The 53,412-nt window shown below is 75.2% G+C and carries 57 protein-coding genes and 2 pseudogenes (1 of these 59 only partly in view); 30 read left to right on the plus strand and 29 right to left on the minus strand.

Annotated features, from left to right (window positions below; all coding sequences use genetic code 11):
- Positions 1–121: 121 nt before the first annotated feature.
- On the minus strand, positions 122–931 hold the full coding sequence (locus AB0469_RS35785; protein ID WP_366455707.1) for a class I SAM-dependent methyltransferase: 810 nt from the start codon (positions 929–931) through the stop codon (positions 122–124).
- 324 nt (positions 932–1,255) lie between these two features.
- Here AB0469_RS35785 and AB0469_RS35790 point away from each other — a divergent pair, with 324 nt between their 5' ends.
- Positions 1,256–1,453 carry an antitoxin gene (locus AB0469_RS35790; RefSeq protein ID WP_366455708.1) on the plus strand — a complete coding sequence of 66 codons (198 nt, stop codon included), beginning with the start codon at positions 1,256–1,258 and terminating at the stop codon, positions 1,451–1,453.
- Between the two features lie 119 nt (positions 1,454–1,572).
- Here the strand turns inward: AB0469_RS35790 and AB0469_RS35795 are convergent, their stop codons facing one another.
- On the minus strand, positions 1,573–2,367 hold the full coding sequence (locus AB0469_RS35795) for a class I SAM-dependent methyltransferase (RefSeq protein WP_366455709.1): 795 nt from the start codon (positions 2,365–2,367) through the stop codon (positions 1,573–1,575).
- A 133-nt stretch (positions 2,368–2,500) separates the two neighbouring features.
- Between AB0469_RS35795 and AB0469_RS35800 the strand changes: the two genes are divergently transcribed.
- Entirely contained in the window at positions 2,501–3,364 is an 864-nt protein-coding gene (locus AB0469_RS35800; RefSeq protein WP_366455710.1) for an LLM class flavin-dependent oxidoreductase, read from the plus strand.
- Between the two features lie 101 nt (positions 3,365–3,465).
- Here the strand turns inward: AB0469_RS35800 and AB0469_RS35805 are convergent, their stop codons facing one another.
- The 6 genes from AB0469_RS35805 to AB0469_RS35830 all read right to left on the minus strand — a co-directional run bounded on the left by AB0469_RS35805 (position 3,466) and on the right by AB0469_RS35830 (position 9,911).
- Positions 3,466–4,179, minus strand: a complete 714-nt coding sequence (locus AB0469_RS35805) for a DUF4190 domain-containing protein (RefSeq protein ID WP_366455711.1) — start codon at positions 4,177–4,179, stop codon at positions 3,466–3,468.
- 538 nt (positions 4,180–4,717) lie between these two features.
- The gene (locus AB0469_RS35810) at positions 4,718–5,581 is read right to left on the minus strand and encodes an STM4011 family radical SAM protein (protein WP_366455712.1); all 864 of its coding nucleotides are present in this window, start codon (positions 5,579–5,581) and stop codon (positions 4,718–4,720) included.
- 6 nt (positions 5,582–5,587) lie between these two features.
- A complete protein-coding gene (locus AB0469_RS35815) occupies positions 5,588–6,970 on the minus strand; it encodes an STM4012 family radical SAM protein (protein ID WP_366455713.1) in 1,383 nt (460 codons plus the stop codon).
- Entirely contained in the window at positions 6,967–7,773 is an 807-nt protein-coding gene (locus tag AB0469_RS35820; RefSeq protein ID WP_042812224.1) for an STM4013/SEN3800 family hydrolase, read from the minus strand. Before AB0469_RS35820 ends, AB0469_RS35815 begins: the two co-directional genes overlap by 4 nt.
- 61 nt (positions 7,774–7,834) lie before the next feature.
- Positions 7,835–8,941 (minus strand): STM4014 family protein, encoded by a 1,107-nt coding sequence (locus AB0469_RS35825; protein WP_366455714.1) that lies wholly within the window; start codon positions 8,939–8,941, stop codon positions 7,835–7,837.
- A 10-nt stretch (positions 8,942–8,951) separates the two neighbouring features.
- Positions 8,952–9,911, minus strand: a complete 960-nt coding sequence (locus AB0469_RS35830) for an STM4015 family protein (protein ID WP_366455715.1) — start codon at positions 9,909–9,911, stop codon at positions 8,952–8,954.
- Positions 9,912–10,087: 176 nt separating this feature from the next.
- Between AB0469_RS35830 and AB0469_RS35835 the strand changes: the two genes are divergently transcribed.
- The 3 genes from AB0469_RS35835 to AB0469_RS35845 all read left to right on the plus strand — a co-directional run bounded on the left by AB0469_RS35835 (position 10,088) and on the right by AB0469_RS35845 (position 12,219).
- Positions 10,088–10,414 carry a hypothetical protein gene (locus AB0469_RS35835; protein ID WP_366455716.1) on the plus strand — a complete coding sequence of 109 codons (327 nt, stop codon included), beginning with the start codon at positions 10,088–10,090 and terminating at the stop codon, positions 10,412–10,414.
- Positions 10,415–10,462: 48 nt separating this feature from the next.
- Entirely contained in the window at positions 10,463–11,506 is a 1,044-nt protein-coding gene (locus AB0469_RS35840; protein WP_366455783.1) for a DUF6745 domain-containing protein, read from the plus strand.
- Positions 11,507–11,622: 116 nt separating this feature from the next.
- Entirely contained in the window at positions 11,623–12,219 is a 597-nt protein-coding gene (locus tag AB0469_RS35845; RefSeq protein WP_366455718.1) for a hypothetical protein, read from the plus strand.
- Here AB0469_RS35845 and AB0469_RS35850 read toward each other — a convergent pair.
- Both AB0469_RS35850 and AB0469_RS35855 read right to left on the minus strand, forming a co-directional pair.
- A complete protein-coding gene (locus AB0469_RS35850) occupies positions 12,191–12,979 on the minus strand; it encodes a polysaccharide deacetylase family protein (RefSeq protein WP_366455720.1) in 789 nt (262 codons plus the stop codon). The genes AB0469_RS35845 and AB0469_RS35850 overlap by 29 nt on opposite strands.
- Before the next feature lie 1,005 nt (positions 12,980–13,984).
- Positions 13,985–14,325: pseudogene (locus AB0469_RS35855) on the minus strand (helix-turn-helix domain-containing protein); the annotation flags it as partial.
- Between AB0469_RS35855 and AB0469_RS35860 the strand changes: the two are divergent.
- A pseudogene (locus AB0469_RS35860) lies at positions 14,317–14,850 on the plus strand (ABC transporter permease); the annotation flags it as partial. The pseudogenes AB0469_RS35855 and AB0469_RS35860 overlap by 9 nt on opposite strands.
- Positions 14,851–14,901: 51 nt before the next feature.
- Here the strand turns inward: AB0469_RS35860 and AB0469_RS35865 are convergent.
- Entirely contained in the window at positions 14,902–15,942 is a 1,041-nt protein-coding gene (locus tag AB0469_RS35865; RefSeq protein ID WP_366455784.1) for a vWA domain-containing protein, read from the minus strand.
- Positions 15,943–16,081: 139 nt separating this feature from the next.
- Between AB0469_RS35865 and AB0469_RS35870 the strand changes: the two genes are divergently transcribed.
- From AB0469_RS35870 to AB0469_RS35885, 4 genes are all read left to right on the plus strand, one after another.
- Positions 16,082–16,501 carry a hypothetical protein gene (locus AB0469_RS35870; protein WP_366455721.1) on the plus strand — a complete coding sequence of 140 codons (420 nt, stop codon included), beginning with the start codon at positions 16,082–16,084 and terminating at the stop codon, positions 16,499–16,501.
- An 89-nt stretch (positions 16,502–16,590) separates the two neighbouring features.
- Entirely contained in the window at positions 16,591–16,845 is a 255-nt protein-coding gene (locus AB0469_RS35875) for a hypothetical protein (protein ID WP_366455722.1), read from the plus strand.
- Between the two features lie 182 nt (positions 16,846–17,027).
- On the plus strand, positions 17,028–17,615 hold the full coding sequence (locus AB0469_RS35880) for a hypothetical protein (protein ID WP_366455723.1): 588 nt from the start codon (positions 17,028–17,030) through the stop codon (positions 17,613–17,615).
- Positions 17,612–17,983 carry a peptidase inhibitor family I36 protein gene (locus AB0469_RS35885; protein ID WP_366455724.1) on the plus strand — a complete coding sequence of 124 codons (372 nt, stop codon included), beginning with the start codon at positions 17,612–17,614 and terminating at the stop codon, positions 17,981–17,983. The genes AB0469_RS35880 and AB0469_RS35885 overlap by 4 nt, the downstream gene beginning before the upstream one ends.
- A 46-nt stretch (positions 17,984–18,029) precedes the next feature.
- Here the strand turns inward: AB0469_RS35885 and AB0469_RS35890 are convergent, their stop codons facing one another.
- On the minus strand, positions 18,030–18,917 hold the full coding sequence (locus AB0469_RS35890; protein ID WP_366455725.1) for a DUF4436 family protein: 888 nt from the start codon (positions 18,915–18,917) through the stop codon (positions 18,030–18,032).
- A gap of 399 nt (positions 18,918–19,316) precedes the next feature.
- Between AB0469_RS35890 and AB0469_RS35895 the strand changes: the two genes are divergently transcribed.
- Positions 19,317–19,826, plus strand: coding sequence for a hypothetical protein (locus AB0469_RS35895; RefSeq protein WP_366455726.1), 510 nt, complete (start codon positions 19,317–19,319; stop codon positions 19,824–19,826).
- Positions 19,827–19,917: 91 nt separating this feature from the next.
- Here AB0469_RS35895 and AB0469_RS35900 read toward each other — a convergent pair whose 3' ends face one another.
- Positions 19,918–20,862: a LysR family transcriptional regulator gene (locus AB0469_RS35900; RefSeq protein WP_366455727.1), complete on the minus strand. Its 945-nt coding sequence runs from the start codon at positions 20,860–20,862 to the stop codon at positions 19,918–19,920.
- Between the two features lie 126 nt (positions 20,863–20,988).
- Between AB0469_RS35900 and AB0469_RS35905 the strand changes: the two genes are divergently transcribed.
- Positions 20,989–22,266, plus strand: a complete 1,278-nt coding sequence (locus tag AB0469_RS35905) for an MFS transporter (RefSeq protein ID WP_366455728.1) — start codon at positions 20,989–20,991, stop codon at positions 22,264–22,266.
- 188 nt (positions 22,267–22,454) lie between these two features.
- The gene (locus AB0469_RS35910) at positions 22,455–23,342 is read left to right on the plus strand and encodes a hypothetical protein (protein WP_366455729.1); all 888 of its coding nucleotides are present in this window, start codon (positions 22,455–22,457) and stop codon (positions 23,340–23,342) included.
- Here the strand turns inward: AB0469_RS35910 and AB0469_RS35915 are convergent.
- Positions 23,339–24,883, minus strand: coding sequence for an SDR family oxidoreductase (locus AB0469_RS35915; RefSeq protein WP_366455730.1), 1,545 nt, complete (start codon positions 24,881–24,883; stop codon positions 23,339–23,341). The genes AB0469_RS35910 and AB0469_RS35915 overlap by 4 nt on opposite strands.
- Before the next feature lie 283 nt (positions 24,884–25,166).
- Here AB0469_RS35915 and AB0469_RS35920 point away from each other — a divergent pair, with 283 nt between their 5' ends.
- Both AB0469_RS35920 and AB0469_RS35925 read left to right on the plus strand, forming a co-directional pair.
- A complete protein-coding gene (locus tag AB0469_RS35920) occupies positions 25,167–26,138 on the plus strand; it encodes an oxidoreductase (RefSeq protein ID WP_366455731.1) in 972 nt (323 codons plus the stop codon).
- A 7-nt stretch (positions 26,139–26,145) separates the two neighbouring features.
- Positions 26,146–26,544: a nuclear transport factor 2 family protein gene (locus AB0469_RS35925; protein ID WP_366455732.1), complete on the plus strand. Its 399-nt coding sequence runs from the start codon at positions 26,146–26,148 to the stop codon at positions 26,542–26,544.
- Between the two features lie 54 nt (positions 26,545–26,598).
- On the opposite strand, the gene AB0469_RS35930 is transcribed toward AB0469_RS35925, so the two are convergent.
- A complete protein-coding gene (locus AB0469_RS35930) occupies positions 26,599–26,949 on the minus strand; it encodes a hypothetical protein (protein WP_366455733.1) in 351 nt (116 codons plus the stop codon).
- A 177-nt stretch (positions 26,950–27,126) separates the two neighbouring features.
- On the opposite strand from AB0469_RS35930, the gene AB0469_RS35935 reads away from it, so the two are divergent.
- Complete coding sequence (locus AB0469_RS35935) at positions 27,127–27,834, plus strand: hypothetical protein (RefSeq protein ID WP_366455734.1); 708 nt, start codon at positions 27,127–27,129, stop codon at positions 27,832–27,834.
- 70 nt (positions 27,835–27,904) lie between these two features.
- Positions 27,905–28,321, plus strand: coding sequence for an ATP-binding protein (locus AB0469_RS35940; RefSeq protein ID WP_366455785.1), 417 nt, complete (start codon positions 27,905–27,907; stop codon positions 28,319–28,321).
- A gap of 30 nt (positions 28,322–28,351) precedes the next feature.
- On the opposite strand, the gene AB0469_RS35945 is transcribed toward AB0469_RS35940, so the two are convergent.
- Positions 28,352–29,290: a SigB/SigF/SigG family RNA polymerase sigma factor gene (locus AB0469_RS35945; RefSeq protein WP_366455735.1), complete on the minus strand. Its 939-nt coding sequence runs from the start codon at positions 29,288–29,290 to the stop codon at positions 28,352–28,354.
- 173 nt (positions 29,291–29,463) lie between these two features.
- Here AB0469_RS35945 and AB0469_RS35950 point away from each other — a divergent pair, with 173 nt between their 5' ends.
- Positions 29,464–29,844 carry a helix-turn-helix domain-containing protein gene (locus AB0469_RS35950; RefSeq protein WP_366455737.1) on the plus strand — a complete coding sequence of 127 codons (381 nt, stop codon included), beginning with the start codon at positions 29,464–29,466 and terminating at the stop codon, positions 29,842–29,844.
- 55 nt (positions 29,845–29,899) lie between these two features.
- Here AB0469_RS35950 and AB0469_RS35955 read toward each other — a convergent pair whose 3' ends face one another.
- Complete coding sequence (locus AB0469_RS35955) at positions 29,900–30,142, minus strand: protealysin inhibitor emfourin (protein WP_366455738.1); 243 nt, start codon at positions 30,140–30,142, stop codon at positions 29,900–29,902.
- A 419-nt stretch (positions 30,143–30,561) separates the two neighbouring features.
- Between AB0469_RS35955 and AB0469_RS35960 the strand changes: the two genes are divergently transcribed.
- The 5 genes from AB0469_RS35960 to AB0469_RS35980 all read left to right on the plus strand — a co-directional run bounded on the left by AB0469_RS35960 (position 30,562) and on the right by AB0469_RS35980 (position 36,095).
- Positions 30,562–31,524: an NADP-dependent oxidoreductase gene (locus AB0469_RS35960; protein ID WP_366455739.1), complete on the plus strand. Its 963-nt coding sequence runs from the start codon at positions 30,562–30,564 to the stop codon at positions 31,522–31,524.
- 125 nt (positions 31,525–31,649) lie between these two features.
- Positions 31,650–32,738, plus strand: a complete 1,089-nt coding sequence (locus AB0469_RS35965) for a mechanosensitive ion channel domain-containing protein (protein WP_366455740.1) — start codon at positions 31,650–31,652, stop codon at positions 32,736–32,738.
- A gap of 133 nt (positions 32,739–32,871) precedes the next feature.
- Positions 32,872–33,159, plus strand: a complete 288-nt coding sequence (locus tag AB0469_RS35970) for a WhiB family transcriptional regulator (RefSeq protein WP_366455742.1) — start codon at positions 32,872–32,874, stop codon at positions 33,157–33,159.
- A gap of 106 nt (positions 33,160–33,265) precedes the next feature.
- Entirely contained in the window at positions 33,266–34,486 is a 1,221-nt protein-coding gene (locus AB0469_RS35975; RefSeq protein ID WP_366455743.1) for an aromatic acid exporter family protein, read from the plus strand.
- 1,276 nt (positions 34,487–35,762) lie between these two features.
- Complete coding sequence (locus tag AB0469_RS35980; RefSeq protein WP_366455744.1) at positions 35,763–36,095, plus strand: hypothetical protein; 333 nt, start codon at positions 35,763–35,765, stop codon at positions 36,093–36,095.
- 20 nt (positions 36,096–36,115) lie between these two features.
- On the opposite strand, the gene AB0469_RS35985 is transcribed toward AB0469_RS35980, so the two are convergent.
- Entirely contained in the window at positions 36,116–37,306 is a 1,191-nt protein-coding gene (locus AB0469_RS35985; RefSeq protein WP_366455746.1) for a serine hydrolase domain-containing protein, read from the minus strand.
- A gap of 184 nt (positions 37,307–37,490) precedes the next feature.
- Positions 37,491–38,153: a TetR/AcrR family transcriptional regulator gene (locus AB0469_RS35990; protein WP_366455747.1), complete on the minus strand. Its 663-nt coding sequence runs from the start codon at positions 38,151–38,153 to the stop codon at positions 37,491–37,493.
- A gap of 67 nt (positions 38,154–38,220) precedes the next feature.
- Between AB0469_RS35990 and AB0469_RS35995 the strand changes: the two genes are divergently transcribed.
- Positions 38,221–39,186, plus strand: a complete 966-nt coding sequence (locus AB0469_RS35995) for a hypothetical protein (protein WP_366455748.1) — start codon at positions 38,221–38,223, stop codon at positions 39,184–39,186.
- Here the strand turns inward: AB0469_RS35995 and AB0469_RS36000 are convergent.
- Both AB0469_RS36000 and AB0469_RS36005 read right to left on the minus strand, forming a co-directional pair.
- Complete coding sequence (locus AB0469_RS36000) at positions 39,135–40,214, minus strand: MerR family transcriptional regulator (protein ID WP_366455749.1); 1,080 nt, start codon at positions 40,212–40,214, stop codon at positions 39,135–39,137. The two genes, AB0469_RS35995 and AB0469_RS36000, sit on opposite strands and share 52 nt — an antisense overlap.
- A gap of 30 nt (positions 40,215–40,244) precedes the next feature.
- Positions 40,245–40,898 carry a HEAT repeat domain-containing protein gene (locus tag AB0469_RS36005; RefSeq protein WP_366455786.1) on the minus strand — a complete coding sequence of 218 codons (654 nt, stop codon included), beginning with the start codon at positions 40,896–40,898 and terminating at the stop codon, positions 40,245–40,247.
- A 117-nt stretch (positions 40,899–41,015) separates the two neighbouring features.
- Between AB0469_RS36005 and AB0469_RS36010 the strand changes: the two genes are divergently transcribed.
- Entirely contained in the window at positions 41,016–41,567 is a 552-nt protein-coding gene (locus tag AB0469_RS36010) for an SMI1/KNR4 family protein (protein WP_366455750.1), read from the plus strand.
- Between the two features lie 66 nt (positions 41,568–41,633).
- Here the strand turns inward: AB0469_RS36010 and AB0469_RS36015 are convergent, their stop codons facing one another.
- Positions 41,634–42,143, minus strand: coding sequence for a hypothetical protein (locus tag AB0469_RS36015; RefSeq protein WP_366455751.1), 510 nt, complete (start codon positions 42,141–42,143; stop codon positions 41,634–41,636).
- A 274-nt stretch (positions 42,144–42,417) separates the two neighbouring features.
- Between AB0469_RS36015 and AB0469_RS36020 the strand changes: the two genes are divergently transcribed.
- A complete protein-coding gene (locus AB0469_RS36020) occupies positions 42,418–43,116 on the plus strand; it encodes a hypothetical protein (RefSeq protein ID WP_366455752.1) in 699 nt (232 codons plus the stop codon).
- A gap of 48 nt (positions 43,117–43,164) precedes the next feature.
- Here AB0469_RS36020 and AB0469_RS36025 read toward each other — a convergent pair whose 3' ends face one another.
- Positions 43,165–44,412, minus strand: a complete 1,248-nt coding sequence (locus AB0469_RS36025) for an SUKH-4 family immunity protein (protein WP_366455753.1) — start codon at positions 44,410–44,412, stop codon at positions 43,165–43,167.
- 133 nt (positions 44,413–44,545) lie between these two features.
- Complete coding sequence (locus tag AB0469_RS36030; protein ID WP_366455754.1) at positions 44,546–45,529, minus strand: aldo/keto reductase; 984 nt, start codon at positions 45,527–45,529, stop codon at positions 44,546–44,548.
- Positions 45,530–45,634: 105 nt separating this feature from the next.
- On the opposite strand from AB0469_RS36030, the gene AB0469_RS36035 reads away from it, so the two are divergent.
- Both AB0469_RS36035 and AB0469_RS36040 read left to right on the plus strand, forming a co-directional pair.
- The gene (locus AB0469_RS36035; RefSeq protein WP_366455755.1) at positions 45,635–46,222 is read left to right on the plus strand and encodes a TetR family transcriptional regulator; all 588 of its coding nucleotides are present in this window, start codon (positions 45,635–45,637) and stop codon (positions 46,220–46,222) included.
- Between the two features lie 58 nt (positions 46,223–46,280).
- Positions 46,281–46,757 (plus strand): GNAT family N-acetyltransferase, encoded by a 477-nt coding sequence (locus AB0469_RS36040; protein WP_366455757.1) that lies wholly within the window; start codon positions 46,281–46,283, stop codon positions 46,755–46,757.
- Between the two features lie 53 nt (positions 46,758–46,810).
- Here AB0469_RS36040 and AB0469_RS36045 read toward each other — a convergent pair whose 3' ends face one another.
- The 4 genes from AB0469_RS36045 to AB0469_RS36060 form a co-directional block, all read right to left on the minus strand.
- Positions 46,811–47,872, minus strand: coding sequence for a MerR family transcriptional regulator (locus tag AB0469_RS36045; RefSeq protein ID WP_366455758.1), 1,062 nt, complete (start codon positions 47,870–47,872; stop codon positions 46,811–46,813).
- Between the two features lie 80 nt (positions 47,873–47,952).
- The gene (locus AB0469_RS36050; RefSeq protein ID WP_366455760.1) at positions 47,953–48,819 is read right to left on the minus strand and encodes an NmrA family NAD(P)-binding protein; all 867 of its coding nucleotides are present in this window, start codon (positions 48,817–48,819) and stop codon (positions 47,953–47,955) included.
- Entirely contained in the window at positions 48,816–49,310 is a 495-nt protein-coding gene (locus AB0469_RS36055; protein WP_366455762.1) for a hypothetical protein, read from the minus strand. The genes AB0469_RS36050 and AB0469_RS36055 overlap by 4 nt, the downstream gene beginning before the upstream one ends.
- Before the next feature lie 118 nt (positions 49,311–49,428).
- Positions 49,429–49,950, minus strand: a complete 522-nt coding sequence (locus AB0469_RS36060) for a MarR family transcriptional regulator (RefSeq protein ID WP_366455763.1) — start codon at positions 49,948–49,950, stop codon at positions 49,429–49,431.
- 126 nt (positions 49,951–50,076) lie between these two features.
- On the opposite strand from AB0469_RS36060, the gene AB0469_RS36065 reads away from it, so the two are divergent.
- Positions 50,077–50,886 carry an alpha/beta hydrolase gene (locus AB0469_RS36065; protein ID WP_366455764.1) on the plus strand — a complete coding sequence of 270 codons (810 nt, stop codon included), beginning with the start codon at positions 50,077–50,079 and terminating at the stop codon, positions 50,884–50,886.
- A 9-nt stretch (positions 50,887–50,895) separates the two neighbouring features.
- The gene (locus AB0469_RS36070) at positions 50,896–51,435 is read left to right on the plus strand and encodes a GNAT family protein (RefSeq protein WP_366455766.1); all 540 of its coding nucleotides are present in this window, start codon (positions 50,896–50,898) and stop codon (positions 51,433–51,435) included.
- Between the two features lie 25 nt (positions 51,436–51,460).
- Here the strand turns inward: AB0469_RS36070 and katG are convergent, their stop codons facing one another.
- Positions 51,461–53,412 carry the 3' portion of a catalase/peroxidase HPI gene (gene katG, locus AB0469_RS36075; RefSeq protein ID WP_366455767.1) on the minus strand. 238 nt of this gene lie beyond the right edge of the window, so 1,952 of the gene's 2,190 nt are visible here — the last part of the coding sequence; the start codon falls outside the window, past its right edge; it ends in the stop codon at positions 51,461–51,463.

Below are 53,412 nucleotides of genomic sequence, written 5' to 3' on the forward strand. Positions count from 1 at the left end.
CGCGGGCCCCCGGGGCGCGCCGAACCCCCCCCCCACCCCCCCCCCCCCCCCCCCCCCCCCGGCCGCCCCCCCCCCCCCCCCGCCCCCCCCCCCCCCCCCCACGCCCCGGGGACGACAGGGGTCAGCCCGCGGCGGGCCCCTCCGGCTTCCACCCCCACGCCGTGAGCATGCCGGCCGACAGCGCGGCGCACTCCTCGGATCCCAGGTAGCGGACCGCCGCGTCGACGGCGGCGTCGTCCACCAGGCCGGTGGCGACCATCACCGTGCGGCTGCGCTCCCAGGTGTCCGCCCAGAAGCGGCTGATGGGACTGCCGGGCACCAGCGGCGGTACGTACACCTCGGCGGCGACCGGCAGGAGCCCCGCCCCGCGCAGCAGCCGCGGGTACGACGGCACCCAGGACACGTCCGTCCCGATCGTGGCCCGCAGCCCCTCCCACATCGCCCGCATCGCGTCGGTGTACGGAGTGGCGGGCGCCCGGTCGCCCGCCAGGTCGACCGCGTCGCTGAGCACCAGCACACCGCCGGGCTCGACGCGCTCGGCCAGAGCCGCGACGACGCGCTCGCGTGCGGGCAGGTGCATGAGGACGAAACGCGCGTGGACGAGGCGGAACCGGCGGCCCGCGGCGAACTCCGGGCCGGTGACGTCGGCCTCCAGCACCTCCAGGCCGGGCCGCGCCGCGAGGAACCGCACGTCCCGGTCCACGGCGAGCACGCCCGCCACCCCGGCCTCGTCCAGCAGCCGGCGCGAGACCGTGCCCGTACCGGCGCCCACGTCGAGACAGCTCCACCCGGGGCCGACCCCGAGCGCCCGCAGCCGGGCCATGGTGACGTCGTCGTACGCGAGGGCGCCGAAGTCGATGCGCTCGCCCTCGCCCGCCTGCCCGGGACGGAAGACGGCCTCGCCGTAGCGGCCGTCCGGCCCGGGGGTCACGGCGCCGCCGTCCCGGCGGGGCCGGGGCACGGGGGCGGGGGGTCGTGGAGCAGCGTCATGGCCGGACCTCTTCACGCGGTGGGGGGGTGCCGGGCGGCCCCGTCCGGGGCCGCCGTCCCCGATCCTGCACCGCCGGCCCCGTGCGGGGCCGAGGCGCGCCGGGCCCGGGTGCGCGCGCCCCGGGCATCGCCCGGACGGCCGTCCTCCGCGTCCGGCGGCTCCCGTCCTTCGGACCTGTGTCCGGGTGCTCCACCCGCCGCCCTCCGCGCGGCCGACGTGGAATCATGTCCCTTGCAGGAAGCCAGCGGAGGAGACGGTTCCACCATGTTCGACGCCTTGAAGAAGCTCAAGGACAAGGCCGAGGAGATCGCCCGGGCCCACGGCGACGCGATCAACGCCGGACTGGAGAAGGCCGGCGACTTCGTCGACGGGAAGACCGACGGCAAGCACAGCGCCACGATCGACACGGCCGTCGACAAGGCGCAGGACCTCGTCGGGAACCTGGCGAAGAAGAAGGACTGAACACCCCCTCCGGCGCGCTCCGGTGGGGACCGACCGGATCCCGCACCGGGACCGGATCCCGCACCGGGACCGGATCCCGCACGGGGACCGGATCCGGCACCCGGACGCCCCGGCCCGCTTCAGCGCCGGCCGACGAGCCCGGGCCCCGGCTCCTGCGGACCGTCTGCGGCGCTCCGCAGGGCCACCGCGACGAAGGCGGTGTAGGGCTCCTCCAGGGCGCCGTCGGGGAAGCGGCGCAGCAGGTGCTTGCGCTCCTCCGCGAGGAATTCCGCGGCGCCGGCCGCGCCCAGCAGGATGAACGCCGAGTGCGTCGCCAGCTTCGCCAGGTGGAAGTCGACGGTGACCGCGCGCGACCAGCGCAGCTCCCGGGTGCGCCAGGACAGCCCGCCCGGCAGGGTGCGGTCGCTGATGTAGCAGCCGTCGCCGATCCGCTCCACGATCCGGGCCTGCTGCTCGGCCACCCACGGCACGGACGGGTCGGGGTCGTTCCACAGCAGGGCGAGCGCGCCCCCGGGGCGCAGGACCCGCAGGGCCGAGGGGACGGCCCGCGCCGGGTCGGTCCAGTGCCAGGACTGGGCGTACGCGACCAGGTCCAGCGAACCGTCCGCGAGCGGCAGCCGGTTGCCGTCGCCGCGGACCAGCGCCACCTGCGGCAGCTCCCGCCGGAACTGCGCCGCCATGGCGGCCCCGGGCTCGATCCCGGTCACCCGGGCCCCGCGCCGGTGCAGCGCCCTGGAGGCGATGCCGGTGCCGGCGCCGACGTCGGCCACCCGGGCCCCGGCCAGCCGCAGCCCGCCGAGCTCCTCGACGGCGTCGAGGACGCCCGCCGGGTAAGCGGGCCGGTAGGCGGCGTAGGCGCGGGCGGCCCGGCCGAAGGCGAGGGCCCGTTCGGCGGCTGGGATCTCGTGGGTCATGCCCCGACTATGACCCGGCCCCCCGCCCCGCACCAGGCCGCCTCGCGGGCCGTCGCCCGGGTCCACCGGTCCGGTGCGTCCGCCCGCAGGGAATTCGATGGCGCGGGACCCGCCGACCGCGCATCCTGCGGGGATGCGCTTCTCCGTGAACATCCCGAACTTCGGTGACTTCGCAGACCCCCGCAACGTCGCGAAAGTGGCGGTGGCCGCCGAACAGGCAGGCTGGGACGGGCTCTTCGTCTGGGACCACGTACTGCACCGCAGGCACCAGGGGCGGCCCTTCGCGGATCCCTGGATCCTGCTGACGGCGGCCGCGCTGGCGACCTCCCGGATCCGGATCGGCACCCTCCTGACCCCGGTCCCGCGTTACCGGCCGCAGCAACTGGCCCGCCAGGTGGCCACCTTGGACCGGCTCACGGGCGGCAGGGTGGTCTTCGCCGCCGGCCTCGGCGGCCCGGCCGAGGACGAGTACCACAGCTTCGGCGACACCGCCGGACCCCGCGTGCTCGCCGAACGCCTCGACGAGGGACTCGGCCTGTTGGCGCGCTTCTGGTCGGGGGAGCCGGTGGACCACCGCGGCCGGCACTACGAGGTCCGGGACGTGGCCCTGCTGCCGGCCACCGTGCAGCAGCCCGGCCCGCCCGTGTGGATCGGCGGGTTCTGGCCGCACCGCGCGCCCATGAGGCGGGCGGCCCGGTGGGACGGCGCGGTCCCGCTCTTCGAGACGGCCCGGCACGGGCACGTACCCGACGTGGCCGAGGTGCGGGAGCTGGTGGCCTATGTGGACGAACACCGGCCGGAGGGAGCCGGGCGCCCCTTCGAGCTCGTGCTCGGCGGCGCCACGCCCGGCGACCCGGCCGAGGCCGGAGAGGTGATCGGGCCGCTCCGCGACGCCGGCGCCACCTGGTGGGACGAGCGCCAGGTCCAGGGCGGACCCGACCTGGACAGCCTCCCCGCGGTCCTGCGCCGCGTCGAGGCGGGCCCGCCCGTCCTCTGACCGGCGCTCCGACCGGCGCCGCGGCCGGGATGTGCGTGCGCGGCGCCGCTGCGGCCCGCCGGCTGCCGCCGTCCCCCGGGGACGGCGGCAGCCGGCGGGGGTCAGGAACCGGCGCGGGCGGACCCGGTGTTCGTGCCGCCGGCGCTGCCCAGGAAGCAGGTGACCGTGCGGTCGCCCAGCGCCCAGCTGCTGGGCTGCGGGTAGTAGTAGAAGACCTCGAGGGTCTTCGGCAGCTTCGCGGCGCTGCCCACGTAGTCGGTCAGCGCGGTTCCGCCGCACTTCTCCTCGGAGATCGAGACGACCTTCTCCGCGCCGGGGAACACGCCGTCGTCGAGCGTGAAGACGGCGTAGGCCTCGCCCTCGTGGGGCTGGGTGCAGGGAACGGTCCGCACCGACAGGCGGGCCTGGGTGCCGTCGCCCTTCTGGGTCTTCGCCAGGTCGTCGTCGGTGTTGAAGCAGTCCCCCTTGCGGATGTCCTCCACCTTGCTGGAGCCCGGCGTGGTGACCTGGCCCTGGGTGTCGCGGTGGGGCCGCGGGCCCTCGTCGAAGGCCCCGGACAGCCCGAGGACGATCGCGACCGCGTAGAACGCGATGGTCAGGCCGTGGATGACGATGGCCGCGATGGCCAGCCCCCTGCCCTTCTCACCGGTCTTGCGGATCTGGGAGAGGGACACGATGCCGAGGATCAGCGGAACCGTCGGTATCGCACAGACGATCGACATCACGAACGCCACGACGGCCGTCGCGTTGGTCTTCTGCGGCGGCGGCGCGTACCAGCCCTGGGGAGCGCCGTACGGCGCCGCGGGCCCGGGCATTCCGGGGGGTCCCGGAGGCCCGGGATGTCCGTACGGCCCCTGCTGCCCGTACGGCTGCTGCGGGTACGGAGGTGGCTGAGGGGGTGTCGACATGCGCGTGGTGCTCCTCGCGGGAGGGTGGGACGGGACCGCCGGCCGGGCGGTGAAGCCGCGGGGCGGGGCTCGGTGTACGGATGATGTTCGAATCGGCCGCGCCCCAGTATCCCTGACGGAGCACCGGCGGCCGTCCGGGTCGCCGGGGGCGGGCGGGCGGTCGCGGACGGACCGGTCAGGAACGGAGAAGCACGCGCCCGGCGCGCGGACTTAGCCTGCGGACATCCGGACGACCGCGCCTTCCGCGGTCCCGCCGGACGCCCGGCCCGCCTCCGCGGGACCGGGCCGGACGTCCGCCCGCGACGACAGGAGTCGACCCGTGTGCCATCCCCTGTGGGCCCGTGCCCGTATCGCCGCCGCTGCCCGGCACCCGGACGAGCCCGCGCGAGCGCAGCGCGGGGCGGAACCCGGGATCACCGGGGCCGGCCGCGCGGCCGACGGCCCGTCACCGGGCGCCCCCGAGGACCCCCGGAGCGGGGACGCGTTCCAGGACCCCGCCCGCGAACACGTCGTACAGCGGGAGCGTCTCGAGGTGCACGTAGCCGATGTGGCAGTCGCAGACGGCCAGCGGGCAGGGGCGCGGGCCGAGCGCGGCGCGGTATGAGCCGTCGTACAGGTTGCCGAGCTCCGCGCGCACGAAGTGGCAGCGGCGGACGGTGCCCTCGCCGTCCACCGACACCACCGACTCGCCCGTACGGCAGGGCAGTCCGGCCGAGCGGTGCGGGTGGCGGCTGTAAGGGAACAGCGGGTCGAGCGCCGTCCACGCGTCGGCCTCGGCATCGGCGTACGCGTGTCCCTCGGCGGCGTTGACCCACAGGTACACGTGCGCGGGCAGGTCGGCGCGCAGCCGGCGTGCGGGTCCGAGGTTCTCCGGCAGGCCCACGATGCCGACGCTGTGGCGCACGCCCCGGCCCGCAAGGCCGTGGACCTTCGTCAGGAAGCGGTCGTACGGGGTCTGTCCGGGATGGTACGTGCACCACAGCGCGAGCGTGCCGGGGTCGGCGTCGGCGAGCCAGTCCGTGCGGCAGCTCAGGTTGGTCTGGATCGCGACGCGCTCGACGTGCGGCAGGTGCGAGAGCTCCACCAGGGCGCGCCGGTACCAGGAGCGGACCAGCCCCTCGCCCCACGGGGTGAACAGGATCCTGAGGCGGTCGCCGGTGGCCGCCCCCGCCCAGGCGGTGAAGCGTTCGAGGGCGGCCCGGTCGGCGCGCAGCAGGTCCGGGCCGTCGCGGCGCTTGGCGAACGGGCAGTACGGGCAGTCGTAGTCGCAGGAGGAGAGCGGGCCCCGGTAGAGGATCGTGAGGTCCATGGGGGCCTACTTCGGCGCGTAGGCGGCCATGGCGGCGCGGACGGCGGGGGAGAAGAGCGCGGGGCCGAGCGCGTCGGAGTGCGCGAGCCCCTCCGGGCTGAGGCGCAGCAGGGCGTCCGGCGCCGTCCCGTCGAGCCATCCGCGGGCGGCGAAGTCCGCGAGTTCGGCGGGGAAGTCCTCGGACGGGTGGGTGCCGAACCGCGCGCGGTAGTCGGCGACCGGCAGGCCCTGTGCCTGGAGCAGGGACTGCAGGAGGTGGCGGCGGCGGGCCTCGTCGCCGTCGACGTACCGGCCGTGCACGGCGCTCCCGAAGTCGGCGGTGGCCGTGTACGCGTCCACGATCGCCCGGATCTGGCCCATGTCGACGGCGTAGTCGAAGGAGTAGTGGAGGGCGGAGGTGTAGGAGCGGGCGCCGCAGCCCAGGCCGATCATGCCGTCGGTCTGGCAGGCGTGGTCGTCGGGACCCCGGGGCGCCGCGCCGGGCCGGCGGAACATCCGCATCGACACCTGCTCGTACCCCTGCGCCAGGAGGTGGTCGCGGCCCTGCCGGTACAGGGCCAGGCGCTGTTCGTCCCACTCGCGGTCGGTGTGGGCGGTGCGCCGGGAGAGGCCGGTGAGGGGGCGGACGTAGAGGGGGTAGAGGTACAGCTCCTCGGGTTCCCAGGCGAGCGCCGCGTCCAGGGAGGCGCGCCAGCCGGCGGGTGTCTGGCCGTCGATGCCGTAGATGAGGTCGATGTTGAGGACGGGGATGCGGGCCTCGCGGATCCGGCCGAGCGCGGCCTCGACGTCGGCGCGCCGCTGGGGGCGCACGGCGGCCCGCGCCTCCTCCTCGACGAAGCTCTGGACGCCGAGGCTGAGGCGGGTGGCGCCGCGCTCGGCGAGGACCGCGAGCCGGTCGGCGGTGGCGGTGGCGGGGGAGGCCTCCACGGAGAGCGGCACGGCCCGCAGGTCGGCGCCCATGCGCAGCTCGGCGATGTCGCACAGCCGGTCCAGCTCGTCGGCGGTGAGGAAGGTGGGCGTGCCGCCGCCGAAGGCGGCGTTGGCGAACCGGACCGGGCCGTCGTCGCCGAGCGCCTCGCGGACGGCGGCCGCCTGCCGGTCGAGGGCGTCGAGGTAGCGGCCGGTGAGGCCCTCGGGGGCGCCGATGCGGGTGAACAGGTTGCAGAAGCCGCAGCGGACCTCGCAGAACGGTATGTGGAGGTAGAGCGAGAGGGCGTGCTTCGGCTCGTCACGCCACAGCTCGCGCAGGGCCGGGCGGCCGGGCAGGGGCCGGTAGGCGGTCTTGTGGGGGTAGGCGTAGACGTAGCTCTCGTACGGGCGGACGGCCCGCGGCGCCGCGGGCGTGAGCGGTACGGGGACGGGGGCGGCGGGCGCGGCGGGGGCGGTCATGCGGACGGCTCCAGGAAGAAGTGGGCGTACGGCACGGTCCACACGGCCTCGTGGGCGAGGCGGTGGCCGGTGTAGCCGTCGTCGCCGTAGGTCGTGCCGTGGTCGGAGCAGACGATGGCGAAGCAGCGGCGGCGCGAGCTCATCGCGGCGAAGAGGCGGCCGACGTGCCGGTCCAGGTACTCCAGGGCGGCGGCGTGGCTGGCGCGGGTGTCCCCGGCCTCGCGGGTGGCGCCGGGCAGGTGGAACCAGTTCGGCTGGTGCAGCGCCGAGGCGTTCAGGAAGAGGAACAGCCGCTGGTCGGCGGGGAGTCCGGCGACGACCTGCTCGGCGCGCTCGACCTGGGCCTCGAAGGAGGAGGGGGAGGCCACGCCGAACGCGGGCTCCCAGTGGCTCTCCTGGAACATGCCGGGCAGGACGTCGCCCAGCGCGCCCTGCTTGTTGAAGAAGCCGACGCCGCCGATGCACACCGTGCGGTACCCGGCCGCGGCGAGCCCGGAGACCAGGTCGGGGGTGTCGAAGACGTACGTGCGCCCGGCGGTGCTCTCACTGCCGGCGAAACGTGCGGCGAACAGGCGCGGGTGCGGCCCGGGCGCGGCGGGCGTGGGCAGGAAGCCGGCGAACATCGCCTGGTGGGAGGCGTAGGTGAAGCTCCCCGGGGCGTGCCGGCGCTCCCAGGCGCCGCCGGGCAGGTGGCGGGCCAGGTGCGGGATCCGTCCGGCGGCGGCCAGCTCGGCCGCGACGTCGTGGCGGAGGGTGTCCAGGGTGAGCAGGAGCAGGTCGTCGCGGCCGACGACCTCGTTCATGTCGGGATCCGCGGCGCAGGGCCGCGGGGCGGGGAGGGCCGCTCCGGCCGCCGGGTGGGTGTCAGGCAGGTGCACGGTGGTTCCTTGCGATGTGGTGCGGTGCGGCGGCCACCTGGGCCGCGTAGGTGTCCAGGCCCTCGGCCCCGCTGCCGGGCAGGCCGGTGAGCCCGGGGAGCAGGTCGCCGAAGGCGTTGACCTCGGCGACGGCGAACCGCCGCCAGCCGACGGCGGGCAGCAGGTCGACGCCCACGCACAGGGTGCCGGGGAAGCAGGCGGCGGCCCGTTCGCAGGTCTCCAGGGCGTCGGCCCACCCCGGGCCCGCGGCCGCGGCGGCCGCCGCGAGGTCGCCGCGGCTGCCGCCGAGGTGGAGGTTGGTCATGGGCGAGCGGCTGGTGCGGACGACGGCGTGGGTGGCCCGGCCGGCCACGACGACCACGCGCAGGTCGGCGGCCCGGCCGCCGAGGGAGGCCTTGGGCCACCAGCGTTCGACCTGGAGCCCGTCGGGGGCGAGGGCGTCGACGAGGGCGGCGGTCTCGCGCTCGCTCGTGATGCGGCGTACCCGCAGGGAGTTGTACAGGCCGCCGTCCTCGACGCTCTCCACGGAGGTGGTGGCCCGGATCCGGCCCCGGCCGGCGGTCTCGACGGCGACCACGCCGGACGCGGAGGAGCCGTGCGCCGGCTTGAGGAACACGCGCGGCATGGCGTGCGCGGCCATCAGCTCCCGGACGTCGTCCCAGCCGCCCACGGGCACGGCGCCGCCGGAGGTCGGGGACGCCGGCACGGGCACACCGGCGCGGGCGAGGGCCGCGTGGCAGAGCCGTTTGTCGAACAGGACGGCGAGTTCAGCGGGGTCGTCGAGGCGCAGGCCGCCGCTGAGGCTCCGGACGGCCGCGGTGAAACGGGCGTACCAGCGGGCGCCGCCCTCGACCCGGGTGGGGTCGGCGGCGCCGCGCAGGAGCGCGTCCACCTCGGGGTCCTCACCGGGCGAGTCGAGGCGCACCAGCTCGTCGGCGGCGAAGGCCGCACCACCCCCGCGCAGGACCGAGGTCCAGGGCACGATGCGGGGCGCGGGCTGCCCGGCCTCGCGCACGGCCCGGCGGAACAGGGCGACGCGGCGGTTCCCGGGATTGCCGACGACCGCCCAGCGCGGGGGCGTGTGCTGCGTCATGGCCGGCTCGCTACTCGCCCACGGCGACGAAGCGCCAGACGCGGTCGTCCCACTCGTCCTCCTCGGCGTGGCCGCGGTCGAGGTCGAGGGTGACGCCGGCGCTCTCCAGGGTGTCCCGGAAGCGCTGCTTCAGCGGGTCGCCGAGGTAGTTGTGGTGCAGGTCGAGCTTCTTGAGGTGAGTGAGGGGCTGGCCGCCGAGCAGCGCGGCGCCGCCCTGGTCGGTGAGGACGCCCATCGACAGGTCCAGGGTCTCCAGCCGGGCGACCACAGGAGCGGAGGCCATGGCGGCGGCGATCTCGTCCTGGATGTCGCTGTTGCGCAGGGCCAGGTGACGCAGGCTCGGCAGCCTGTCCCCCTGGAGGACGGGCTCGACGTCGGAGAGCGCGCAGTCCCCGCCGTACTCGGCCGTACCGAGCCAGAGGTCGAGGTGTTCGAGGGCGGGCAGGCCGGCGGCGGCGATGCTGCGGACGACCCGCGCGGGCAGGCCGCCCGTCTCGACGGTCAGGGAGCGCAGCCGGCGGTGCGTGAAGGGGGCCAGGGCCAGCCCGGTGCCGCCGCGGACCCCGAACTCCTCCAGCTCGGGGAAGTTCTCCAGGAGCGGCCCGACGTCGCCTTGATTGATCCACGAAATCTCGCACTCCTCGGACTCCATGTCGCCGAGGAACAGGGCCCGCAGGGCGGGGAGCTGGGCGCGGGCGGCGACCAGCGCCTCGATGATGTCCTCGGGTCCGCTGTCGTACGCCTCCTCCCAGGCGCCGACGACGATCGCCCGGACGCGCGTGGTGTCGACGGCGGCGGTGAACCGGGCGAAGGCCTCGGTCCAGGTCTCCTCCGCGTCGTAGGTGTCGGAGACGATGCGCCAGGCGACTGAGCCGGCCTCGGGAAGGGGGGACGGGCCCTCGCTCCCCGGGCCCGGGAACGTGAAGACGGGCAGTCCGTACGACTCCGTCAGATGCCTCGCGTAGCTCATGTCCCTCGCCGTTCCTCGCCCGTCGCGCCGTCGACCGCCGCGTAGATGTGCTGCAAGTTGTAGCAAGCGGCTCTGACAGCGCCCCTGGCGGGGCGGGCCGGCGGCCGTTGTCAGACCCTCCCCGTAGCTTCGGAACCGATGTGCCGCACCGGGCGGCACGTGGGAAGGGGACAGCCGTGTACCGGCAGGGGGACGTGCTCATCGTGCCGATCGGGGAGTCGGCGGTGCCGCCGCAGGCCGCCGACGGCCCGCAGGAGCCGAGGGACGCGCGGGGACGACTGGTGCTGGCCCGGGGCGAGGTGACCGGGCACGCGCACGCGGTGGTCGGGCCGGGGCGGCTGGTGCGCGAGGCGGGCCCGTTCGGGCCGCAGCTGCTGCACCTGCCCGACGGCGGGCGCGTGGTGCACGAGGAGCACGCCGCGATCTCGCTGCCCAAGGGCTGGTACCGGGTGGTGCGGCAGCGGGAGTACGTGCCCGGCGCCGTACGGATCGTGGCGGACTGAGGGGGAGTGGGGAGCGTGGGGACGAAGAGCGCGGTGGAAGACACGGATGTGACGGACAGGGCGGGGGAGGCGGACGGGACCGATCTGTGGCGGGCCGCCGCCGCGGCCACCGGGGCCGCGGACCGCGAAGCCGCGGAGGCGGGGGTGCGCCTGGCCTACACGGCGGCCGGGCTGCCGGAGCCCGAGCGGATCCTGTGGGCGGACTCGCCCCGCGCCGCGATCCTCCTGCTGGGCGATCCGGACGGGGAGTGGGGGCCGGGGGCCAGGGGCCGCAGCGTCCGCGAGCAGGTGCGCAGCCTCCCGTGGGCGGCCGAGCGCGACCGGCTGCACGCGGAGCTGGGCCCCCGCGGCTGGGGGCGGCGCTGGGCCCTGACCGGCGCACGCCTGTGGCAGAACACCGAGCGGCTGGCGGAGCGCATCCGCGCGGGGCTGGTCGAGACGCTCGCGCAGGACCCCGCCGAGGAGTCCGCACTGCGGCTGCTGCTCCTTGACGCGGTGCTCGGCCAGCACGACGCCGCCTGGCTGTGCGCGTTCGACACGGCGGCCGGCTCACCCCTCGCCGGGCTCGCCGCGGTGGCCCGCACGGCCGGCTGGTGGTGGCCCTACGAGCGGCTGGCCGTCGTCTGCGAACGCCCGGTGGAACTCCACCGGGACGAGGCGGGCCGCCTCGACCGCGCCGACGGCCCGGCCCTGGCCTTCCCGGACGGCTTCGCCCTGCACGCCTGGCGCGGGATGCCCGTACCGGCCGGCTTCCTGGCCGGGCTGGGCGAGCTGACGCCGGAGCGGATCCGGGGCGAGGAGAACGCCGAGCTGCGCCGGGTGATGCTGGAGCACTACGGCTACGACCGCTACCTGGACGCCTCCGGGGCCGAGCCGGTGCACCGGGACGAGGCGGGCGTGCTGTGGCGCATACCCCTGCCGGACGACGAGGACGTCGTGATGGTGGAGGTCGTCAACTCCACGCCGGAGCCGGACGGCACGCACCGCACGTACTGGCTCCGCGTCCCGCCGGACACCCGCACCGCCCGCCAGGGCGTGGCCTGGACCTTCGGCGTCGACGCCGACACCTACGCCCCGCTGCGAGAGACCTGACATCCGTCACTTCCGGCCCGTGCGGTCCGGCCCGAACCTGGGAGGAGTATCGACGGGCCGACGGGCCCACGAGGCGGGGAGAGCGTGTGAGAGCGGAGGAGCGGATGACGGGGGCCGTGACGCCCAGACCCTCCACGGCCGCGATCGTGCGGGTGTGGGCCGGGTCCCTGGTGCGGTGGCCGCTCGCGCGCCGGACCGCGCCGGGGCTGCGGCACTCGGCGGCGACGCGGCAACTGGTGGTGGTCATGGCGGTGACGGAGGTCGTGACGGCGGTCGTGCTCTCCTCGGTGCTGCCGCCCGCCGTCCGGCCCGTGCACGCGCTGTGCGAACTGCTCCTGGTCCTGGCCGGACTGGGGCTGGTCGCCGCGCTCCTGCGGCACCCGCACACGGTCGACGACGCGCAGGTGGTGGTGAGGACCGGGTTCCTCGGGGAGGTGGCGCTGCCCCGTTCGGCCGTCCGGTCCTCCGCGCCGGTGATCCGTACCGTCCCGGGCCGCGGCCCGCGCCCCGTGCCGGGCGAACCGGGAGCGGTGGCGTGCTCGGTGGGGGCCTCCCTCAACGTCGCCCTGCGCCTGGACCCGCCCGTCCGACTCGACCTGGGCCGCCTCGGACGCCTGGACGCGACGACGCTCTACGCGTCGGTGGACTCCCCGTCCGCGCTCGCGGCGGCGCTTCGCGCGCGCGTCAGTGCGCGGCCCGCGCCGGGAACGTGAAGGCGTAGCCCTGGGACCTGAGCCAGGGGAGGTACTGCCGCAGTGCGGCCACGGTCTGGCTGCGGTCCCCGCCGCCGTCGTGGAAGAGGACCGTGGGCAGCTCGGGGAGCTTGCCCTCCACCGCGGAGACGATGGCCGGCAGGCCCGGGCGGCTCCAGTCCTTGGGGTCCACGCTCCAGCCCAGGGGGCGCATGCCGTTCGCCGCGGCTATCGCCCGGCTGTCGGGCGTGAAGGCGCCGCCCGGCGCGCGGTAGTAGTTCACCGCGACGCCCGGTACGGCGGCCTCGATCATGGCCTTGCCGTCGAGGATCTGCTGGCGCTGGTAGGCGACCGGCTTCTTGTCCATGGTCACGTCGTGGTCGACGGAGTGGTCGCACAGCTGGTGCCCGTCGGCCGCGATCTCGCGCACCAGCTCCGGGTGCTGCTGGGCCCGCGTGCCGACCAGGCAGAACGTCGCCTTGACGTGGTTCTCCCGCAGCACCCGCAGGACCTGCGGGGTCCAGGTCGGGTCCGGCCCGTCGTCGATGGTGATCGCGATGTCGCGGCCCGTGCCCTGGGCGAGACGGGAGATGCCCTGCGGGACGGCGGCGGCCGCGTGGACCGGACCGGCGGAGGACTTCGCCGGCGACCGGCCGGCAGAGGAGGAGGCGTCCGTCGCGGCGAAGGCCGGGGTGCCGGCCGCTGCCAGGAGGCCGAGGACGGTCGCCGCCACGGCGGCGCCCGTCCGTCGACGGCGCACGGAACTGCTGCTCTTGCCCATGGATGCTCTTCCTCTGCGGGTGCGTACGGTCGCCGGATCGCGTGTGGCCGGTGCGGTGCGGTGCGGTGCGGTCCGGGGAGCGGGAACCGTGCCCGTCGTCCCCCCGATCGGCCCCTGCCGACGCGGCCGTGCCACGGAGGGGGCCCAGGGCCACCCCATCGAAGCTAGGGACCCTTTCCGCTCCGGGTCAAGGAACCGTGGGACGCCTCACACCGGGTGAAAAGGGACGGATCGCCCGTTCCGGTCGTCCCGTGGTCCGGCCGCGGGCTGGAAGTGGACCCGGACGGTGATCCCTCCCTCGGCGCCGGATTCGCCTCCGCCCGCAGGTGGGCGCCGTGGGCCCGGCCGATCGAGGCGGCGATCGGCAGACCGGGGCCCGCGCCCTCGCCCGCCGTGCGGCGGCGCTCGGCCCGGCCCCGGAACGGCTCCAGCAGACGGGACACGTCCCCGGGCCGGCCCGGTGTCGGACACGGTCAGGCCCCCGCGGCCCGTCCCCGCCGCCCCGGCGCCGTGGCCACCTCGACCCGGCCGCCCGGCCGCCCGGCCACCTCGACCCGGCCGCCCGGCCGCCTGGCCGCCCGGCCGTTTGTGCCGTACGGCGTTGGCCGGCAGGTTGCGGACCAGGCGGTCCAGCAGGGCGCGGTCGCCCCGCACCGTCAGCGGCGCGAGGTCGGTGACGACCGCCGGCCCCTCGTGCGCGGTCGCCTCCGGTTCCGCCCCGGCCAGGGCGGCGAGGTCCACCGCCCCGGTGCTCTCCAGGCCCTCCTCGGACACCGCGAGCAGCAGCAGCGAATCGATCAGGTGCTCACTGGAGTCCGCGACGCCGATCGGCCGCTCGCGGATCCGGGCGACCTTCTCCGGCGACGGATCCCCGGCGGGCCCGATCTCCGCCGCCGCCCGCTGCACGGCCGGCGGCGTGCCCAGCTCGTGGGCGGCGTCCGCGGCGAACCGCCGCTGCGCGCCACAGCGCGGCGAGACGGGCGCGCTCGGAGCGGAGCACCGCTTTCACAGTGGATCGGCGATCCGGTAGCCGCCCCCGGGCACGGTCTCGATCAGCGGCGGCTCGCCCGGCTTCGCCCGCAGCCCGCCGAGCGTGACCGGGACGGCGTTCGTCCGGTACGAGGTGTCCCGGTCCCAGACCTGCTCCATCGGATCGTCGTTGCCGAGTACCGCCCCCTCGGCCCGCAGCAGCGCCTCCAGCACGGCGAACTCCTCGGGCGAGAGCGCGAGCCGGCGCCCGTCGCGAGCCGGCGCCCGTCGCGGGCCGCCGTCCGGCGGGCCGTGTCCACGGCGACACCGCACCGCTCCAGCACCGGCGGCAGCGCCGGATGCGCCCGCCGACGGCCGTCTACGAGCGCTCCGCGGACGACCGCGTCGCACAGGTCCGGGCCCTGATCGCGCGGACGGCCGACCCGCAGGGCCCGACCACGGTGTCGGTGACCGACCCCTCCGCGGCCCTGCAGGCCAGGGCCGCCACCGAGGGTGTCTCCGGCACGCTCCTGCTCGGGCTGGGCGCGATCGCCCTGTTCGTGGGCGGGGTCGGGGTGGCCAACACGATGGTCGTCCCGGTGCTGGAGCGCCGCCACGAGAGCGGCCTGCGCCGCTCGCTGGGCGCGACCTGGGATCGGATCCGCATCCGGTTCGTGACCGAATCCCTGCTGCTGTCCGGGCTCCGCGGGCTCGCGGGCACCGCCCTGGGCGCCGCGGCCGCCGGGGTGTGCGCCCGTACCGGGGGCCTGCCCCGGGTGGTGTCCCCGTGGGCGGTCGCCGGCGGGTTCGCGGCCACCCTGGCCATCGGCACCCTGGCCGGCCTCTGCCCGGCGGTCCGGGCGGCCCGCCTCTCGCCGGCCCTGGCCCCCCGGGCGGCGTGACGGGCAGGCCCGCGAAGCCCCGCCGGTCCGGCCGGCGGGGCTTCCGCGGCGTCAGCCCATCAGCAGCAGCCGGGTGTTGGGGACCAGCTTGCGGTTCACGCTGGTGCTCTGCACGAAGATGGTGAAGTCGTCGTTGTGGTCCGGCTTCACGCGGACCTCCGCGTCCGGCAGGCCCAGCAGGGCGCGCGCCTCCGGTCCCGTGTACACCCGGTCCGTCTTCTTCTCCAGCACCGCTATCTGCTTGCGCGCCTGGACCTTTTCCACCTTGCTCAGCTGGTAATACGCTCCACCCGTGCGATAGGTGTGCCCGGATTCGACGACCCATTCCCGGATCGCCGCCGCACGCGCCACGGGAATGAGCTGATACCGCGTCTGGTCCACAGGGGTGAGGCCGGCGGCCTCGATGGACTTCTTGTTGACCGTTTCGGCGCCCGTGGAGAAAACCGCCCTGGAGCCCCGGATTCCCTTCGTGCGGCCCACCATGAACTTCTCGGTGGCCTCCCGGATGACCTGTCCGGCCTCCTCCAGGCCCCGCGTGCTCGTGGCGTCCCAGATGGCGATGTTGTCCTTCGGGAAACCGCACTGCATGGCCTCCCGCTTGCCCATCTGGTCCGGCACGAGCACGGCCAGGGTCCAGTTGTCCTGCTGGCCGTCGAGCATCGTCGCCATGGCCTGCCTCAGGGCCCGCTGGGACTGGGAAGGGACGTCCGGGCAGCGGTGGCTCGCGTTCTCCTGCCCGTCGGTGAGCACGAACGTCAGGAAGCTGTGGTCGCCGTAGAGCTGGGCCGTCTGCGCCAGCTCCCGCTGCGACTTGAGGGTGGCCGCGAGCAGGGCGGTCATGCCGCCGACCCGGTAGAGCTCCTTCAGGGACGGCATCCGCAGCACGTCCTTGTCGTAGATGACGCATTCCACCTTGTCGGCGAACACGTACACCGTGACGCGGGTTTCCTGGTCGAGTTCCTGCGAACGCCGGGCCAGATAGGCGATTTGCTGGTCGGCGACCTCGACGACCTTGTTCCTGAGGTGTGACATCGACGAACTGGCATCCAGCACAAGGGCAACGTGATTGATGTAGTTCTGGTTTCCGGACATGGCCGCTCCCCGTTTCTCCGACGTGATGAACAGATCCTCGCAGCCACCACTGACAATCGGTCCCGACGCTTCTCCCGGCGGGCCGGGGCGGCCCCGGACGCCGCGGTCGTTGTCAGTGGTCCGCGGCAGGATCGCCGGCATGACGACACCGTTGCTGCTCACCGACATCGAACGAGCCGTCCGGAACGGCTGGAGCGCCCGGACTTGCACTCCCGAGTACCGGTCGCGCTGGACCGGGGACAACCCCGCCCGCGACCAGTGCGGGGTCACCGCGATGGTCCTCAACGACCTGCTGGGCGGCGAGCTGGTCCGCGGCGAGGTCCACGTCGACGGGGTCCGCGTGGACTACCACTGGTGGAACCGCCTGGGCGCGGGCGTCGAGGTCGACCTGACCCGGGAGCAGTTCGGGCCGCACGAGACCGTCACCGGGGGAGTCGTGGTCCCCCGCCCGCCCGTCGCCGAGTGGCGCAGGCTCCGCGAGGAGTACGAGCTCCTCCGCGCGCGCGTCCTGGAGGAGCTCGACCGGCGACGAAACGATACGTCTGTGGCATCGGAGTGAACGGCCGTTCCCGTCCGGGGCCCACATCGGTTGGACCGGCCGACGCGCACACCGACCGCGCGCCGTTCCTACCGATCCCTAGGGGAGTCATGCGTATTCGTTCCGCCGTCACCGCTTCCGTCCTGGCCGCCGGCATCCTCCTGGGCGGCGCCGGCGCCGCCCTGGCCAACGAAGGCGTCGACATCGACTACTTCTCCGGCGGCCACGCCGGCTGGTCGTCGAACTGCTCCTCGTTCGCCGCGGTGCCCCACAACCTGCCGTCCTTCGCCGGCCCGGTCTACACCTCGACCTGCGCCAAGGAGGGCGAGAAGGAGTGGCTCAAGGGTGCCCACCTGGGTGCCTGATCCAGGAACGGATCCCGAACCGCGGGGGCGGACCGACAGCGAGGTCGGTCCGCCCCCGCGGCGTTCCGGCCCCCGCCGCGCGGGCCGCCTGCGGGAACGTTTCCCCGGGTGAAACGTGCACCCGGTCGGGTGAGCTCCGGCCCCCCGCCCTGTCGTGCCGGGGGCCCGGGCCGCTAGACAGCATGTCTGTGATCAAGGAACCGTCCGGGACCCGGCGGCGGCGCGGACACCGGGCCGGAAGGCCGACGGCCGCCCTGGCCGCCCGCGCCGCCGTGGCGGCCTGCGCGCTGCTGACGGGCTGCGCCGCCGGGCCCCCGGGGCGCGCCCCCGACCCGGACGAGGTCATCAAGGCCGCCACCCAGCGCCTCACCGACGCGTGCCTGATCCGCCAGGGCCTCGTCCCGCCCCGCAACGGGGCGGGACGGCCGCCGGGGACCGACGAGGAGCGGGTCGGCGCGGCCCTCTTCGGCTCGGGCCCCGCCGAGCTGTCGCTCACCCTGCCCACCGGCTACGTCGTCCGCGCCCACACCGACGGCTGCCTCGCCGCCGCCCAGCAGCGGCTGTACGGGGACCAGCCCGGCTGGTTCCGCGCCTCGGTCGTCGTCAACAACCTCCGGCCCGAAGCCGACCGCAGCCACCGGGACCTCGCCGAGGTCCGCGCCCGCCACCGCACCGAGATCGCGGCGTGGGAGCGGCTGCGCGCCCACGCCCTCACCGAAGCCACCGCCGTGCTCGAGAACCCCCCACCGAAGGGAAACCCGCCCGCATGAAGCGCTTCACCACCCTCCTCGCCGCCGCCGTCATCACCACCGGCGCGGTCCTGGCCACCTCGGCCGCCGCCGAGGCGGCCGACTGCCGCAGCGGCTACTTCTGCGTCTGGACGGACGCGAACTTCAACGGCATGAAGATCGAGCACAGCGGCGACGACCACTGGTGGGAGGGGGACATGTTCAAGCAGGACTCCTCCTGGGCCAACCACGGCCTCTCCGGCCCCGGCGTGGCCGACCACGTGAAGGTGTACGAGGGCCGTGAGCTGCTGGGCCGGGTCACGCTCTGCCTGGCCCCCGGCCAGGAGGTCGGGTACAACGCAGGGGCCAACGACCAGGGCGGCTCCCACACCTGGTCCACCGGCTGCTGAGGCCGTCCCCGGCCGTCCCGCACCGCCGTCCGCCCCGGCGCCCCCGCTACGCCGCGGGGGCGTCGTCCGGGTGGAGGGCGGCGCGGACGCCGGCGAGGACCACGCCGATCAGGCAGAGGGCGATGACGGTCTCCGCCCACAGGAAGGCGAACCAGTCCAGGACGCAGCCGATGGGCGGCGACCCGGGGGCGGTGTTGCGGAAGGCCGCGAGGGCGAACAGGGTGGCGGCCATCCAGGAGAGCGCGGGCCAGACCAGGCCCTCGCGCCGTGTCGTCAGGTACCAGGTCCCGATGAGCACGGACGCCGCCAGCGCCCACATCACCAGCATCATGAAGACCGCGAAGACGAGCAGGCTGCCCGAACGCCTCAGCTCCAGTCCGAAGACCGCCTCCGGCCGGGAGGACAGGGGCTCGGCGGAGATGGAGAACAGCGTGTCGTTGTTGGAGAACAGCATCCGCACCGGCACCTGCCTGCCGCCCAGCACGGCCCAGAACTCCACGTCGGTCTCGTAGGTGTCGAACGGGTAGTCGCCGATGGACCCGCCCGCGAGCGCGACCTTCACGTCCCTGGTCGCGAGCCGCTCGTGCGCCTTGAACGCCAGGTCGCCCAGGGTCGCCGCGGAGGTCTGGAGGGCGAGGTCGTCCACCGGGGCGGTGCCTTCCGCCTCGCCGAGGCTTCCGCGCGGGACGACCCGGACCCGGAGCACCAGCTCCCTGGCCGCGGCGTCGACGTGCTGGACGGTGGCCTCGACGTCCACCCGGTCGGGGGCGGTGGAGCCGACGGCGTGGACCGTGTCGCCCGCCTGCCGCTCCGCGAACTGCAGCCACGATCCGACGGCCACCGCCGCGACGATCAGCAGCGCGATGGGCAGCAGGACGGGGAGCAGCGAGGTCCCGGAGCGGCGCGGGGGAGGAGGGGCCGGGGGTGGGGTCATGGCGGCTCCGGCGGGACGGGGGAGCGGAAGGTTCTCGTCCGGCAAGCGAAACCTTTCGGCGGCGCCGCCGCCACCCCGGATGGCCCGGGTGGAGTCCCTGCGGCCCCTCCCATCGCGCCACACGTAACGGGCCTTCCCGGCGGATCGGTGAAAACCCGACCCCGCCAGGGGAAACGATGCACGGCCCATACATCTGATCGGATACTGCCGTGCCCGCTGGGGCCCGGGCGTACCCGAGGTATCCGTACAAGAGCCGCGATCCGGCCGATTTCCCTCTTCAGGCCCCGGTGCGACTCCGCAACGATGGGTCCGCGACTTCCGGGCCGCCGCCGCGAGCGGTCGGCCTACCGGCCGCCGAACCAGAGGGGAACACGCATGTCACCGCGCAGGATCCTGGCGATGACGACCGCCACCGCGGCACTGATCGCGGGCCCGGTACTGACCGCCCAGGCCTCGACCCCACTCCCGAACACCTTTTCCGAGCAGACCCGCGCCGCCGGACTGACCGCCGCCCAGGCGGCCGAACTCCGGCAGCGGGTCGACGCCGTCCTCGCGTCCGACCCGCAGGCCCGCCAGATCTCCGCGAACAAACTCGCCATCGCCGGCGGCGACCTGGTCCTCAGGGCTCCGGGCCGGTCCGAGACCCGCGACCTGGCAGCCCCGGACGCGGCCCTGGCCTGCGCCGACGGCCACCTGTGCATCAGGGACGGCCTGGGCGACACCTACGACTACTACTACTGCGGCTACTACGACTTCGGCGGAGTCGGCGACGGCACCTTCAACAACAACCAGAGCTGGGGCACCCGGGCCCGCTTCTACAACCAGAACGGCAGCGAGCGCTGGTCGAACGTGGCCAAGGACAGCGGCACGGCCTCCTGGACCCCGGTCTACCACATCCGCCCCTGCTGACCCCCTCACCCGGCCGCCCGGCGCCCGCCCCACCGGCGGGGCACCGGGCGGCCTCCGTGTGTCCCCGCACGGGCCGGCACCGGCGCGCGGCTCAGCGCGGGATCACCCAGCCCGGCATCCAGGTCCCCGAGGTCCCGCCGGTGGCGCGCAGGCCCGCCGCGGTCGCGAGGTGGGCGCGCAGGGCCGCCAGCCCCGGGTGGGGGTTGTCGCGGCGCCAGAGCAGCGAGTGCGGGTAGACGGGCGTCGGATCCGTCACCGGGATACGGCGCAGGCCGTGCCCGGCCGGCCAGACGAGCCGGGTCCGCTCGCTCATGAAGGTGGCCAGGGCCGGGGTGTCGGCGATGGTGTCGAGGAGCGCGTCGGAGCCGAAGTTGGGCCCGGTCGACTCCAGGGTGAGCCCGAACTCGGCGACGAGGTCGTCGTAGTAGGCGGTCCACTCGGCACCGGGGACGACCCCGGGCATCCAGATCCGGTGCCCGGCCAGCTCGGCCACCGTGACCGACCGGGCGCCCGCCAGCGCGTGGTCGGGGCCGGTGAGGAGCTGGAGGGGCTCGTCCAGCACCCGTACGGCCCCGACGTCCTCCGGAAGGGGCCGGCCGGGGGCGGCGACGGCGCGGAAGGACGCGTCGACCGCACCGGAGCGCAGGGCCGCGACGGCGGCGTCGATCTCGACCAGCATCACCACGTCGAGCTCGACCTCGGGGTGCGCGCGGTGGAAGTCGCGCATCAGGCCCGTCGCCGCGCCGCGCGAGTTGATGACGTCCACGCGCAGCGGCCGCCGGCCGGTGCGGACGGACGCGACCGCGCGCTCGGCCGTGCGCAGCAGCTCGCGGGCGTGGGGCAGGAACGCCTGCCCGTCGATGGTGAGCTCGGCGCCGCGCGGTGTACGGGTGAACAGCCGCACCCCGAGACCGCGTTCCAGCGCGGCGATGCGCTTGGAGACGGCCTGCTGGGTCACCGACAGCTCGGCGGCGGCCTCCTGGAACCGCCCCGTGTCGACGGCGGCGAGGAACGTGCGGACGGTCTCGAGGTCCATACCGCCACCCTAGGGGGACAACCAGGGGTTGTGGACGAGGGGCCTGCCGGTTGTTTGATTCCCTGCGACACCGCCCGCTTTGATGCTCCGGAACGCCGGTCGGTTGTACGGGGAGGGTGAGGGGCGATGTCGGATCCCAGGGACGGACGGCGCCGGCGGCGCCGGCGCGGCCCGCGTCTGGGGCGCCCGTTCGGGTGGTTCCTGGCGGCGTACGGGACCAGCGCGCTCGGCACCTGGCTCGCCTTCGGGGCGTTCCCGCTGATCGCCGTCCAGGTGCTGCACGCCGGGCCGGCCGAGGTGGCGGCGCTCTCCTCGGCCGGGGCCGCGGTGGGCGCGGCCGTGGCGGTGCCGCTCGGCCCGTGGGTGGAGTTCCGCCGCAAGCGGCCCGTGCTGATCGCGACGGACCTGGTGCGGTGCGCGGCGCTGCTCACGGTCCCGGCCGCGTTCGCGCTCGGCGCCCTCACCTTCCTCCAGCTCCTGCTGGTGTCCGTCGTCGTCGCGGCGGCCGACCTCACCTTCCGCGCCGCCTCCGGGGCCTGGTTGAAGGCCCTGCTGCCGGCCGGGCACCTGCTGGAGGCCAACGCCCGGCTCGAGTCGACGGCCTGGACCACCACGATCACCGGTCCGCCGCTGGGCGGCCTCGCGATCGGGCTCCTCGGGCCCGTGGCGACGGTGGTGGCCGACGCGGTCAGCCACCTGCTCTCGGCCCTGGGCATCCGCGCGACGGGCCGGCGGGAGCCGGCCCCCGGGTGCCGGGAGGGCGGGCGCCCGCGGGCCGGGGACCTGCTCGACGGCTGGCGGTGCGTCCTCGCCGACGCGGGGCTGCGTCCGCTCTTCTTCCACACCGCCCTGTTCAACGGCCTGGTGATGGCCGCCTCGCCGCTGCTGGCCGTCCTGATGCTCGGCCGCCTCGGGTTCGAGCCCTGGGAGTACGGCCTCGCCTTCGCCGCGCCCTCGGTCGGCGGGCTCCTCGGCTCCCGGCTGGCCCGCCCGCTCGTCACCCGGTACGGGCAGCACCGGGTCCTGGCCGTGTCGGGCTTCCTGCGCGCGCCCTGGTCCGTCGGCCTGGCCTTCGTGGGGCCGGGTACCGGCGGGCTGCTGCTGGTGACCGGCGTCGAGTTCGGGCTCGTCCTCTGCTGCGGGGTGTTCAACCCCGTCTGCGCCACCTACCGCCTGGAGCGCACCCCGGCCGGCCACGTCACCCGTGCGCTCTCCGCGTGGTCGGTGACGACGAAGGCGGCGACCGCGCTGCTCACGGCCGTCTGGGGCGTCCTGGGCAGCCTCCTCGGCCCGCGCACGGCCATCGCCCTGGCCGGCGTCCTCCTCCTGGCGACCCCGTTGCTGCTCCCGCGCCGGCCGGCCGCGCCCCCCGCCGAACCGGAGCCCGCCGCCACCGGTACCTGACGGGACGCCACCGTGCGGTCCCCGCCTTCCCGCCGGTTCCCCCGGGCGTGGTCGGCGGGTGCCCACCCGGGACGGCGAACTGCCGCGTGCGGTATACCCGTTGCCCTTTTCGTGCCCGTCTTGGCAGACTCGCGCCGGATCACTTTCGATCTTCAGTTCTCCAGGGGGGACACACCATGAGGTTCCGCATGTCCGCACGCGCCGCCGTCCGTACGGCCGCCGTGCTCGCCGCCGCCGCTCTCGCGCTCCCGGTGGCGGCCGCCGGCCCGGCCCGGGCCGCCGAGATGCCGCAGGGCGAGTTCAACTGGTCGGGGGACCAGGGCGACGGCTTCGACGACCAGGCCCGCTGGTACGGGCCGGGCCAGGGCGACAGGATCGACGTCACCGCCTCCGCCGACCACCGCACCCTGCGGGTCACCATCACCCGCCCCGGCGACTCCTGGACGATGGACCTGGCCGCGCCCGCGGGCCAGGTCCTGGCCGTCGGCAACTACGCCGACGCGGTCAAGACCCCGGAGATGCCGGGCACCGTCCTCGACCGGCCCAGCATGTTCGTCAACGGCTACCGCGGCGGCTGCTCCACCCTCACCGGCGGCTTCGGCATCAGGGAACTGGTCTTCGGCGAGGGCACCGCCGTCAAGCGGATCGACCTCTCCTACCAGCAGGACTGCGACGACCGCGGCGTCCTCAAGGGCTACCTCACGGCCAACGACGTCACCCCGCCGAAGCCGGTCGCCCTGGGCGTCACCGTCAACGGCAGCGGCACGCTGTCGAAGACCGGCAAGGCCACCCTGAACGGCACGGTCACCTGCAGCAAGCCGGTGAAGGTCTCGGTGGGCGGCTCCGGGCGCCAGGAGCAGCCGAAGACCGTCGTGGGCGGCTTCCGCGTCGAGGTGGACTGCGTCCCGGGCCGCAGCATCCCCTGGCAGGCCCCGCTCCAGGTGCACATCCCCGAGGAGGACACCCCGTTCGTCAGGTCCGAGCGGCTCGCCGCGTTCGCCAACGCCTCGGCCACCGACCCCGAGAGCGGGACGTACGTCGTGGCGAGCGCCGACAAGTGGGTGCGGCTGCGCTAGCGCAGGCTCCTCGGCACGGCCCCGGCGGGTGCGTCGGGGGCGGCCGGGGCCTGTTCCGCCGCGTGGGCGATGTTGCGGACCATGCCGCCGAAGACCGCCGCGTGGAAGGGGCTCACGGCCCACCAGTACATGTGGCCGAGCAGGCCGCGCGGATGGAACAGGGCGCGCTGCCGGTAGCGCGACCGGCCCGCGTGCACCGGGTCGGGCTCGGCGTACATCTCCAGCCAGGCCAGTCCGGGCACCCGCATCTCGGCGCGCAGCCGCAGCAGCCGCCCCGGTTCGATCTCCTCGACCCGCCAGAAGTCCAGGGCGTCGCCCACCCGCAGCCGGCTGGCGTCGCGGCGGCCCCGGCGGATGCCGGCGCCGCCCGCCAGCCGGTCCATCCAGCCCCGCACGGCCCAGGCCAGCGGGAAGGAGTACCAGCCGTTCTCGCCGCCGATGCCCTCCACCACCCGCCACAGGGCCCCCGGCGGGGCCGCCACGCCGGCGCTGCGGTGGTCGGTGTAGAGGCTGCCGCCGGCCCAGTCCGGGTCGGTGGGCAGGGGGTCGCTCGGGGCGCCGGGCAGGGAGGCGTTGGACCACCGGGTCGTCACCCGCGCCTCGCGGACCCGCTCCAGGGCCAGGGCCAGGGCCCGGTCGAAGGGGAGCGGCGCACCCGGCGGGTCGGGCACCCAGCGGGCGATGTCGTGCTCCGCGCACACCACCTCGTGGCGCAGCGACTCGGCGAGCGGCCGGGCCAGTGCCCGGGGCACCGGGGTGACCAGGCCGATCCACAGGCTGGAGAGGCCCGGGCTGAGCATGGGCACGCGCAGGATGCGCCGCTGCGGGAGCTCGGCGACCTCGGCGTAGCGGTGCATCATCACCTCGTACGTGAGGACGTCCGGTCCGCCGATGTCGAAGGACCGGCTGACCTCCGGCGGCATCGAGGCGCTGCCCACGAGGTAGCGCAGCACGTCGCGCACGGCGATGGGCTGCACCCGGGTGCCCACCCAGCTCGGGGTGATCATGACGGGCAGCCGTTCCGTCAGGTAGCGGAGCATCTCGAACGAGGCCGAGCCCGAACCGATGACCACGGCCGCCCGCAGCACCGTGCAGGGGACGCCGGACGCCAGCAGGATGGTGCCCACCTCGGCCCGGGAGCGCAGGTGCGGGGAGAGTTCCTCGGGGGGCCGGCCGGCCGGGGTGAGGCCGCCCAGGTAGACGATGCGGCGTACGCCCGCCCGCCGCGCCCGCTCGGCGAACAGGCGGGCGGCGGCCCGGTCGCGCTCCTCGAAACCGGGTCCGGCGTTGAGGGCGTGCACCAGGTAGTAGGCGACGTCCACCCCGTTCAGGGCCTCGTCCAGCGAGCGCCCGTCGGAGACGTCGCCGCGCGCCACCTCGACGCGGGAGGCCCAGGGGTGGTCGCGCAGCCGTTCGGGGGAGCGGGCCAGCGCCCGGACCCGGTAGCCGGCGTCGAGGAGCTCGGGCACCAGGCGGCCGCCGATGTATCCGGTGGCCCCGGTGACCAGGCACAGCGCACCGGCCGACTCCTCACCCGCCATGGGCCCGCTCCCGTCTGTGCGGCGGCGGCGCCCGGGCGGCACCGCCCCTTCGAGCCTGGACCCGGCACGGCCCGGGCGCAACGCCGCCGCCCGCGGGGGGCGGCGGGCCGGACCGCGCAGGGGCGGGTTACGGTGTCCCCTTTCGAGGGGGGAGACAGCGATGTCGCACCACACGGGGTGGGGACCGAACCACCCGGGACAGCCGGTACCGCCATGGGGAGGGTGGGCGCCGCCCCCGCCGCAACCGGGCGTCGTACCGCTCAGGCCGCTCACGGCGGGCGATGTGCTCGGCGGCGCCTCCACCGCGTTCCGCCGCTACTGGAAGCCCCTGGCCGGCGTCATCCTCCTGGCCCAGGGCATCGGCATCGTGCTGATCGCCGCGGCGATCGGCCTCGCCGCCCTCGGGATCGACACCCGGTTCGCCGCGGTGTTCAACCTGCCGGACGGCGAAACGCCCGCGGCCGGCGACGTGGCGGCCCTGCTCCTGTACCTGGCCCCCGTCGCGGTGCTGCTGCTGCTCGTCATGGTCCTGCTCACCGGGATGATCGGCGCCGCGTGCCCCGCGGTGATCCAGGAGGCGGTGCTCGGCCGCCCCGTGACGTTCTCGGCGCTGTGGCGGCGCTGCTGGTCCCGGCTGCCCTCGGTCCTCGGCGTCCTGCTGTGCGTGGGGCTGCTCGCGGGCGGGCCGGTGCTCGTCCTCTACGCGCTGTGCTTCCCGCCGCTCCTCTCGGCCGCCGCGCACGACGCCGCCCCGCCGGCGGCCGTCTTCCTGCTGCCCCTGGGCGTGCTGCTCTGGCTGCCCGTGCTGCTGTGGCTCGCCATCCGGTTCAGCCTGGCGCCCGCCGTCGCGGTGTGCGAGGGGCTCGGGCCGATCGCGGCGATGCGGCGCTCCTCCCGTCTGGTCGCGGGCGGCTGGTGGCGCACGTTCGGCATCTCGGCGGCGGCGTACCTCCTGGCGTCGGTGGTCGGCTACGTCGTCCAGCTGCCGTTCACCCTGCTCGGCCTCTTCGCGCTCGTTCCCGCCGTCATGGCGACGGCCGACGAGGCGCGGCCGGGCGCGCTGGTCCTCGGCATCGTCGGGTACGTGGTCTGCGCCCTGATCGGCACGGTGATCGCCTCGGTGTTCCAGCTCGGATACCCCCACCTGGTCCTGTCCCTGCTCTACGTGGACCAGCGGATGCGCAAGGAGAACCTCGCCGAGGCCCTCGTCGCCTCCGCCGCCGCCCCGGCCCGCCCGGGCCCGGCGGGTGCATGATGAGGGCATGAACGACCGCGACGACTTCCTGCGGTGGGTCGAGACGGACCTCCGCGCGGCGGAACGCGCGCTGCACGACGGGGACGCCGCCCCCCGCCGGGCGCTGTGGTCGCGCAACGAGCCGGTGAGCGTGCTGGGGGCCTGGCGCAACGCCGTCGGGCGGCAGGAGGTCGACGCGCTCTTCTCCGCGCTGGAGGCGAGCTTCTCCGACTGCACGTCGTACGTGTTCGAACTCCAGGCGTACGACGTCGTGGGCGACATGGCCTACACGGCCGGCCTCGAGCACACCTCCGTCTCGGTCGACGGGGAGCCGCGGACCTACACCCTGCGGGCCACCCAGGTGTACCGCAGGGAGGACGGCGGGTGGAGGGTGGCCCACCGCCACGGGGACACCGTCACCGGCTGACCCCCGGCGCCCTGCGGCGACCCCGCCGCCTGCGGGGGCCCTGCCGGACGGTGTTCACAGCCACCGCCGCGCCGCCTCGACGCTGTCCCCGCCGCCGGTGTTGAACGCGAGGGCGGCCCCGGGCGCATGGCGCCGGACCAGGTTGACGATCCGTTCGAAGAGCGGGAGCAGCTGTTCCGTCTTGCGGATGCCACCGCCGACGACCACGACGTCCCAGGGCCGTTCGGTCAGCGACGCGACGAGGGTGGACTCGGCCGAACCGTCGGAGACGACCAGCGTCATGGCGGCGTCGATGCCGTGTTCGCCGAACCGGGCCAGCTCCGCGTCGAGCGAGGCGCGCAGGGCCGTCGCGTCGATGCCGGGTATCGCGGTCGGGTCGTAGCCGATGACGAGTGCGGTAGCCATGGGCCGAGCCCAGGCCGGGAGCCCCGCCGTGATCGGGGGAACGGGCCGGGTGTGGGCCGTAGCACAAACGGCCCGACCGGGTGTGGACCTCCGCGATGTCGGCCCGCGCCGTGCGTCGCCCTGACTACCGTCGGGTGCTCGGCCGCACCGTACGGAGGCCGGGAAGGAGCGCGTTCGATGGGGACCACGGTGGTGGGGTTCCGGCTCGGCTGGGACCGGAAGGGCCGGCAGACGACGGTGGTGCTCACCGAGGCGGGGGTCCTGCACCACAGCAGCGGCCTCCTCGGCCTGGCGCCGCGGCCCACCCGGCCGCACGCCCCGGTCGGCGCGGACCCGCACCCGGTACCGCGCCAGGCCGCGACCCTGCGCAAGCTGTACGCCGAGCTGCTCCACCAGGGTTACACCCGCACGTTGATCGCCCCGGCCTGCGTCCGCCTCGACACCGGGGAGCGCCCGCTCCACCCCCGCCCGTGGGGCGAGCACGCGCCGACGCCGCATCCGGAGCTGATCGCCGAGTTCACCGGCGCCGCCCCCGCCGGTCCCGGCTCGCTGGAGGACGCGCTGACCGCCTTCTTCCGGGCGATCGGCCTCACGGCCCGCTCCGGGAGCACCGCACCGCCGGGGCCGGCCGCCGTCCCGCCCGGCGTGCCCCCGGCGGTCCGCGAGGCCCTGCGCTGCCTCGCCGAGGGCCGCACCCTGGTCTCCCGACCCCGGCGCGGCGCGGGCTGGACCGTCACGGGTGCGGGCGTCCGTCTGAACGTCGGCCCCGCCGGCGAGGACCTCAGCCACCGCGAAGTGGCCGAGCTCCAGGCCGCCCTGACGGCCTGGCTGCGCCACCAGCGCCGCCCCGGCGCGGGCTCCGGGGCGGGCTCCGGAGCGAGGTGAGTGCGGGCGGGGGTTGCGGGTAGGTGCGGACCGCGAGAAGTCGGAAGAAGGGTGGTCGAGGACGGTGGAACTGCGTGCGGTCGGCTGGGCACACGCCTTCCCGGTGGCGAACGGGGTCCGCGCGGCCCGGGTGTGGACCGCCGGGCACCTGGCCTCCCTGGAGTGGGCCCGGGACGCCCCGGACACGGTGCACTCCGTCCTGCTCGCCGTGTCCGAGCTGGTGACGAACGCCCACGTGCACGCCGCGAGCACCGCACACCTCGTCCTCACCTGGGACGGCCGCTGCCTGCACGTCAGCGTGGCGGACGCCGACCCGACCCCGCCGCGCCCCCGGGAGGCCGGCGAGCGGGCGACGTCCGGGCGGGGCATGGGCATCGTCGACGCGCTCGCCGACGCGTGGGAGGTGCACCCGGGCGACCACCGGAAGACGATCACCGCGTGCTTCCGGCCGCCCGGCGGTGCGGTACGCCAGGACGGCCCGCCGTGACGCGGGCCGTCCGAGGTGCCGGGGAGGGGATCAGTCGTGCAGGAGTTCCTCGCGCAGGGCGCCCAGGGTGCGCGTGAGCAGGCGTGAGACGTGCATCTGGGACATGCCGATCTCCTCGCCGATCTCCCGCTGCGTCATCTCCTGCCCGAAGCGCATCCGCAGGATGCGCGTGGTGCGTTCGTCGAGCCCGGACAGCAGCGGGGCCAGGGCGTGCAGGTCCTCGACCGTCTCCAGCGCGGGGTCGGCCTCGCCCAGCGTCTCGGCGAGGCTGTGCGCGGACCGGGCGGGCCCGGGGGCGGACTCGCGGCCTTCGGCGGGACCCGCGGGGGCGTCGAGCGACTGGGCGGAGTAGCCGTTCGCCGCGACCAGGCCCTGGCGGACCTCCTCCTCGTCGAGGTCGAGGTGCGCGGCGAGTTCGGCCGGGGTGGGGGCCTCGCCCGTCGCGGCGGTCAGGTCCTCCGTGGTCCTCGCCAGCAGTGAGCGCAGCTCCTGGAGGCGGCGCGGGACCCGGACGGCCCAGGTGGTGTCCCGGAAATGGCGCTTGATCTCGCCGGTGATGTACGGCAGGGCCAGGGTGGAGAACTGGGTGTTGCGGTCGAGCTCGTACCGGTCGATGGCCTTGATCAGGCCGATCACGCCGACCTGGACGATGTCCTCGTTCTCCGGGCCGCCCGGGCGGTCCCGGAACGGTCGGGCGGCGAAGTTCACCAGGGAGATGTTCATCTCGATCAGGGTGTTGCGCACGTACTGGTACTCGGGGGTGCCCTCTTCCAGGTCCCTCAGGCGTTCGAAGAACACCCGCGTCAGCTGCCGGGCGTCACCCGGGTCCACCTCACGGGGGCAGGGGACGTCCGGCAGCCCGTCGAGCGCGGTCGCGTCCGCGGGGGTTCCCGCGACGTGACGCGCGGCGGTGGGCGCCGTGGCCGGCGTCGCCCGGCTCGTCACCTCGGCAGTGGCCGTAAAGGTCATCGTCTCCGCTCCTTGGGCGCGTGGGCTTGCGGTGCGTGGCTCGATCGTCCGATCAAACGGAAGTCCGGTTCCGCTCACCCTGCACCCTGCCCGGTGAGCGGACACAGGTCAAGTGATACCGGAAAAACATTTCGGGATTTGCCTTTCGTGGGTGACCGCCCAAGAATGGCCGGGTGGAGAACGAGCACGCAGGGTCCCGCCGCAACCGCTGGACCTTCCTGACCAACCACGCCCGGGTCCTGATCGCCATCGCGCGCGACCCGGGGGTCCGCCTGCGCGACATCGCCCTGGCCTGCGGCCTCACCGAGCGCACCGTCCAGGCGATCGTCACGGACCTGGAGGCCGACGGGTACCTCACCCGGACCCGCGACGGCCGGCGCAACCGCTACGTCATCGCCCCCGGGGCGCGCTTCCGCCACCCGGCCGAGGCCGACCACGAGATCGCCGGCCTGCTCGCCTACCTCGCCGCCCCGCTGGCCGCCCCGACGCCGCCCCCCGCGGGGGGAGCGGCCGCCGACGCCCCCGCCGACCGGGGACCCCGCGCGACGGCGTAGCCCCCGGCCGGTGCGCACACGGGGCCGGTCGTCCGGGCGGCTGCCCGCACCCCGGTCAGGCACCCTCGCCGAGCACCCCGCGGATCAGTTCCTTCTGGTCCTCGGACAGGTAGGGGTCCTGGAGGTCGACCGCCCGGCCGTCGACGGTGATCCGGTAGTGGTAGCCGTCCGCGATGGACGCGACCGCCCGGTGCGCCAGGTCCTCCCACCGCGGCGCGTCCCTGCGGCCCGTGGTGTCGAGCTCGCGCTCCTTCTCGATCCCGGCGAACCCTCCGGAGCGGGTGACGGTGATCAGCATGGTCCTGCCTTCCTGTTCCGGTGTCCCGCCGCGTGACCCGGCCGGGCCCGCGACGGAGGCGGTCCCTCGACCGCCTCCGCCGCTGCTGCCCCGCATCGCGGCGGTATCCCGGCGCGAGGCCCCGCGCACCGCGGATCGGCCGGAAAGCGCCGTCCCGTGGCCGACGGACGAGCCCCGGGTGCCCCGGGCCCGGAGTCCCGGCGGGCGCGCAGGCCCAGCCGTGTGACGCCTGAGCCGTGTGACGCCTGAGCCGGCAGAGGGAGCGGCGCTGCCGGCCGCGCGCGCCGCGGACCCCGGCCGCCCGGCCCGCGTGATGATCGCCCCAGCCGTCCGGCACCCGCGGTGCGCACCACCGCGGCCCCGGCGGCCGACCGTGATCCGCTCCCGGCCGTCCGCCGACGGCAGAGAGGTGCAGTGCCGTGCGCGCCTTCGCGATCGACGCCTTCGGACGGACCCCGCAGCTCGTGGACCTGCCCCGGCCCGAACCCGGGCCCGGGGAGGTGCAGCTCCGGGTCCGCGCGGCCTCGGTGAATCCGATCGACTGGAAGGTGGCCGCCGGCGCGCTGGCCGCCCCCGGCGCCGCGGTCTCCTTCCCCCTCACCCTCGGCTTCGACTTCGCCGGCCGGGTCACCGCCGCCGGTGACGGCGCGGCCTGGGAGGTGGGGCAGGAGGTCTTTGGGATGCGCCTGCCCTCGGCACCGGAGCGGAATCCCCACGGCTCCTACGCCGAGTACATGACCGCCTCCGCCGAGACGGCGGCGATGGCCGCCCGGCCGGAAGGGCTGGACGCGGTGTCGGCGGCCGCACTGCCGATGACCGGCGGCACCGCACTGGCCCTGACCCGCTGGCTGGAGCCGGCCGAGGGCGAGACCCTGCTCGTGGTCGGGGCGGCCGGGGGAGTGGGCTCGTACGCGCTCCAGCTGGCCGCCGCGCGCGGCGCCCACGTGATCGCGGTCGCCGCCGGCGACGACCACGCCTACGTCCGCTCCCTCGGCGCCCGCGAGGCGGTCGACCACCGCACCACCGACGTCGCCGGAGCCGTCCGCGCCGCCCGGCCCGGGGGAGTCGACGCGGTCCTCGACCTCGTCGACGACCGCGAGACGCTCATGACCAGGATCGCCCCGCTGGTCCGGGACGGCGGACGCCTGGCCACCACCGTCTTCGCCGCCGACACCGACGCCCTCGCGGCCCGCGGCGTGCGCGCGGTCAACTTCGGCTACCGGGCCACGGACCAGGACATGGCCGAACTCGCCGGACTCGTCACCTCGGGCGCCCTGCACGTCGCGCAGACGACCACCTTTCCCCTGACGGCCATGGACGAGGCCTACACGGCCTCCACCACCGGCCACGTCCGCGGCAAGCTCGTCGTCACCGCGGGCTGACCCCCCACCGCCCGTACGCACCGCCCCGGCCCCCGGCCGGGGCGGCCGCCGGTTTGCCGGGGGAACGGCAGGGCACGCGCGGACCCGACGCGCACCCTCCCCGTCCCCGACACCACCGAGGAGCCATGAACGGCGTTCTGAGACTGCTGATCGTCCTGGGCGGTTCCGTCCTGCTCACCCTCGCGGCCGGCTGGCTCGCCGACCTGCTGCTGAGGCGCGCGGACGCCCGCCACCCCGAGACCCCCCTGTGGAGCCTGCTGCGGCGCTGCGCACTGCCGCTGCGCGTCCTCCTGCTGGCCGCCCTGCTGCGCGGGTCGTACCGGCAGATCGCGTGGCAGCCCCTCCAGGCGCACGAGGCGGCCGCGGGCAGGACCCTCTCGCTGGTGACGATCGGCGCGAGCGCCTGGTGCGTCGTCCACATCACCTCGGCGGTGGTCGAGTCCTTCTACGCCCGCTACGCCGCCGGCACCCGCGACCCGTCCCGGCTGCGCCGCGTCCGCACGCAGGTCACCCTCATCATGAGGATCGTCACCGCCGTCGTCGCGCTGGTCGCGGCGGCCGCGATGCTGCTCACCTTCCCCGACTTCCGCACCGTCGGCACCTCGGTGCTGGCCTCCGCGGGCCTCATCGGCATCGTCGCCGGCGTGGCCGCCCAGTCCACCCTCGGCAACCTGTTCGCCGGGTTCCAGATCGCCTTCGGCGACCTGGTGCGCATCGGTGACACCGTCGTCGTCGACGGCGAGTGGGGCGTCGTCGAGGAGGTCACGCTCACCTTCCTCGCCGTCCGCACCTGGGACGAGCGCCGCATCACCATGCCCGTCTCCTACTTCACCGGCAAACCCTTCGAGAACTGGTCCCGCGGCGGGATCCAGATGACCGGAACCGTCTTCCTGCACTGCGACCACAGCGCCCCCGTGCCGCTGATCCGCGAACGGCTCAGGGAGATCCTCGACGGCTGCGCGGCGTGGGACGGCCGCGGCTGGGACCTCGCGGTCACCGACACCACCCCCACCACCGTCGTCCTGCGGGCCATCGTCACCGCCAAGGACCCCGACGACCTGTGGACCGCCCGCTGCACGGTGCGCGAGCAACTCGTCGCCTGGCTCGCCGAGAAGCACCCCTACGCCCTGCCGCGCGTCTCCACCTCCCCGGCCGTCCCCGCTCCCCGCGCGGACACGGAGCCCGGACGCGCACCGAGGTTTCACGACGGGTGACCGGGCCAGACGCGGCAGGGACGCACGCGGCGACCCGGCCCGTCCGAGCCCGTCCGCCCCGAGCACCCCATCCGATCCACCCGATCCACCCGATCCATCCGATGCACCCGATCACGCGGAAGGGAAGTCGACCATGTCGAACGTGTCACGGCTGCCGGGCCGAGCGGAACACCACTGGACGTGGCAGGAGCGGGCCGCCTGCCGCGACCTCGGCCCGGACCGGTTCTTCCACCCGGCGGGGGAGCGCGGCGAGGACCGCGCGGAGCGCGACGAGGCGGCCAGGGAGATATGCGCGCTGTGCCCGGTGCAGGTGGAGTGCCTGCGCCACGCCCTGCGCGTGCAGGAGCCCTACGGGGTGTGGGGCGGTCTGACCGAGGAGGAACGCCGCCCCCTGTACGCGGGAGCCGCGGCCTCCGGGTAGGCGCGGCGGCATGACGGCCCCGGTCCGGCCGGGGCGCCGCAGGCCGGAGTGATCCGAAACCGGCCCGTGGCGTGATCACGGCGGCCGACGGGGAAGAGGCGAAGGTATGCCCCGTCTCGCACGTCCCTTCCTTCCCCTCCGCCACACCGCACGCCGCCTGGCGGCCAGGCGGCGGGACCCCGTGGTGGTGCAGAGCGTACGGTCCACCGGGGCCGCGGTGATCTCGTACGTGGTCGCGCTCCACCTCAGCAGCGAGCCCGCGCCGCTGACGGCACCGCTCACCGCCCTGCTCGTCGTCCAGGTCACCCTGTACTCCACGCTCACCACCGGCATCCGCCGCGTGAACTCGGTCGTGGCCGGCGTGCTGGTCGCGATCGGCTTCAGCGCGCTCGTGGGCCTGACCTGGTGGAGCCTCGGGCTGGTCATCCTGGCCTCGCTGGTGGTCGGACACCTGGTCAGGGTGGACGAGTTCATCCCCGAGGTGGCGATCAGCGCGATGCTGGTCCTCGGCGTCACCCGGGTGGCCGACACGGCCTGGGACCGGGTGCTGGAGACGCTGATCGGTGCGGTGGTCGGACTGGCCTTCAACCTCCTGTTCGCCCCGCCCGTCTGGGTGGAGCCCGCCCGCCGGGCGATCGACGACCTCGCCGCCCGCATGGCCGCCCTGCTCACCGGCATGGGCGACGAACTCACGGGGCGCACCACCGTCGCCGAGGCCGCGACCCGGCTGCACGAGGCGCGCCGGCTCGACAACGACATCGCCGAGGTCGACGCCGCACTGCGCCAGGCGGAGGACAGCCTCCGGATGAACCCGCGCGTCCGGGAGGGGCTGATGTTCCGCCTGGTCCTGCGCACGGGCCTCGACACCCTCGAGATCTGCGCGGTCGTGCTGCGCGTCTCGGCCCGGGCGCTCACCGACCTGGCGAAGGCGCGCACCGACGAGCCGTTGTTCTCCGCGCCCGTGACCCGGGCCCTCCAGGACCTGTTCGGCCACATGGCCCTCGCCGTCCACAGCTTCTCCCGGCTGATCACCGCCCAGGTCACCACCAACGCGGAGGAGCAGGAGGAACGGCTCACACGGGAGCTGGGCATGGCGCGGGAGGCCCGCGACCTCCTGGCCCGGTTGCTCCTGGAGCAGCTGCACACCGCCCCGGCGCAGTGGCAGCTGCACGGCGCCCTCCTCGCCGACGTCGACCGGGTGCTGGACGAACTCGACGTGGACAAGCGCTCCCAACGCCTCATGGAGGAACTGGACCGCCACTCCCGGCTCCGCCACGAGGGCGCCACCTCCCTCCACCGCGCCCTGCGCCGTGCCGCCCGGCGCTAGGCGTGTCCTTGGGACCGGGCCGGACCGCGCCTGCGGGATGCCCCGATCGGAGGGGGCCGTATAGGCCGATGTGTTGATAACAGAAGTCGGTGGCAGGGAGGTTGTCCGGGCCGTCGCGACCACCGGGGGAAGCTCGTGCCGTCACACTCTTCCGAAGGAGCGCTTGATGAGCCGTGAGTACCGAGCCAAGCCCCCGCTCGGCCCGCTTCCACGGAACAGGGCCTGGACGGCGGGAGGTGCTCTGGCCTCGCTCTCGCTCGTGCTGGTCGCTGTCGTCGGCCCCGTCGCGGTGGCGGACGGACACGCCGGCCCGCAGGCGACCGCTCTCGGCCGCCCCGCCGGCGACTGCCACGGCAGGCCCCACCCCTTCGACGGCCGTCCGTTCCACGCGCTGCCGGACCGCGACAAGTGCCGCGGGGGCAAGGGAGCCACGGGCCCGATGGGCCCGCCGGGTCCGGCCGGGCCCACGGGTCCGGCCGGCCCGAAGGGCGACACGGGCCCGACGGGCCCGCAGGGCCCGCAAGGCGCGTCCGGCCGGGGTGACAACGGCACCCCGGGGGCGACGGGGGCGATGGGCCCGGCCGGCCCGGCGGGCGCCACCGGCCCCCAGGGCGCGACGGGTGCGGACGGTCCGGCGGGCGCCACGGGCGCGACAGGCCCGCAGGGCGCCACGGGGCCGACGGGCGCGACGGGTGCCGCGGGCAGGGACGGTGCGACGGGTGCTACGGGCAGGGACGGTGCCACGGGTGCCACGGGCCCGGACGGTGCCACGGGCGCGACGGGTGCGACCGGCCCGGACGGTGCGACGGGTCCGGCGGGTGCGGACGGTGCCACAGGACCGGCGGGCCCGACCGGTGCCACTGGTGCTCAGGGTGCAACTGGCCCGGATGGTGCGACAGGTCCGACCGGTGCGACCGGTGCAACGGGTGCGGACGGTGCCACGGGCGCGACGGGCGCGACGGGCCCGACCGGTGCGACGGGTGCCACTGGTGCTCAGGGTGCGGATGGGGCGCCGGGGGCTGCCGGCCCGGACGGTGCCACAGGTGCCACGGGGCCGACGGGAGCGACCGGTGCCGCTGGCCCTCAGGGTGCGACGGGCGCAATCGGTGCGACGGGGCCGACCGGTATGACGGGTGCTGCGGGTGCCACGGGTGCCACGGGTGCCGCAGGGGCGACGGGTGCCGCAGGGGCGACGGGGCCCGCGGGGGCGACCGGTGCCGCGGGGCCCTGCTCCGGTATCGGATCCGAGAGCCGGGCCGGCGAGGACTTCCACGCCGTGCTCACCGGCGGCCGGACCTACGTGGGCCGGGCCCCGGCGAACGGCGGGACCATCGTCTGGCAGGACCTCACCAACACCGTCGCGACCTCGACCGACCCGGTGAACCCGAACTACCCGGCGGCCGTCTGCGGCGTCTCCTTCAGTTCCCAGGGCAACGACGCGTGGGTCAAGGTGGTGACGGCCTCCGGGCAGGTGTGGCAGACGCACGGCGACATCAACGGCGCGGGCTTCGTCTGGGACGAGGCGTGGATCCAGAACACGGCCCCCAGGCCGGCGGTGCTCCGCTCCGCCGGCCCGGGGCCCGCCGCCGGGGCCGCACCGCGCGGCTAGGGCCTCTCGGCCGCAGGGGCTCAGCGGTCCTTGAGGAGTGCGCAGGCGAAGTCCTCCTGGACCGTGCGGAGCCGGGCGAGCAGGGCGGGCTTGTTGCCCTTGCTCGTCTGGGTGTTGATGGAGAACGTCAGGGAGCGGGTGCCGTCCGGTGTGGTGGCGGCGAGCTGGGTGTAGCCGGGGAAGTTGCCGGTGTGGCCGTAGAGGACGCCGCAGCGGGTCGTGTACTGGTAGATCGCCAGCCCGGCGGCGTTGGTGCCGGGCCCGGCCGGTTCCGAGGAGTCGCCCGGGCGGAAGGCGAGCTGCTCCTTGCGGGTCTTCTCCGAGAGCAGGCCGGGGCCGCCGTACGCGCGGATGAAGGCGCCCAGTTCCCGGGGGGTGGAGACGATGCCGCCCGAGGCCCAGACCCCCGAGGCGCCGAGGGCCTCGCTGACGTCCTCGGGCCCGGCGGGCGGGGTGACGTCGTAGCCGTGCAGGTAGGGGCGCGGGAGCCGGTGGCCCAGGGGCAGGCTGGTCCGGTGCAGGCCCAGGGGGCGGTACGCGAGGTCGCGGAGGAGGTCCTCGTAGCGGCGGCCGGTGACCGCCTCGGTCATGAGGGCGACGGCGATGTTGTCGGAGTTGGAGTACTCGTACAGAGTGCCCGGCCGGAACAGCAGCGGCTCGTCCGCGACGAAGTCGAGGAGGGTGCGCGGGTCGAACAGGTGGCGGGGGTCGGCCTGGAGGATCCGCAGGAATTCGGGGTCGGCCGAGTAGTCGGGCAGGCCGCTGGTGTGCTGGAGGAGCTGGCGCAGGGTCACCGCGTGCCAGTCGGCGGGCAGGCCGGGCAGCCGTTCGCCGATGGTGTCGTCCAGGGAGAGGAGCCCCTCGTCGACGAGCCGGAGGGCCACGGCGCCGCTGAACGCCTTCGCGATGCTGGCGATGCGCATGTGGTCGTCGGGGTCCGGGCGGCGGCCGGTGGCGACGTCCCCGACGCCGGCGGTGTACACCCGGCTCCGGCCGTTCCGGGTGAGGACGGCGATGGCGCCGGGCGGCCCGTCGGCCTGGGCGACGAGCCGGTCGAGCTGCCACTGGAGGCGGCCGTCGTGCTCGGGGTGCCCGCCCGGGGCGCCCGGGTCCGCTCCGGCCGCGTGGGCCGGTGGGAGGAGCGCGCCGAGGGCGGCGGCGGTGAGGGCGGCGGACAGTCCGGCGCGGAAGCGGCGTACGCGGGTGGGCACGGGTGTCTCCCGGTGGGGGGCGGGGCGGCCGGCGCCCGGTACGGGACCGCCGGTTCCGCCTGCCTAACAGCCGGGCTGCCGCGGCCGGTCCGCGGCGCGCCCGGCCGCAGCCGCTCGGCGGACACGGAGACCCTCCTGCCGGGCGTGTCGCGGGCCGCCGGGCCTCCCGCGCCCGTCGGCTCCGCTACACCGGCTCCCCCGGCGCCGGCCCGGGATCCGCGTGGAGCCCGGAGCAGAGCAGGTCGAACGCCTGGGTGACCGCCGGGGCGACGGCGTCCCGGGCGTCCGCGGGCGGTTCGCCGGACATGATGCGCCGCCGGAGCTCGCGCAGCGCGGCGCGGTGCGTTCCGGCGAGGGCTCCGGCGAGGTACGCGGGCGGCGGGGGGCCGGTGCGGCCGGGCGCCTGCGGGCCGTGCGGCGGACGCTCTGCGAGCGCGGCCGCCAGCGCGGCCTCGGCGCGTTCGCCGATCTCGCGTTCGCGGGCGAGCAGGGCCGGGCTGTCGAGGACCACCTGCCAGAACGCGGGCGCCCCGGGCCGGAGGCCGAGCATCGGATCGTCGCGGCCCAGCGCCGACAGCAGGTCGTCGCGGACGGCGGCGACCGGGCAGGCGCCCGGGGCCCGGTCGCGCACCAGGACGGCCAGGTGCTCCACGGCCTCGGCCTGGCGGTCGAAGAACAGGTCCTCCTTGGCCGGGAAGTAGTTGAACACGGTGTTCGTGGACACCCCCGCGTGCCGTGCCACCTCGGCGACCGTCACCCGGTCGAAGCCGTGCTCCAGGAACAGCGGCAGGGCCGCGTCCGCGATCGCCGTACGCGTCTGCTGCTTCTTGATCTCTCTGAGCCCCACGCCCCACATGATAGTGTCACCACAAATTTGGAGTGACACCAAGATTTTTTGGGGGCGCAACATGGCCATGACCTTCGGCATCTATCCCGGCGGCCTCCTGGGGAACGAGCGGGGGATCGTCCACCCCGTCTCCCCGGACGAGCCGGACCGCATCAACGAGGCCCTCGACGAGCTCCAGGGCGCCGCGGCGACGCTGTCGGTGCGCGCCTACCGCTCGTTCGCCGCCACCGTGACGCCGTACGGACCCACCCCCGCCGATCCGCACGCCCATCTCCGGCGCGGCCGCACCCTCGACCTCGTGCTCCAGTTCCGCGAGCCGTCCGGCGCACTGGACGGCTGGCCGGAGTTCGTCCGCGAGGCCGTCCGCAGCGGCGGGCCCGGCCTGGCGTCGGTCCAGATATGCGAGGAGCCCAACCTCGACCTCCCGCCCGTCGACGGCAGCGTCCCCAACGTCCTGGAGGCACTCGTCCAGGGCGTGATCGCCGCGAAGGAGGAGGCCCTGGCACTCGGCCGCCGCGTGGCCGTCGGGTTCAACGCCGTGCCGTCCTTCGACCCCGCCGACACCTTCTGGTCCGACCTGGGCGCCCTGGCCGGACCGCGCTTCCGGCAGAGCCTGGACTACGTCGGACTCGACTTCTTCCCGGACGTCTTCCGGCCCGTCGCCCCCGGCCGGCTGGGCGACGCGGTCACCGCGGTCCTCACCTCGTACCGGAGCACCAGCCTGCCGAAGGCCGGCATCCCCGCCACCGTCCCGATCCGCATCTGCGAGAACGGCTGGCCCACCGGCCCCGGACGCGAAGAGCGGCGGCAGGCCGCCGTCCTGGACACCGTCATCCGGACCACGGCCGCCCTCGCCGCCGAGCTGAACATCGACGGCTACTCGCTCTTCGCCCTGCGGGACGCCGACAGCGGCGCCGAGGACCTCTTCCCCCACTTCGGCCTGCTGCGCGACGACTACACCCCGAAGGCGGCCTTCGCCGCCTACCGCGACCTCGTCGCCGAACTGGGAGCACCGGCCTCCCCGCCCCGCTGACCCGCGCCGGGCGCCCGCCGAGGAGCGGTCAGGTCGTGCCGCTCCAGCAGGTACGCCGCCGTGCGGGCGACGACACGGTCCCCGTCGCGCGTCAGATCCGCCAGGGCGCCGGACGCCGTGCTCCCGGGGACGTCCGCGAGCGCCTGCACCAGCCGCAGCCGGGCGGACGCCCCGACCGCGCCGCGGCCCAGGCGCTCGCGGAGCCCGGTGGCGATACGGTCCGCCAGCGCGGGATCGGCGGCCAGCGCGGCCAGCGCGTCGGCCGCGTCGACGTCGCTCGCCCCGTCGACGACCATGCCGGTGAGCTCCGGGACCGCCGCCGCCACGCCCCGCACCCCCAGGGCCAGGGCCGCGCACCTGCGGACGGCGGCGTCGCCGTCCGCGAGCGCCCCCTCCAGCAGCGCGGTCGACCCCGGCAGCGGGATCTCCGCGAGGGCCTGCGCGGCACGTCTCCTCACCTCGGCCCCGGGCGAGCGCAGCCCCTGCGCGAGGAGGCCGACCCCGGCCCCGCCGGCCCGGGCCAGCGCCCAGCGCAGGGCGCCGGCGACGTTCGGATCCGTCTCGCCCAGCGCGGCCTCGACCAGCGCCTCCACCGGCGCCGCACCGCCCTCGGCCGCCGACAGGGCCGCCCGCTGGCGCTCTCCGGCGCTCGGCGACCTGAGCGCCTGCAGCAGGGCGACGACCTGCAGGACCTCCTCCCATCCGGCGGGCTCCGCGGCACCGATCCGCTCCAGCCGGGTGAGGAGCCGGGTCTCGGCGGCGATGCGCTCCCGCACCTGCCGCACCAGGCCGTCGATGAGCCCGGACGGGGTGAAGCCGGGATCGTCGAGCGCACGGGCGACGTCGCGCAGTCCGAGCCCCAGCGACCGCAGGCTCTCGATGTGGAAGATCCGCCGGACGTCCTCGTCCCCGTACTCCCGGTAGCCCGCCCCCGTACGGCCGGTCGGCCGCAGCAGGCCCAGCGACTCGTAGTGCCGCAGCATCCGCGCACTGACCCCCGACCGCCGCGCCACCTCACCGATCAGCACCGCCCGTCCACTCCCTCCGTCCGGCCCGCCCTACCCTCCGACCATGATCCGCCTCGCCTCTTCGAGGGCGAACCCGAACCCGGCGTCCGGGTCGCGCACCAGACGCTCCGTCGCGATCGCGTGCTCCCGCACCCCGGCACCCGCACCCGCCCCCGCGGCGCGCAGCACCGGCAGTACCTCCTCGCCCAGCGCGACGAACGCCCGGCTCAGGCTCAACCGCGTCTCCCGCCCGCCGCGCCCGAGCTGCGTCGCCAGCACGGCGGCCAGCTCCAGCCGCTCCCCGCCCCCGGGCACCAGGACGACCGCCGCCCGCCAGGCGCTGCGCGCCACCGCGTCGTCGGGATCGGTCAGCAGGCCCCGGCCGATCGCCGGCCACGCCTCCCGGTCCCCGATCTTGGACAGCGTGTGCAGGGCCTGGCTGCGCGCCTGGGCGCACTCAGAGCCCAGCACGTCCACCAGCCGGGGGACCGTCACCGCGCGCGGATGGCGGGTCAGCGCCCAGGTCAGCATGTCGCGCACGAAGAACTCCGGCTCGACCGCGCACCGTTCGACCAGCGCGTCCACCGACCGGGGGTCCGCCGCCGTCCCCACCTCCAGGGCCGCCCTCAGCCGTACCTGCGCCTCGTCGTGCCCCAGCCCCGCCAGGGCCCGGTCCAGGGTCTCTTCCCCGTTCCGCGTGATCATCGGGACCACCTCCTCGGCGGAGAGTGAAGACCTTGCCACCGTGTCAAGGTCAAGCCGGTCCGGTGGCGGTCCGGGCCCGGCGGCCGGCGGAGCGCGAGGCCTTGTTACGGTCGCCGCATGGGGAACTGGGACGCGGACGGGGTCCGCACACGGATCCGGGAGCTGGCCGCGGGAGACCCGGAGCACGAGCGCTCCGGCGCCAGGACGCACCGGTACGCGCTGGCGGCGCGGCTGCCGCAGACGCGGATCCGGGCGTTCGAGGAGTCCCACGGCATCGAACTGCCGGCGGAGTACCGGTCCTTCGTCGCGGAGGTGGGCGACGGCCCGGCGGGGCCCGGCCACGGGCTGATGCCGCTGGCCGACCCCCGGCCGGAGGCCGACGACGACTGGGCCGTGGACGGCGAGTGGGCACAGGACAGGCTGCCGGGCCGGCTCTCCGCGCCGTTCCCGCTCACCGCACCCCTGCCCGGCCGGCTCGCGGTACGCCCCGACGTGCTCACCCCGGGCACGCTCGTGCTGGCCGAAGAGGGCTGCGGCATGTTCGTCCGGCTGGTCCTGAACGGACCGTACGCCGGCGAGGTCTGGCGGATCGACCCGGACTGGGGCGGATTCGTCCCGGCCAGCCCGGGGTTCCGCGCCTGGTACACCGACTGGCTGGCGGGTGCCTGAGGCCTCCCCGCGACGGGCTCGCGGGGAGGCCGGCCCCGGGCCGGCGGCGCGGCGGGTGACGACGGGTCAGCAGCCGCCGCAGTTGTAGTAGAGGACGTCCCAGTGGTTGCCCTCGTCGGCGTAGACGTTGCCCGAGCCGGACTGCCACATGGGGGCGCCGTCGCCGCGCACGCCGATGTAGGCGAACGTGTTCTTGACGTAGCTGGTGAGGCAGGTGGCCTTCGCGTAGTCGAGCTTGTAGCCGTTCCAGTGGGAGTACGTTCCGCTCGCGTGGCCGGTCTCGGTGCCGCCGGTGATGTTCAGCGCGCAGCCGGTGGCGGCCTTCAGCGTCTGGGCGCCCTGGGCCGTGGCCAGGTTGAGCTGCTCGAAGGACGTACAGGTCGCGTTGTTGCGGTCCGAGCAGTTGCCGGAGGAGGACCAGGTGATCCCCGCCTGGCGGAACATCGAGGTCGCCGTCGCATGGGTGATCTTGGTCGCCGCATGGGCCTGGGTCGTGCCGGTCAGTGCTCCGAACCCCGGGGCGAACAGCGCGCCGAGGACGAGGAAGAGGGCGGTGAGGACGGATCGGGTCTTCACGTGCGGAAGCCTCCTGCCGGGTGGGCGTGAGAGGGGGGCCGTGTCCGTGCGGGTCGATCACTGCGATGGTGCCCGACCCGGCCGCCGGTGCGCCAGAGGGCCGACCCCCGGGGAGGGCGGCGCGGCCGCCCGGTCCAGGCGAATCCTTTCCCCGGTACGACTGATCCCCCCGCACGGGTGGCCCCCGGGCCGGACCGCGGCCCCGCCGCCGGGCGACCCCCCTATAAACGGGGTGTCCTCCACCCCGATGCCTCCTCCGATGGGTCGTCACACCATGCTGAACGCCGCTCTGCGGGTGCTCGCCGCCACCTTCGTCCTCTCCGCCGCCGCCCTGACGCCGCACGCCGCCGCGGCGGTCCCGGGGGCGGCCGACGACTCCACCGCGCCCTGCGGGCCGGTCGTCGAGTACCGGGCCTGGGACTGGTGGCGCACCACCACGAACCCGGGGATCGCCCCCACGGTCGCGTCCACCGCGTCGAGCGAGCGCTGGCAGTGGCGCAACGACGTCAACACCCTGTGGCGCGGCGACACCAGGGAGAACGTCGAGGAGATCTTCCGGACCGGCTTCACCCCGCGCGGCGACCAGCTCACCCCCCTCGCGGAGTACATCGTCAAGGGCGGCGGCCAGCTCAGCGCGCACCTCAGCACCAGCTGCGACCAGTCGGTGGCCAAGCGGTTCGCGACGTACGGCACCGAGAAGACCGGATGGGTGTACGAGATCTACGCGCCCGGCGGCATCGACGTGAACGCGACGGCCCGCGTGAACGACTACCAGTCCCCGTACCTGTGGAACAAGGAGATCGACTTCCCCGGCGGGGTGCAGGGCAACTTCATCAAGGGCGCGTGCAAGTACCGCCTGACGGGCACGGACCCGGTCACCAACGACAAGACCTGGGAGCAGCTCGGCTGCAAGGACAACACGGGCTTCGCCCCCTACGCGAGCGACCGGGCCGCCTACGCCCTCACCCACTGACCCCGTCCGGTCCCCGGCCCGCCGGTGCACCCGGCGGGCCGTCCGGTGTCAGAAGCCCCAGGGGCTGAGTTCGGTGATGGCCGCGAACAGGTGTCCCCACACGTCCTCCGCCGGGGACTCCTCGTCCAGCGCGAGCGGTTCGAGGGCGGCGACCTCGCGGAGGAAGTCCCGGTGGCCGGTCTCGCCCGGGTACGGGTCCCAGCAGGCGCCCTTGAACCGGTACACCGCCTCCAGCAGCCGCACGAACGTCTCGGTGTCCCGGGCGAGGGGGAACGGCTCCCCGCTGTTGCGGAGCATCGACACCTCGCCCGTGCCGGGGTGGACGAACACCTTGCCGGTGTCGGCGTACCTCAGGTCGAAGGTGCCCAGGTGCAGCAGGCCGTTCCCGTCGGGCTCCAGCCCGTACGCCTTCCCGTCGGCCCAGGCCAGGGTGAAGGTGGCGACGCCGGCGGCGAACCACGTCGGCAGCCCCGCCGTCACGGCCAGCTCCCGGGTGGGTGCGTGCGTCAGTGCGGCGGGCAGCTGTTCCCGGGTCAGCACCACCATCCCGTCCGCGTCGAAGGCCTCCTCCAGGCGGGCGGCGTCCAGGGGCGCCTCGGCGGGCGCCGGCCCGGCGAACCACGGACGCTCCTCGCCCCAGGAGACGGCCTCGTGCTCCTCGGACCCGCCGGCCGCACCGGGGTTGTGCTCCAGGACGACGACGCCGCGCGGGTCGGAGAACATCACGCGGCCGCCCGGCAGGGGTGCGGGCTCCTCCCAGGCTTCGGGCTGGTGGAGGCCGTGGTCCTCGTCCTCGGGGTCGAAGAGGACGGGTCCCTCGGCGGGGGCGTCGTACGGCCGCTCGGCGAACTCGCCGTCGGCGGGGGCCGGTACCCGTGCGCCGGTGGCCGGATCGAGCCAGAGCTCCTCGGTCGACTGCGAACGCAGCTTCAGCAGGAGGCGCCCGTCCGCGGCCTCGTGGACCTCGACGCCGCCGTCCCCGCTCAGGTTCGGCCGGGCCCGGTAGGCGCCGACCGGCCGCCACCAGGCCCACACCGTCCGCCACGGCATGCCCGGCTCGGCCGCGGCGACCCGGTCGGCGTAGGCGTCGTGGCCGAGCACCTTCGCGCCGAAGTGCAGCCAGGAGGCGAACTCGGCCCGCGGCACCTCGGCCCCGTCGAGGATCGCGACGGCCTGGGCGTAGGCCTCGCGGCCCGCTCCGCCTCCCGTGGCGGGCAGGTCGCCGAGGGCCAGGGGGCCGGCGGCGAGCAGGCCGGCGGGGGAGGAGAACAGAGTGTCAAGATCGTCGCGAGTCATGGCGACATGCTGCCACCCGCCGCCGACAGCGCCGCCCGCGGGGACGGGCCGCGGCGGCGCGGACGCACCCCGGCCCGGTCCGGCGCGCGCGGACCGGGGTGCGCGGGCCGGACCGGGGTGCGTCCGGGGGCCGTCAGCCGTTCAGGTTGCGCATGAACTCCGGGGCGTAGCGGTCGCCGGAGGCGACGCCGCGCGGGGCCACGGCCTCGATCGCGGCGATGTCCTCGTCGGTGATCGTGACACCGGTGGCGGCGATGTTCTCCTCCAGGTAGGTGCGCCGCTTGGTGCCCGGGATCGGCACCGCGCCCCGGCGCAGCACCCAGGCGAGGGCCAGCTGGGAGGGGGTGACCGACTTGGCCTCCGCCAGGCGCCGGACGGCGCCGACGACGGCGAGGTTGCGGGAGAAGTTCTCCCCCTGGAAGCGGGGGTCGGTCCGGCGGAAGTCGTCCTCGGCGAAGTCGTCGGGGCTGGTGATGGCGCCGGACAGGAAGCCGCGTCCCAGCGGGGAGTAGGCGACGAGGCCGATGCCGAGTTCGTCGAGGGCGGCCTGCACCCCGTTGTCCTCCAGGCCCCGCTCGAAGAGGGAGTACTCGGTCTGCACGGCCGTCAGGGGGTGGACGGCGTGCGCCCGGCGGATGGTGGCCGCGGCGGCCTCGCTGATGCCGAGGTAGCGGACCTTGCCCGCGGTGACCAGTTCCGCCATGGCGCCGATGCTCTCCTCGACCGGGACGTCCGGGTCGATGCGGTGGAGGTAGTACAGGTCGATGTGGTCGGTGCCCAGGTGGCGCAGCGAGCGTTCGGCGGCGCGGTGGATGTACTCGCGGCGGCCGTTGTGGCCGTGGACGCCGCCGTCGTCGTCGATCTCGATGCCGGTCTTGGTGGCGATGACCACCCGGTCGCGGCGGCCGGCGACGGCCTTGCCGACCAGCTGCTCGTTGAGGAAGGGGCCGTAGCCCTCGGCGGTGTCGAGCAGGGTGACGCCCAGTTCCAGGGCCCGGTCGATGGTGGCCAGCGATTCGGCCTCGTCGGTGGCGCCGTAGAAGGCGCTCATGCCCATGCAGCCGAGGCCTTCGGCGCCGACGTGGAGGCCCTGGGAGCCGAGTGCGCGCAGTTCCATGGTGTTCTCCTGGAGGAAGAGAAATAACTAACTGGTTACCTACACAGTGCACGAGCCTCGGCCGACATGTCAATAACCGGATAGTTACTTGCTAGCCTGAGGGCCATGGCACGTGATTCCAGCGCAACGAAGGCCCGCATCCTCGCGGCGGCCTTCGACGAGTTCGCCGCGTACGGTATCGCCGGCGCCCGGGTCGACCGCATCGCCGACACGGCCGGGGCGAACAAGCGGATGATCTACGTCTACTACGGCAACAAGGAGCAGCTGTTCGACCAGGTGATCCTCCAGGCCGTCGAACAGGGCGCGGAATCCGTCCCGTTCGACGCCGAGGGCCTGCCCCGCTACGCCGGTGCCATCTTCGACCACCTGACGGCCGACCCGCGGCTCATGAGGCTGCTGATGTGGAAGCGGCTGGAGCGCCCGGAGGCCACCGCACTGGAGGCGCAGTCGTACGCGCGCAAGACCGCCGCGCTGGCCGCCGCCCAGCGCGACGGCCACGTCGACCCGGCGCACGCCCCGGCCGACCTGCTCACCCTGGTCCTCGGCCTGGCCCAGGCCTGGTACACCACGGCGGGCGGCGACGCGGCCGGCGAGGCCGAAGCGCACCGCGCCGCCCACCGCGCGGCGGTGGTGGACGCGGTGGCCCGGCTGGTCGAGGTCCGCGCCCCCGCCCCGCAGCCGCCGGCCGCCTGACGGCCGGCGCCCGTCGGGGCGCGGTCACCCCCTCTCCCGATCCGCACCGGAGGTACAGATGGACGTCGCGCTCCGCACCGTGCAGGACGGCGACCTGGCGGTCTTCTACGCGCAGACGAACGATCCCGAGGCGGTCCGCATGGCGGCGTTCACCCCCGAGGACCCGGCGGACCGGGCCCGGTTCGACGCCCACTGGGCGCGGATCCGCCGCGATCCGGCGGTCGTCGCCCGCACGGTCGTCGGCGGGAGCGGGGAGGTCGTCGGCCACGCCGCGGTCTTCGGCCCGCCAGGGGAGCGCGAGGTCACGTACTGGATCGGCCGCGCGTACTGGGGCCGCGGAGCGGCGACCGCCGCGCTGCGCGCCCTGATCGCCGCCGTTCCGGACCGCCCCCTCCACGCCCGTGCGGCCGCCGACAACGCCGGCTCCCTCCGCGTCCTGCACCGGTGCGGCTTCGCGGTGTCCCGCACCGAGCGGGGCTTCGCGAACGCGCGCGGCGAGGAGATCGACGAGCTCCTCCTCACCCTCCCCGCCTGAACCCCGCCCGGCCTCACCCACGCCCCCGGGCGCCGAGGCACGCCGTTCGGGCGTCAGGGCGCGGGGACGGGCATGGCGAGGGTGGTGAGGTCGCCGCGGTCGGCGGAGCGGATCGTGACCGGCCCGTCGTGTCCCCTCAGGTCGAGCATCACGTCGGGGCCGATCGCGCCGCTCACGGCCGGATGGAGCGTCGTCAGCTCGAACCGGATCCGCAGGGCACCGCCCGTCGTGGTGGCCGGGAGGGGAGTGCCGGGGCGGCCGCCGTCCGCCGGGCGGACGTCCACCGCTCCGTCGGCGATGTGCAGGGCGACGCGGTCGCCGGGCAGTTCCTCCAGGGCGCGCAGCAGCGGCTCCTTCGCGACCGTCGCGCGGCCGGTGACCTCGCCCAGCGAGGCGAGCACCGGCCGGTGGTCGGGGAACTCCCCGGCCAGCAGCCGGCAGTACCGGTCCTCCCGCCCCGCCGCCCGGATCCGGATCCCGTGCGGCGCCGCCTCCAGCCGCACCAGCGGGCTGCGGCGGATCGCGGGGGCCGCCGCGCGCAGGTCGCCGCCGTCGACCGTGCCGGCCCACGCCCGCCCGGGGGCCCCGGCCGGGACCAGGGTGCGGGTGCAGAGGCGGTACCGGTCGGTCGCGGTCAGGGAGACCTCCTCCCCGTCCGCCTCGATGCGCAGCCCGGCGAGCACCGGCGTTTCCGGGTCCCCCGCGGACGCGCTCAGGACCTGCTCGACCGCGTCGGCCAGGACGGGCCCCTTCAGCGCCGCGATCGGCACACCGGGCGCGCCCCCGAGCGAGGCCCGGACGACGGCGGCCCCCCGTACGGCCGCCGCCGCCCCGCCGACGACCTTCGCCACGTGCGCGTCGAGCAGCCGGGACGCCTCCTCGGGCCCGGCGGCGAGGACCGCCTCGACGGCGGGCAGGGGCATGGCGATCTCGCGGAGCCGCCGCAGCGCGGTCGCCCGCGCCACCTGGCCGGCGCCGTAGGAGCGGTAGCCGGTGAGCGGGTCGACCTCGGCAGGGGGGAGCAGCCCGGAGTCCGCGTAGAAACGCAGGGCGCTGGGGGTCAGGCCGCAGCGGCGGGCGAAGGCCCCGATGGGCATCAGTTCGGAATTCGGCACCCCTCCATCCTTGGGCTTCGACCCACCTGAAGGTCAACATCAGCCGGCGGGCGGCCCGCGGGAGCCGCCCGCCGGCGCGGTCAGCGGAACCGGTGGAGGTTCTCGCCCAGGAAGGCCTCCAGGGTGCGCGGGGCGCGCCCGGTGAGCCGGCGGAAGGTGTCGTCCGGCTCCTCCTCGCGGTCCACCGCGAGCTGCTGGATCTCCACCACGTGGGTGGCCAGCCAGTCCGGCATCCCGCCCCGGCCGACCAGGTGGGCGTGGAGTTCGGCCGGGGCGAGGTCGACGTAGCGGACCGGCCGGCCCAGCATGCCGCCCAGCAGCGCGGTGAGCTCCTGGTGGCTGTAGGCCCGTCCGCCCGTGAGCGGGTACGTGCCGTCCGTCGGGGCCGGGTGGGTGAGGACCTCGGCCGCGGCGTCGCCGATGTCGCGGACGTCCACGTAGTTGCACCGCGCCCGGCCCGTCGCGCCGTGCACCACTCCGGCGGCGGCGATACCGGGCGCCAGGAGCAGCAGCCTCTGCATGAAGGCGTACGGCCGCAGGACGCTGGTGGTGACCCCGCAGGTCCGCAGCCGCTCCTCGACGAGGTGGTGGCCGCGGGAGACGGCGACGGGGGAGTCCGGCTCGGCGGCGGGCGCGGAGACCTTGACGATGTGCCGCACGCCGCAGTCGACGGCCGCCTCGACCGCGTTGAGTTCGTACCGGACCTGGTGCGGGCCGTTCGCCATGGTCAGCAGGAGCCGGTCCGCGCCGTGGAAGGCCGCCCGCAGGGACGCCGGATCGGCGGCGTCGGCCGCCGTGACGGCGGTACGGGCGCGCGTGGGCCCGTCGAGCGCGGAGGCCAGGCGGGCGGGGTTGCGGCTGAGGGCGCGGGTGGGCACGCCGAGGGCGGCGAGGCTGCGCAGGGTCGCACCGCCGGTGGCGCCCGCGGCGCCCATGACGACGATCACGACGTACGTCCTTCGGTTCGGGGGGTGGGGTCGATCCGGGGTTCACGTGTCCCGGCCGGGCGGCCGCCGCGCAGGCGCCAGGTGGTGAGGGTGGCCGCGATGGCCGCGGAGACCGGCAGGTCGACCGGCAGCCGGCCCGGCCAGGGGCTGTCGGCGAGGCCCGGGACCCGCGCGAGCCAGTGGGCCGCGGCGAGGCCGACGGCCAGGGCGAGCGCCGCAGCGGCCAGGCCCGCGACGGCGGCGGTGAGGGCGCGCGGGGTGCGTGCGGGCCGCGTGCGGGCGGACCGGCGCCGCAGCCCGCCGCCGACGGCGGCGGCCACCAGGGCGGAGGTGCCGCCGATGGTGGTGAACGCCGCCGCCGTCAGCGCCGGCTGCCCGGTGAGGGCGCCGCCGGCGCCGGCCGTCACGGCGGGCATCGCGTAGGCGGCCAGCACCTCGCCCCACAGGGCGGGGAAGGGCGGGGGTGCGCCGGGGGCCTTCCTCTTCGTCATGGATCGTCCTCTCGTCCGGCTTCCTCAGCCGGACATGGGTGATTAGGAGTGATTAGGAGACTAACTATTACGGCAGGAGCGGGGCCGCCCCGAGGGGCGGCCCGTGGAACGGGGTCGGTCAGTCCTCGGTCAGGGCGTCGATGCCCGCGACCACCCGCGCCAGCAGGTCCAGGAAGGTGGCGCGCTCCTCGGGCGTGAGCCCGCCGACGAGCGCCTCCATCCGGCGGAAGTGCTCGGGCGCCAGGTCGCGGAGCCGGTCGGCGCCGCGGGCGGTGAGGATCACCACGTTGCCGCGCCCGTCCTCGACGGACGGCCGGCGGGCCACCAGCCCCTCCCGCTCCAGGCCGTCGACCAGCCCCGTCACGGTGGCGCGGGAGACGCCGAGGCTCGCGGCGAGCTGGGAGGGCGACTTCTCGCCACCGTGGTCCTCCAGATCGGCCAGCAGCCGGTACCGGCCCGTGGAGAGGCCGAACCGGCCGAAGTGCACCTCGCCCGCCTGTCCGATCCGGGCGCCGGCCGCCATCAGCCGTGCCGCGACGAGCACCGCCTGCGGATCCGCCGACAGGCCGTAGCGGGCCACCTGGCGGCGCGCCTGGTCGAGCGTGGGTGCGGCCGGTCCGGCCGCGGCGTTCTGGTTCACGGCAATAATATGGCGCCTAATCAGATCCGCGGTCAAGTGGACCGGGACCCACCCCGGCCCGGGCATGCCCATGGCAGGATTGCCTGCGTGCCGGCAACCATCCCGTGTGAGCCCGTCCGTGCCTCCGTGTCGATCTCGGGGCGACGCCTTTCCTACCTGGACTTCGGCGGCCCCGGCCCGGCCCTCTTCGCCCTGCACGGGCATTTCGGCGAGGCCCGGACGTTCGCGCGGCTGGCCCGCCGGCTGGCGCCGGACTGGCGGGTCGTGGCCCTCGACCAGCGCGGCCACGGGTACTCCGACCAGCCCTCGGACTTCTCCCGCAACGGCTACGTCGAGGACGCGGCGGCCGTACTGCGCCACCTGGGCCTGGGCCCGGTGGTCGTCCTCGGCCACTCCATGGGCGGTGTCAACGCCTACCAGCTCGCCTTCCGCCACCCCCGGCTGATCCGTGCCATGGTCATCGAGGACATCGGCGCGGACGTGGACGGGGACGTCTCGTTCTGCCTCGAATGGCCGCACCGGGCCCCCACGCGGTCCGCCCTGCTGGAGGCCCTCGGCACGTCGGCCGCCCACCTGACGGACGCGGTCCGCGAATACGGGGACGGATGGGGCCTCGCCTTCCGCCCCGACGCCATGGCGGCGTCCCAGCGCGAACTGAACGGCAGCCACTGGCTGGCCTGGCTCGGCAGCCGCTGCCCGGCCCTGCTGGTGCGCGGCAGCCGCAGCAGCGTCCTGCGGGCCGAACACGCCCGGGCCATGGCGGCCCGGCGCCCGGGCACGCGGCTCGTCGAGCTCCCCGCAGGCCACACCGTCCACGAGACCGACCCCGAGGGGTTCGCCGCGGCCGTCCGGACCTTCCTCCGCGGCCTCGTACCGCCGCCCCGGCCGGCGCGGCAGCCGGATATTTCGTTGCCCCCGGCCGGTCCGGCCGGATAGGAAGAGCGCATGCTGAGAGGGCGCACCATCGGGCTCAGGGCCCGGCACGAGGACGACGTACCCGTTCTGCGGACCGAGCTCTACGACGACGTGGTCTACTCCTCGCGGGCGGAGTCCGGGCCGTGGCGGCCGGTCGGACCCGGGTCGAAGGACCCGCGGCTCGCCGTGGACGACAAGGAGCGGAGCGTCCAGTTCTCCGTGGTGGAGCTGGACGGCGGCACGCTCGTCGGCACCGCGGCGCTCTGGGGCATCGACACCCACAACCGGGTCGCGCACCTCGGACTGGGGCTGCGCCCCGGATTCCGCGGCAAGGGCCACGGCACCGACGTGGTCGCCGTGCTGTGCCACTACGGCTTCGTCGTCCGCGGCCTGCGGCGGCTCCAGATCGAGACGCTGGCCGACAACGCCGCGATGCTGCGCTCCGCCGAGCGCAACGGCTTCGTCCGCGAGGGCGTGCTGCGCTCCTCGGCCTGGGTGCTGGGCGAGGTCCTGGACGAGGTGCTGCTCGGGCTCCTCGCCCAGGACTGGGACCCGGCCCGGCGGCCCTGAGTCCGCCGGGCCGGCCCCGGGCGGCTCAGCGGAGGTCGAACCGGTCGAGGTTCATGACCTTGTCCCACGCGGCCACGAAGTCCCGCACGAACTTCCCGCGCGCGTCCGCGCAGGCGTAGACCTCGGACAGGGCCCGCAGCTGGGAGTGGGAGCCGAAGACCAGGTCGACGGCGCTGGCCGTCCACTTGACCTCGCCCGTGGACCGGTCCCGTCCCTCGAACTCGCCCTCGACCTCGGCGGACGCCTTCCACTCCGTCCCCATGTCGAGCAGGTTCACGAAGAAGTCGGGGGTGAGCGTCCCCGGCCGGTCGGTGAGCACGCCGTGCCGGGACCGCCCGAAGTTGGCGTCCAGGGCGCGCATGCCGCCCAGGAGTACCGTCATCTCCGGAGCCGTCAGCGTCAGCAGACTGGCCCGGTCCAGGAGCAGGGTCTCCGCCGACGGCTTCTCGCCTCCCCGGAGGTAGTTGCGGAAGCCGTCCGCGGCCGGTTCCAGCACCGCGAACGACTCCGTGTCGGTCTGCTCCTGGGAGGCGTCCGTGCGCCCGGGGGTGAACGGGACCGTGACCTCGTGGCCGGCGTCCGCCGCGGCCCGCTCCACGGCCGCGCACCCGCCCAGGACGATCAGGTCGGCGAGCGAGACCCGGGTACCGTCGGACCGCGAGCCGTCGAACTCCTGCCGGACGCGCTCCAGGGTCTCCAGCACCTCGGACAGTTCGGGGGTGTCGTTCACCTCCCAGCCCCGCTGCGGCGCGAGCCGGATCCGGGCGCCGTTGGCCCCGCCGCGCTTGTCGGTGCCGCGGAAGCTCGCCGCCGACGCCCACGCGGTGGCGACCAGCTGGGGGACGGACAGGCCCGAAGCGAGGATCGTGCTCTTGAGCGCGGCCACGTCCTCCTCCGTCACCAGGCCGTGGTCGACCGCGGGGACCGGGTCCTGCCACAGCTGGGGTGCGGGGACCCACGGGCCGAGATAGCGGGTGACGGGCCCCATGTCGCGGTGCAGGAGCTTGTACCAGGCCCTGGCGAAGGCGTCGGCCAGCTCGCCGGGATTCTCCCGGAAGCGGCGCGCGATCGGTTCGTACACCGGATCCAGCCTCAGCGCGAGGTCGGTCGTCAGCATCATGGGGGCGTGGCGCTTCGACGGATCGTGGGCGTCGGGCACGGTGCCCTGGGCGGAGGGGTCCTTCGGCGTCCACTGCTGCGCGCCGGCCGGGCTCGTCGTCAGCTCCCACTCGTAGCGGAACAGGTTGTCCAGGTAGCCGTTGTCCCACCGCGTCGGCTCGGTGGTCCACGCGCCCTCGAGTCCGCTGGTGACGGTGTGCGGACCGCTGCCGGTGTCGTACGCGTTGCGCCAGCCCAGGCCCTGCTGGTCCAGGGGCGCGGCCTCCGGCTCCGGACCGATGTACTCGGAGTCGACGGCGCCGTGGCACTTGCCGAAGGTGTGACCGCCGACGATCAGTGCGACCGTCTCCACGTCGTCCATCGCCATGCGCCCGAAGGTCTCGCGGATGTCCCGGGCGGCGGCCACGGGGTCCGGATTTCCGTTGGGCCCTTCCGGATTGACGTAGATCAGGCCCATCTGGACCGCTCCGAAAGGACCGGTGAGCTCCCGGTCGCCGCGGTAGCGTTCGTCTCCCAGCCAGGTGTCCTCCGGCCCCCAGAAGATTTCCCCGGGCTCCCAGACGTCCTCCCGTCCGAATCCGAATCCGAACGTCTTGAACCCCATGGATTCCAGCGCACAGTTACCGGCGAAAACGAGCAGGTCTGCCCAGGAGATCTTCCGGCCGTACTTCTGCTTGACCGGCCACAGGAGCCGCCGCGCCTTGTCGAGGCTCGCGTTGTCCGGCCAGCTGTTCAACGGCGCGAAACGCTGCATGCCCGCGCCGCCGCCACCGCGGCCGTCGGCGATCCGGTAGGTGCCCGCGGCGTGCCAGCTCATCCGGATGAACAGCGGCCCGTAATGGCCGTAGTCGGCGGGCC

The sequence above is a fragment of the Streptomyces sp. NPDC093801 genome (assembly GCF_040701585.1).
Lineage (GTDB): Bacteria > Actinomycetota > Actinomycetes > Streptomycetales > Streptomycetaceae > Streptomyces.

Excerpts from the sequence above, each read along its gene's own strand:
- AB0469_RS36005 (WP_366455786.1), bottom strand. The coding sequence starts at position 40,898 with ATGATCACGCGGAACGGGGAAGAGACCCTGGACCGGGCCCTGGCGGGG.
- AB0469_RS35870 (WP_366455721.1), top strand. The coding sequence starts at position 16,082 with ATGACGACACCGTTGCTGCTCACCGACATCGAACGAGCCGTCCGGAAC.
- AB0469_RS35825 (WP_366455714.1), bottom strand. The coding sequence starts at position 8,941 with ATGACGCAGCACACGCCCCCGCGCTGGGCGGTCGTCGGCAATCCCGGG.
- AB0469_RS35880 (WP_366455723.1), top strand. The coding sequence starts at position 17,028 with ATGTCTGTGATCAAGGAACCGTCCGGGACCCGGCGGCGGCGCGGACAC.
- AB0469_RS36070 (WP_366455766.1), top strand. The coding sequence starts at position 50,896 with ATGCTGAGAGGGCGCACCATCGGGCTCAGGGCCCGGCACGAGGACGAC.
- AB0469_RS35930 (WP_366455733.1), bottom strand. The coding sequence starts at position 26,949 with ATGGCTACCGCACTCGTCATCGGCTACGACCCGACCGCGATACCCGGC.
- AB0469_RS36055 (WP_366455762.1), bottom strand. The coding sequence starts at position 49,310 with ATGACGAAGAGGAAGGCCCCCGGCGCACCCCCGCCCTTCCCCGCCCTG.
- AB0469_RS35995 (WP_366455748.1), top strand. The coding sequence starts at position 38,221 with ATGACCTTCGGCATCTATCCCGGCGGCCTCCTGGGGAACGAGCGGGGG.
- AB0469_RS35820 (WP_042812224.1), bottom strand. The coding sequence starts at position 7,773 with ATGAACGAGGTCGTCGGCCGCGACGACCTGCTCCTGCTCACCCTGGAC.
- AB0469_RS35885 (WP_366455724.1), top strand. The coding sequence starts at position 17,612 with ATGAAGCGCTTCACCACCCTCCTCGCCGCCGCCGTCATCACCACCGGC.
- AB0469_RS35955 (WP_366455738.1), bottom strand. The coding sequence starts at position 30,142 with ATGCTGATCACCGTCACCCGCTCCGGAGGGTTCGCCGGGATCGAGAAG.
- AB0469_RS36030 (WP_366455754.1), bottom strand. The coding sequence starts at position 45,529 with ATGGAACTGCGCGCACTCGGCTCCCAGGGCCTCCACGTCGGCGCCGAA.
- AB0469_RS36025 (WP_366455753.1), bottom strand. The coding sequence starts at position 44,412 with ATGACTCGCGACGATCTTGACACTCTGTTCTCCTCCCCCGCCGGCCTG.
- AB0469_RS35945 (WP_366455735.1), bottom strand. The coding sequence starts at position 29,290 with ATGACCTTTACGGCCACTGCCGAGGTGACGAGCCGGGCGACGCCGGCC.
- AB0469_RS35805 (WP_366455711.1), bottom strand. The coding sequence starts at position 4,179 with ATGCCCGGGCCCGCGGCGCCGTACGGCGCTCCCCAGGGCTGGTACGCG.
- AB0469_RS35905 (WP_366455728.1), top strand. The coding sequence starts at position 20,989 with ATGTCGGATCCCAGGGACGGACGGCGCCGGCGGCGCCGGCGCGGCCCG.
- AB0469_RS35830 (WP_366455715.1), bottom strand. The coding sequence starts at position 9,911 with ATGAGCTACGCGAGGCATCTGACGGAGTCGTACGGACTGCCCGTCTTC.
- AB0469_RS35925 (WP_366455732.1), top strand. The coding sequence starts at position 26,146 with ATGAACGACCGCGACGACTTCCTGCGGTGGGTCGAGACGGACCTCCGC.
- AB0469_RS35815 (WP_366455713.1), bottom strand. The coding sequence starts at position 6,970 with ATGACCGCCCCCGCCGCGCCCGCCGCCCCCGTCCCCGTACCGCTCACG.
- AB0469_RS36035 (WP_366455755.1), top strand. The coding sequence starts at position 45,635 with ATGGCACGTGATTCCAGCGCAACGAAGGCCCGCATCCTCGCGGCGGCC.
- AB0469_RS35890 (WP_366455725.1), bottom strand. The coding sequence starts at position 18,917 with ATGACCCCACCCCCGGCCCCTCCTCCCCCGCGCCGCTCCGGGACCTCG.
- AB0469_RS36010 (WP_366455750.1), top strand. The coding sequence starts at position 41,016 with ATGGGGAACTGGGACGCGGACGGGGTCCGCACACGGATCCGGGAGCTG.
- AB0469_RS35970 (WP_366455742.1), top strand. The coding sequence starts at position 32,872 with ATGTCGAACGTGTCACGGCTGCCGGGCCGAGCGGAACACCACTGGACG.
- AB0469_RS35935 (WP_366455734.1), top strand. The coding sequence starts at position 27,127 with ATGGGGACCACGGTGGTGGGGTTCCGGCTCGGCTGGGACCGGAAGGGC.
- AB0469_RS36040 (WP_366455757.1), top strand. The coding sequence starts at position 46,281 with ATGGACGTCGCGCTCCGCACCGTGCAGGACGGCGACCTGGCGGTCTTC.
- AB0469_RS35895 (WP_366455726.1), top strand. The coding sequence starts at position 19,317 with ATGACGACCGCCACCGCGGCACTGATCGCGGGCCCGGTACTGACCGCC.
- AB0469_RS35875 (WP_366455722.1), top strand. The coding sequence starts at position 16,591 with ATGCGTATTCGTTCCGCCGTCACCGCTTCCGTCCTGGCCGCCGGCATC.
- AB0469_RS35910 (WP_366455729.1), top strand. The coding sequence starts at position 22,455 with ATGTCCGCACGCGCCGCCGTCCGTACGGCCGCCGTGCTCGCCGCCGCC.
- AB0469_RS36020 (WP_366455752.1), top strand. The coding sequence starts at position 42,418 with ATGCTGAACGCCGCTCTGCGGGTGCTCGCCGCCACCTTCGTCCTCTCC.
- AB0469_RS35865 (WP_366455784.1), bottom strand. The coding sequence starts at position 15,942 with ATGTCCGGAAACCAGAACTACATCAATCACGTTGCCCTTGTGCTGGAT.
- AB0469_RS35975 (WP_366455743.1), top strand. The coding sequence starts at position 33,266 with ATGCCCCGTCTCGCACGTCCCTTCCTTCCCCTCCGCCACACCGCACGC.
- AB0469_RS35965 (WP_366455740.1), top strand. The coding sequence starts at position 31,650 with ATGAACGGCGTTCTGAGACTGCTGATCGTCCTGGGCGGTTCCGTCCTG.
- AB0469_RS35795 (WP_366455709.1), bottom strand. The coding sequence starts at position 2,367 with ATGACCCACGAGATCCCAGCCGCCGAACGGGCCCTCGCCTTCGGCCGG.
- AB0469_RS35900 (WP_366455727.1), bottom strand. The coding sequence starts at position 20,862 with ATGGACCTCGAGACCGTCCGCACGTTCCTCGCCGCCGTCGACACGGGG.
- AB0469_RS35915 (WP_366455730.1), bottom strand. The coding sequence starts at position 24,883 with ATGGCGGGTGAGGAGTCGGCCGGTGCGCTGTGCCTGGTCACCGGGGCC.
- AB0469_RS35850 (WP_366455720.1), bottom strand. The coding sequence starts at position 12,979 with ATGGGCAAGAGCAGCAGTTCCGTGCGCCGTCGACGGACGGGCGCCGCC.
- AB0469_RS35790 (WP_366455708.1), top strand. The coding sequence starts at position 1,256 with ATGTTCGACGCCTTGAAGAAGCTCAAGGACAAGGCCGAGGAGATCGCC.
- AB0469_RS35800 (WP_366455710.1), top strand. The coding sequence starts at position 2,501 with ATGCGCTTCTCCGTGAACATCCCGAACTTCGGTGACTTCGCAGACCCC.
- AB0469_RS35810 (WP_366455712.1), bottom strand. The coding sequence starts at position 5,581 with ATGGACCTCACGATCCTCTACCGGGGCCCGCTCTCCTCCTGCGACTAC.